The 56,023-nt window shown below is 57.8% G+C and carries 59 protein-coding genes (2 of these 59 only partly in view); 28 read left to right on the plus strand and 31 right to left on the minus strand.

Features of this window, described 5'->3' with window-relative positions:
• From AADJ11_RS11120 to AADJ11_RS11145, 6 genes are all read right to left on the minus strand, one after another.
• Positions 1–317: the 5' portion of a methyltransferase domain-containing protein gene (locus tag AADJ11_RS11120; protein WP_341234592.1), read on the minus strand. It extends 247 nt beyond the left edge of the window; 317 of the gene's 564 nt are visible here — the first part of the coding sequence; it begins with the start codon at positions 315–317; the stop codon falls past the left edge of the window.
• Positions 318–376: 59 nt separating this feature from the next.
• A complete protein-coding gene (gene lpdA, locus AADJ11_RS11125) occupies positions 377–1,771 on the minus strand; it encodes a dihydrolipoyl dehydrogenase (RefSeq protein WP_341234593.1) in 1,395 nt (464 codons plus the stop codon).
• 98 nt (positions 1,772–1,869) lie between these two features.
• On the minus strand, positions 1,870–2,448 hold the full coding sequence (locus tag AADJ11_RS11130) for a DUF924 family protein (protein WP_341234594.1): 579 nt from the start codon (positions 2,446–2,448) through the stop codon (positions 1,870–1,872).
• 100 nt (positions 2,449–2,548) lie between these two features.
• Complete coding sequence (locus AADJ11_RS11135) at positions 2,549–3,808, minus strand: MFS transporter (protein ID WP_341234595.1); 1,260 nt, start codon at positions 3,806–3,808, stop codon at positions 2,549–2,551.
• A 73-nt stretch (positions 3,809–3,881) separates the two neighbouring features.
• Positions 3,882–4,946 carry a tRNA preQ1(34) S-adenosylmethionine ribosyltransferase-isomerase QueA gene (gene queA, locus AADJ11_RS11140; RefSeq protein ID WP_341234596.1) on the minus strand — a complete coding sequence of 355 codons (1,065 nt, stop codon included), beginning with the start codon at positions 4,944–4,946 and terminating at the stop codon, positions 3,882–3,884.
• A gap of 9 nt (positions 4,947–4,955) precedes the next feature.
• Positions 4,956–8,309, minus strand: coding sequence for a DUF3971 domain-containing protein (locus AADJ11_RS11145; protein ID WP_341234597.1), 3,354 nt, complete (start codon positions 8,307–8,309; stop codon positions 4,956–4,958).
• 97 nt (positions 8,310–8,406) lie between these two features.
• On the opposite strand from AADJ11_RS11145, the gene AADJ11_RS11150 reads away from it, so the two are divergent.
• From AADJ11_RS11150 to AADJ11_RS11170, 5 genes are all read left to right on the plus strand, one after another.
• Positions 8,407–8,868, plus strand: a complete 462-nt coding sequence (locus AADJ11_RS11150) for a peroxiredoxin (protein ID WP_341234598.1) — start codon at positions 8,407–8,409, stop codon at positions 8,866–8,868.
• Complete coding sequence (locus AADJ11_RS11155; protein WP_341234599.1) at positions 8,865–9,674, plus strand: ferritin-like domain-containing protein; 810 nt, start codon at positions 8,865–8,867, stop codon at positions 9,672–9,674. Before AADJ11_RS11150 ends, AADJ11_RS11155 begins: the two co-directional genes overlap by 4 nt.
• 196 nt (positions 9,675–9,870) lie before the next feature.
• The gene (locus AADJ11_RS11160) at positions 9,871–11,199 is read left to right on the plus strand and encodes a M23 family metallopeptidase (RefSeq protein WP_341234600.1); all 1,329 of its coding nucleotides are present in this window, start codon (positions 9,871–9,873) and stop codon (positions 11,197–11,199) included.
• Entirely contained in the window at positions 11,189–11,698 is a 510-nt protein-coding gene (locus tag AADJ11_RS11165) for a polymer-forming cytoskeletal protein (RefSeq protein ID WP_341234601.1), read from the plus strand. The genes AADJ11_RS11160 and AADJ11_RS11165 overlap by 11 nt, the downstream gene beginning before the upstream one ends.
• Positions 11,699–11,820: 122 nt before the next feature.
• The gene (locus AADJ11_RS11170; RefSeq protein WP_341234602.1) at positions 11,821–12,171 is read left to right on the plus strand and encodes a DUF6614 family protein; all 351 of its coding nucleotides are present in this window, start codon (positions 11,821–11,823) and stop codon (positions 12,169–12,171) included.
• Positions 12,172–12,229: 58 nt separating this feature from the next.
• Here the strand turns inward: AADJ11_RS11170 and AADJ11_RS11175 are convergent, their stop codons facing one another.
• Positions 12,230–12,784 carry a peptidylprolyl isomerase gene (locus tag AADJ11_RS11175; RefSeq protein WP_341234603.1) on the minus strand — a complete coding sequence of 185 codons (555 nt, stop codon included), beginning with the start codon at positions 12,782–12,784 and terminating at the stop codon, positions 12,230–12,232.
• Positions 12,777–13,283 (minus strand): peptidylprolyl isomerase, encoded by a 507-nt coding sequence (locus AADJ11_RS11180; protein WP_341234604.1) that lies wholly within the window; start codon positions 13,281–13,283, stop codon positions 12,777–12,779. The genes AADJ11_RS11175 and AADJ11_RS11180 overlap by 8 nt, the downstream gene beginning before the upstream one ends.
• Positions 13,284–13,416: 133 nt before the next feature.
• Between AADJ11_RS11180 and AADJ11_RS11185 the strand changes: the two genes are divergently transcribed.
• From AADJ11_RS11185 to AADJ11_RS11205, 5 genes are all read left to right on the plus strand, one after another.
• A complete protein-coding gene (locus AADJ11_RS11185; protein WP_341234605.1) occupies positions 13,417–14,610 on the plus strand; it encodes a phosphoglycerate kinase in 1,194 nt (397 codons plus the stop codon).
• Positions 14,611–14,773: 163 nt separating this feature from the next.
• Positions 14,774–15,073 carry a septum formation initiator family protein gene (locus AADJ11_RS11190; protein WP_341234606.1) on the plus strand — a complete coding sequence of 100 codons (300 nt, stop codon included), beginning with the start codon at positions 14,774–14,776 and terminating at the stop codon, positions 15,071–15,073.
• A 169-nt stretch (positions 15,074–15,242) separates the two neighbouring features.
• Positions 15,243–16,253 (plus strand): pyruvate dehydrogenase (acetyl-transferring) E1 component subunit alpha, encoded by a 1,011-nt coding sequence (gene pdhA / locus AADJ11_RS11195; protein WP_341234607.1) that lies wholly within the window; start codon positions 15,243–15,245, stop codon positions 16,251–16,253.
• A gap of 3 nt (positions 16,254–16,256) precedes the next feature.
• Complete coding sequence (locus tag AADJ11_RS11200) at positions 16,257–17,624, plus strand: pyruvate dehydrogenase complex E1 component subunit beta (RefSeq protein WP_341234608.1); 1,368 nt, start codon at positions 16,257–16,259, stop codon at positions 17,622–17,624.
• Positions 17,625–17,636: 12 nt separating this feature from the next.
• Complete coding sequence (locus tag AADJ11_RS11205) at positions 17,637–18,959, plus strand: pyruvate dehydrogenase complex dihydrolipoamide acetyltransferase (RefSeq protein ID WP_341234609.1); 1,323 nt, start codon at positions 17,637–17,639, stop codon at positions 18,957–18,959.
• Positions 18,960–19,118: 159 nt separating this feature from the next.
• Here AADJ11_RS11205 and cysE read toward each other — a convergent pair whose 3' ends face one another.
• From cysE to fabD, 8 genes are all read right to left on the minus strand, one after another.
• On the minus strand, positions 19,119–19,931 hold the full coding sequence (cysE, locus tag AADJ11_RS11210) for a serine O-acetyltransferase (RefSeq protein WP_219580669.1): 813 nt from the start codon (positions 19,929–19,931) through the stop codon (positions 19,119–19,121).
• Positions 19,932–20,050: 119 nt separating this feature from the next.
• Positions 20,051–22,558, minus strand: a complete 2,508-nt coding sequence (locus tag AADJ11_RS11215; RefSeq protein WP_341234610.1) for a glycoside hydrolase TIM-barrel-like domain-containing protein — start codon at positions 22,556–22,558, stop codon at positions 20,051–20,053.
• A 425-nt stretch (positions 22,559–22,983) separates the two neighbouring features.
• On the minus strand, positions 22,984–24,168 hold the full coding sequence (gene mltG / locus AADJ11_RS11220) for an endolytic transglycosylase MltG (protein WP_341234611.1): 1,185 nt from the start codon (positions 24,166–24,168) through the stop codon (positions 22,984–22,986).
• On the minus strand, positions 24,168–25,427 hold the full coding sequence (fabF, locus tag AADJ11_RS11225) for a beta-ketoacyl-ACP synthase II (RefSeq protein WP_341234612.1): 1,260 nt from the start codon (positions 25,425–25,427) through the stop codon (positions 24,168–24,170). The genes mltG and fabF overlap by 1 nt, the downstream gene beginning before the upstream one ends.
• Before the next feature lie 86 nt (positions 25,428–25,513).
• Positions 25,514–26,047 (minus strand): GNAT family N-acetyltransferase, encoded by a 534-nt coding sequence (locus tag AADJ11_RS11230; protein WP_341234613.1) that lies wholly within the window; start codon positions 26,045–26,047, stop codon positions 25,514–25,516.
• 176 nt (positions 26,048–26,223) lie between these two features.
• Complete coding sequence (locus tag AADJ11_RS11235; RefSeq protein WP_093914756.1) at positions 26,224–26,457, minus strand: acyl carrier protein; 234 nt, start codon at positions 26,455–26,457, stop codon at positions 26,224–26,226.
• A 201-nt stretch (positions 26,458–26,658) separates the two neighbouring features.
• Positions 26,659–27,396, minus strand: coding sequence for a 3-oxoacyl-[acyl-carrier-protein] reductase (gene fabG / locus AADJ11_RS11240; protein ID WP_341234614.1), 738 nt, complete (start codon positions 27,394–27,396; stop codon positions 26,659–26,661).
• A gap of 47 nt (positions 27,397–27,443) precedes the next feature.
• Positions 27,444–28,376, minus strand: a complete 933-nt coding sequence (gene fabD, locus AADJ11_RS11245) for an ACP S-malonyltransferase (RefSeq protein ID WP_341234615.1) — start codon at positions 28,374–28,376, stop codon at positions 27,444–27,446.
• A gap of 142 nt (positions 28,377–28,518) precedes the next feature.
• On the opposite strand from fabD, the gene AADJ11_RS11250 reads away from it, so the two are divergent.
• Positions 28,519–29,721 carry a cytochrome b/b6 domain-containing protein gene (locus tag AADJ11_RS11250; protein WP_341234616.1) on the plus strand — a complete coding sequence of 401 codons (1,203 nt, stop codon included), beginning with the start codon at positions 28,519–28,521 and terminating at the stop codon, positions 29,719–29,721.
• 76 nt (positions 29,722–29,797) lie between these two features.
• Here AADJ11_RS11250 and AADJ11_RS11255 read toward each other — a convergent pair whose 3' ends face one another.
• Positions 29,798–30,373 (minus strand): YceI family protein, encoded by a 576-nt coding sequence (locus AADJ11_RS11255; RefSeq protein WP_341234617.1) that lies wholly within the window; start codon positions 30,371–30,373, stop codon positions 29,798–29,800.
• Between the two features lie 324 nt (positions 30,374–30,697).
• Here AADJ11_RS11255 and rpsF point away from each other — a divergent pair, with 324 nt between their 5' ends.
• From rpsF to AADJ11_RS11275, 4 genes are all read left to right on the plus strand, one after another.
• Positions 30,698–31,060 carry a 30S ribosomal protein S6 gene (gene rpsF / locus AADJ11_RS11260; protein ID WP_005852867.1) on the plus strand — a complete coding sequence of 121 codons (363 nt, stop codon included), beginning with the start codon at positions 30,698–30,700 and terminating at the stop codon, positions 31,058–31,060.
• Between the two features lie 29 nt (positions 31,061–31,089).
• The gene (gene rpsR, locus AADJ11_RS11265) at positions 31,090–31,317 is read left to right on the plus strand and encodes a 30S ribosomal protein S18 (RefSeq protein WP_005852865.1); all 228 of its coding nucleotides are present in this window, start codon (positions 31,090–31,092) and stop codon (positions 31,315–31,317) included.
• A gap of 11 nt (positions 31,318–31,328) precedes the next feature.
• The gene (gene rplI, locus AADJ11_RS11270; protein ID WP_341234618.1) at positions 31,329–31,949 is read left to right on the plus strand and encodes a 50S ribosomal protein L9; all 621 of its coding nucleotides are present in this window, start codon (positions 31,329–31,331) and stop codon (positions 31,947–31,949) included.
• 298 nt (positions 31,950–32,247) lie between these two features.
• Positions 32,248–32,694, plus strand: coding sequence for a lytic transglycosylase domain-containing protein (locus AADJ11_RS11275; RefSeq protein WP_341235011.1), 447 nt, complete (start codon positions 32,248–32,250; stop codon positions 32,692–32,694).
• Between the two features lie 34 nt (positions 32,695–32,728).
• Here AADJ11_RS11275 and AADJ11_RS11280 read toward each other — a convergent pair whose 3' ends face one another.
• The 3 genes from AADJ11_RS11280 to AADJ11_RS11290 form a co-directional block, all read right to left on the minus strand.
• Entirely contained in the window at positions 32,729–33,295 is a 567-nt protein-coding gene (locus AADJ11_RS11280; protein ID WP_341234619.1) for an FkbM family methyltransferase, read from the minus strand.
• 277 nt (positions 33,296–33,572) lie between these two features.
• The gene (gene tig, locus AADJ11_RS11285) at positions 33,573–34,904 is read right to left on the minus strand and encodes a trigger factor (RefSeq protein WP_341234620.1); all 1,332 of its coding nucleotides are present in this window, start codon (positions 34,902–34,904) and stop codon (positions 33,573–33,575) included.
• A gap of 144 nt (positions 34,905–35,048) precedes the next feature.
• Positions 35,049–35,333, minus strand: coding sequence for a DUF2312 domain-containing protein (locus AADJ11_RS11290; RefSeq protein WP_093914748.1), 285 nt, complete (start codon positions 35,331–35,333; stop codon positions 35,049–35,051).
• Positions 35,334–35,439: 106 nt separating this feature from the next.
• Here AADJ11_RS11290 and AADJ11_RS11295 point away from each other — a divergent pair, with 106 nt between their 5' ends.
• The 4 genes from AADJ11_RS11295 to AADJ11_RS11310 all read left to right on the plus strand — a co-directional run bounded on the left by AADJ11_RS11295 (position 35,440) and on the right by AADJ11_RS11310 (position 37,084).
• Complete coding sequence (locus AADJ11_RS11295) at positions 35,440–35,679, plus strand: hypothetical protein (RefSeq protein WP_341234621.1); 240 nt, start codon at positions 35,440–35,442, stop codon at positions 35,677–35,679.
• A gap of 106 nt (positions 35,680–35,785) precedes the next feature.
• Positions 35,786–36,217 carry a YeeE/YedE family protein gene (locus tag AADJ11_RS11300; RefSeq protein WP_341234622.1) on the plus strand — a complete coding sequence of 144 codons (432 nt, stop codon included), beginning with the start codon at positions 35,786–35,788 and terminating at the stop codon, positions 36,215–36,217.
• Between the two features lies 1 nt (position 36,218).
• Positions 36,219–36,650 (plus strand): DUF6691 family protein, encoded by a 432-nt coding sequence (locus AADJ11_RS11305; protein WP_341234623.1) that lies wholly within the window; start codon positions 36,219–36,221, stop codon positions 36,648–36,650.
• Positions 36,651–36,658: 8 nt separating this feature from the next.
• Positions 36,659–37,084: a TIGR01244 family sulfur transferase gene (locus AADJ11_RS11310; RefSeq protein ID WP_341234624.1), complete on the plus strand. Its 426-nt coding sequence runs from the start codon at positions 36,659–36,661 to the stop codon at positions 37,082–37,084.
• A gap of 19 nt (positions 37,085–37,103) precedes the next feature.
• On the opposite strand, the gene AADJ11_RS11315 is transcribed toward AADJ11_RS11310, so the two are convergent.
• From AADJ11_RS11315 to AADJ11_RS11335, 5 genes are all read right to left on the minus strand, one after another.
• Entirely contained in the window at positions 37,104–38,186 is a 1,083-nt protein-coding gene (locus AADJ11_RS11315) for a FliM/FliN family flagellar motor C-terminal domain-containing protein (protein WP_341234625.1), read from the minus strand.
• A gap of 119 nt (positions 38,187–38,305) precedes the next feature.
• Positions 38,306–41,032, minus strand: coding sequence for a sensor histidine kinase (locus tag AADJ11_RS11320; protein ID WP_341234626.1), 2,727 nt, complete (start codon positions 41,030–41,032; stop codon positions 38,306–38,308).
• Entirely contained in the window at positions 41,032–41,304 is a 273-nt protein-coding gene (locus AADJ11_RS11325; protein ID WP_341234627.1) for a hypothetical protein, read from the minus strand. Before AADJ11_RS11325 ends, AADJ11_RS11320 begins: the two co-directional genes overlap by 1 nt.
• Positions 41,301–41,684 (minus strand): response regulator, encoded by a 384-nt coding sequence (locus AADJ11_RS11330; RefSeq protein WP_341234628.1) that lies wholly within the window; start codon positions 41,682–41,684, stop codon positions 41,301–41,303. Before AADJ11_RS11330 ends, AADJ11_RS11325 begins: the two co-directional genes overlap by 4 nt.
• 119 nt (positions 41,685–41,803) lie before the next feature.
• Entirely contained in the window at positions 41,804–43,102 is a 1,299-nt protein-coding gene (locus AADJ11_RS11335) for a short-chain fatty acyl-CoA regulator family protein (RefSeq protein WP_341234629.1), read from the minus strand.
• A 230-nt stretch (positions 43,103–43,332) separates the two neighbouring features.
• On the opposite strand from AADJ11_RS11335, the gene AADJ11_RS11340 reads away from it, so the two are divergent.
• The 5 genes from AADJ11_RS11340 (at position 43,333) to AADJ11_RS11360 (ending at position 48,638) form a co-directional block, all read left to right on the plus strand.
• A complete protein-coding gene (locus tag AADJ11_RS11340; protein ID WP_341234630.1) occupies positions 43,333–44,697 on the plus strand; it encodes a substrate-binding protein in 1,365 nt (454 codons plus the stop codon).
• Positions 44,698–44,824: 127 nt separating this feature from the next.
• Positions 44,825–45,856, plus strand: a complete 1,032-nt coding sequence (locus AADJ11_RS11345) for a branched-chain amino acid ABC transporter permease (RefSeq protein WP_341234631.1) — start codon at positions 44,825–44,827, stop codon at positions 45,854–45,856.
• A 3-nt stretch (positions 45,857–45,859) separates the two neighbouring features.
• A complete protein-coding gene (locus tag AADJ11_RS11350; RefSeq protein ID WP_341234632.1) occupies positions 45,860–47,062 on the plus strand; it encodes a branched-chain amino acid ABC transporter permease in 1,203 nt (400 codons plus the stop codon).
• A gap of 12 nt (positions 47,063–47,074) precedes the next feature.
• On the plus strand, positions 47,075–47,839 hold the full coding sequence (locus AADJ11_RS11355) for an ABC transporter ATP-binding protein (RefSeq protein ID WP_341234633.1): 765 nt from the start codon (positions 47,075–47,077) through the stop codon (positions 47,837–47,839).
• 43 nt (positions 47,840–47,882) lie between these two features.
• On the plus strand, positions 47,883–48,638 hold the full coding sequence (locus AADJ11_RS11360) for an ABC transporter ATP-binding protein (RefSeq protein WP_341234634.1): 756 nt from the start codon (positions 47,883–47,885) through the stop codon (positions 48,636–48,638).
• A gap of 80 nt (positions 48,639–48,718) precedes the next feature.
• Here AADJ11_RS11360 and AADJ11_RS11365 read toward each other — a convergent pair whose 3' ends face one another.
• Entirely contained in the window at positions 48,719–50,212 is a 1,494-nt protein-coding gene (locus tag AADJ11_RS11365) for an AMP-binding protein (protein WP_341234635.1), read from the minus strand.
• A 149-nt stretch (positions 50,213–50,361) separates the two neighbouring features.
• On the opposite strand from AADJ11_RS11365, the gene accB reads away from it, so the two are divergent.
• From accB to aat, 3 genes are read left to right on the plus strand one after another with little or no spacing between them, the layout of a single operon-like run.
• Positions 50,362–50,862 (plus strand): acetyl-CoA carboxylase biotin carboxyl carrier protein, encoded by a 501-nt coding sequence (accB, locus tag AADJ11_RS11370; RefSeq protein WP_341234636.1) that lies wholly within the window; start codon positions 50,362–50,364, stop codon positions 50,860–50,862.
• An 11-nt stretch (positions 50,863–50,873) separates the two neighbouring features.
• On the plus strand, positions 50,874–52,226 hold the full coding sequence (accC, locus tag AADJ11_RS11375; protein ID WP_341234637.1) for an acetyl-CoA carboxylase biotin carboxylase subunit: 1,353 nt from the start codon (positions 50,874–50,876) through the stop codon (positions 52,224–52,226).
• Positions 52,219–52,854, plus strand: a complete 636-nt coding sequence (gene aat / locus AADJ11_RS11380; RefSeq protein WP_341235012.1) for a leucyl/phenylalanyl-tRNA--protein transferase — start codon at positions 52,219–52,221, stop codon at positions 52,852–52,854. The genes accC and aat overlap by 8 nt, the downstream gene beginning before the upstream one ends.
• Here aat and AADJ11_RS11385 read toward each other — a convergent pair.
• The 3 genes from AADJ11_RS11385 to AADJ11_RS11395 are packed head-to-tail and all read right to left on the minus strand — an operon-like array spanning position 52,818 to position 54,007.
• Positions 52,818–53,171: a DUF2155 domain-containing protein gene (locus tag AADJ11_RS11385; RefSeq protein WP_341234638.1), complete on the minus strand. Its 354-nt coding sequence runs from the start codon at positions 53,169–53,171 to the stop codon at positions 52,818–52,820. The two genes, aat and AADJ11_RS11385, sit on opposite strands and share 37 nt — an antisense overlap.
• Positions 53,171–53,620 (minus strand): outer membrane lipid asymmetry maintenance protein MlaD, encoded by a 450-nt coding sequence (gene mlaD / locus AADJ11_RS11390; protein WP_341234639.1) that lies wholly within the window; start codon positions 53,618–53,620, stop codon positions 53,171–53,173. The genes AADJ11_RS11385 and mlaD overlap by 1 nt, the downstream gene beginning before the upstream one ends.
• A 3-nt stretch (positions 53,621–53,623) precedes the next feature.
• A complete protein-coding gene (locus tag AADJ11_RS11395) occupies positions 53,624–54,007 on the minus strand; it encodes an NADH:ubiquinone oxidoreductase subunit NDUFA12 (RefSeq protein ID WP_341234640.1) in 384 nt (127 codons plus the stop codon).
• 427 nt (positions 54,008–54,434) lie between these two features.
• Here AADJ11_RS11395 and AADJ11_RS11400 point away from each other — a divergent pair, with 427 nt between their 5' ends.
• Complete coding sequence (locus AADJ11_RS11400; RefSeq protein ID WP_341234641.1) at positions 54,435–55,082, plus strand: DUF4760 domain-containing protein; 648 nt, start codon at positions 54,435–54,437, stop codon at positions 55,080–55,082.
• Here the strand turns inward: AADJ11_RS11400 and AADJ11_RS11405 are convergent.
• Positions 55,079–55,441 carry a RidA family protein gene (locus tag AADJ11_RS11405; RefSeq protein WP_341234642.1) on the minus strand — a complete coding sequence of 121 codons (363 nt, stop codon included), beginning with the start codon at positions 55,439–55,441 and terminating at the stop codon, positions 55,079–55,081. The two genes, AADJ11_RS11400 and AADJ11_RS11405, sit on opposite strands and share 4 nt — an antisense overlap.
• Before the next feature lie 153 nt (positions 55,442–55,594).
• On the minus strand, positions 55,595–56,023 hold the 3' portion of the coding sequence (gene clpX, locus AADJ11_RS11410; RefSeq protein WP_341234643.1) for an ATP-dependent Clp protease ATP-binding subunit ClpX. Its footprint extends 837 nt past the window's final position; the window shows 429 of its 1,266 coding nt (coding positions 838–1,266); its start codon lies beyond the right edge, outside the window — the gene reads right to left on this strand; the stop codon is at positions 55,595–55,597.

Here is a 56,023-nt window from a genome sequence, read left to right on the forward strand (position 1 = left end):
GGCACGGCGACCCAAAAATGCCCGCCCTTTTTCAGCATCCGGCGGATGTTTTTGGTGGCGGCATAGGGGCGATCCAGATGCTCCCACACTTGGTTGGCAAGGATCAGATCAAATTTGCGCGGACGGTCCAGCTGTTTGTCCATGACCGGCCCGGCGCAGATGTCATATTCGGGGTATCGGAATTGTTCGTAGGATTTGAAATCGAACATCTCGCCCCATTTCCCAGAAATCTCTGCAACATCAAGCTGCTGCGGGATGAGGTTCTGGATCATCCGACGAGAAGCCGGGCCCATGACGACGCGATTAAGACTAACCATAGCCAATCTATGGCAGCGCCGCGCCACCCCGTCCAGAACGGAATGGCGCGGGGCGCTTTTTACATGTGGATGACTTTGCCGTAAGCGTCGAGCACGGCCTCGTGCATCATTTCCGACAGCGTTGGATGCGGGAAGATGGTGTTCATCAGGTCTTCCTCGGTGGTTTCCAGCTGGCGGCCGATCACGTAGCCTTGGATCAGTTCGGTCACTTCGGCACCGACCATATGCGCGCCCAGCAATTCACCGGTTTTCGCGTCGAAGACGGTTTTGATCATCCCCTCGGGTTCGCCAAGCGCGATTGCCTTGCCATTGCCGATAAAGGGGAAACGGCCGACTTTGACATCGAAACCCAGCTCTTTGGCCTTCGCCTCGGTATAGCCGACGGATGCAATTTGCGGGTGGCAATAGGTGCAGCCCGCGATGGATTCAGGCTTCACCGGATGCGCATGTTTACCCGCGATCAGCTCGGCCACCATGACGCCTTCGTGCGATGCCTTATGTGCCAGCCAAGGGGCACCTGCGATATCGCCGATGGCATAGAGCCCATCCACGCCCGTGCGGCAATATTCATCTGTCACCACATGGGTGCGGTCGATTTTCACGCCCATATCCTCAAGACCCAGATCCTCGACGTTACCGACGATGCCCACGGCGGAAATCACGGTATCAAATTCGTGTTTCTCGACCTTTCCGCCTGCCTCGATATGGGCGGTCACCTTGTCAGCCGCGCGGTCCAGCTGTTTCACAACAGCCTTTTGCATGATCTTCATGCCCTGCTTTTCAAACTGCTTCTTGGCGAATTTGCTGATCTCTTCGTCTTCGACAGGCAGGATACGGTCCATCACCTCGACCACGGTCGTTTCTGCGCCCAAGGTGTTGTAGAAGCTGGCGAATTCAATGCCGATGGCACCCGATCCGATGACCAGCAGCTTTTTCGGCATGTGGGGCGGGTCCAGCGCGTCTTTGTACATCCAGACACGTTTTCCGTCGGCCTCTAGGCCCGGCAGGTTGCGCGCGCGGGCACCGGTGGCCACCACGATGTTTTTGGCGCTCAGGTCTTCGCTGCCCTTGTCGGTTTTCACGGACACTTTGCCCTTACCGGCAAGTTTTGCCGTGCCCATGAACACGGTGACCTTGTTCTTTTTCATCAGATGGCCGATGCCGCCCGACAATTGCCCCGCAACCTTGCGCGACCGTTTGACGACAGCATCCAGATCATAGCCGATATTGTCAGCTTTCAGGCCGAATTCCTTGGCCCGGTGCATCAGGTGAAATACCTCGGAGGACCGCAGCAGCGCCTTGGTCGGGATACAGCCCCAGTTCAGGCAGATACCCCCCAGATGTTCACGCTCAATAATCGCCACGGACAGCCCCAGCTGCGCGCCACGTATCGCGGCGACATAGCCGCCCGGCCCGGCACCGATCACGATCAGATCAAAGGATTTTTCAGCCATAGGGAAACCTCGCAGCATGGGAGTATAAATATAGTTTAACGGTAAACTATATAATTCCCCTCAGCAACCGCGAGATTACTTCAAAAGGTGCGGGTGTCTTAGGCCGCTTCATCCTGCAAGGCGCGCATGGTGCTGCCATAGCCGCCATCCTCGATATAGGACTTTTCATGGGCCGTGCTATGCCTGTCCAGCGCCTCGTTACGATAGGGGAAGCGGCCAAAATCACGGATCACCTGACGGTGTGCGCGGGCGTGCAGCATATTGCTTGTACTGGCGGGCATACGCTCGCAAATCAGTCGCACGCAGCGGTCTTGGTCCATCAGGTTTTCCGAATGCATCAGCGGCAGATAAAAGAACTGCCGCGCGGGCGGATCAATCCGCATATCCCAGCCTTTGTGGATCGACGACTTTGCCGCGGCCAGCGCAATCCGGTCCGACGAAAACGCACGCCCCTGCCCGCGGAACATGTTGCGGGGGAATTGATCGGTCAGGATGATATAGGCCAAGGCCCCGGTCGGATAGGTCAGCCAAAGCGAGAACTTGCCCTCGCAGGCGGCCTCCCATGTGGTTAGAAAGCGGTCGCGGACTTCTTGATCAAAAGCATCATCAACCGCGTACCATTTTTCCTCTCCGGCATCATCAAGCCAGAATTTCAGTATTTCCTCGGGGCCAATCACATCGTGTTCCTTTGCCTACCCAATACACAAATATAGCTAACGACGAATATGAAAGCTTTGGAACTCAAGTTTTGTAACAAAAGCGTCACAAAACCCACGCTTAAGCGGCATTTTCCTCGGCTTGTTCATTTTCGACGGCGTATTCATGGGCAACTTCGACCGCCAAGGCCGCTGTAGCTGCCGAAAACGGGACGTACTGGCTGGTCACATCTGTCGCGATCGACGGACGCACAGTGGCACGGTAGAAGGCATAGACGGCCAGCGCGGCGAACAGCACTGCAGTGAACAGGTAAAAGCCCCCCGGCCCAAGGGCCGTGCCCATCATCCAACCCGTGATGATCGGGCCCATGATTGCCCCTAACCCGTTGATAAATATCATGCCACCCGACGCTGCGGCCATGTCTTCGAGGTCAAGAAAATCGTTGGTATGCGCGATCAGCAGCGAATAAAGCGGGTTCGACATGCCCCCGACGATAAAGGCAGAGAGCAGCAAAATCGGGAACTGATGCCCCATCATCATGCCCAGAATCGAGCCGACAAAACCGATGGCCGCAGTGATCACGATCAACAGGCGGCGGTCCATCCGGTCGGACATCCAACCGATGGGATATTGCAGCAACATGGAGCCGACAAAAAACACCGCCACAAAGATCGAAATTTGCGCGACGCTTAGCCCCGCCTCGGCCCCGTAAACGGAGGCCATACCGAATTGCGCCGAAAAGACCCCGCCCAGCAAAAACATGCCGACGCAGCCCAAGGGGGATGCCGTCATCAGGCTGCTCAGGCTCATGGGTTTGGTGGTGTCAAAGGCCGGCGTGGGGCTAACCGCCAGCAAAATCGGCGTGACGGCAAGGCTGACCAGCACGGAGGGAATGACGAACAAGACAAAGCCCGACGGATCAGCCGTCAGCAGCAAGGCCTGCGCGATCACGATGCCCGCGGTTTGCACGATCATATAAAGCGACAGCGCCTGTCCGCGGTTTTCATTGGTGGCCGCGTTGTTCAGCCAGCTTTCTGCGGTGACATAGACCACCGAAAAACAGAACCCGATCAACACCCGGCCCAGCGACCAGACCGCAATATTGGGAAAGGTCGGGTACAGGATCATCACAGCGGAAATCAGCGATGCAACAGCGGCAAAAACCCGCACGTGGCCGACACGCCGGATCATGCCGGGGGCCATGCGCGATCCGCCCAAGAAACCCGCGAAATAGGCCGACATAACAATCGACATTTGGAAGGTCGAAAAATTCTCGATGCCGCCGCGAATACCCAGCAAGGTGCCTTGCATGCCGTTGCCGATCATCAGCAAGCACATACCCAACAAAAGCGCCCATACGCTGGTGAAAACCTTAAGCATCAGTCGAATCCTATTGCAAACCTTGCCCCTCCCTGACGGGGTTCGGCGTATAAGTCATCCCTTTGAACGACACTCAGGCGGTTTTTTGCGCCCTTGGCAAAAGCAGGGACGCATCACCGTAGGAAAAGAACCGATAATTTGATTCAATCGCATGGGTATAGAGGGTTTTTATCGCCTCTTGGCCCATCAGCGCAGCCACCAGCATCATCAAGGTCGATTTGGGCAAGTGGAAATTCGTCATCAGCGCGTCGGCCACGTTGAAGGTGAACCCCGGCGTGATGAAAATATCGGTATCGCCTTCCCACGGCTGAATTTCGCCGCTGCGCCCGGCGGTTTCGATCAGGCGCAGGGCCGTGGTGCCAACGGGGATAATGCGCCCGCCAGCGGCCTTGGTCGCCGCGATCTCAGACGCGGCTTGGGCGCTGACCTGCCCCCATTCGCTGTGCATCTTATGATCGGATATGTCATCGACTTTGACCGGTAAAAACGTGCCCGCCCCGACATGCAGGGTGACATGGGTGAACTCCACCCCCATCTGAGCCAGTTGTGCCAATAGCGCCTCGTCAAAATGCAGCGACGCGGTGGGGGCGGCGACGGCCCCTTTGTTGCGGGCGAAAACCGTCTGGTAATCGGTCATGTCTTGGGCATCAGCGGGGCGTTTGGCAGCAATATACGGTGGCAAGGGCATGGCCCCCGCCGCATTCAACGCGCGGTCAAAATCATCCCCGGCGCAGTTAAACCGCAAATGTCCCTGCCCGTCTTCCACAGCCTCAAGCGTGGCGCGCAGATCATCGCTGAACACGACCTCTTCGCCGATCTTCAGCTTTTTCAGCGGCTTGATCAGTGCCGCCCATGTGCCATCGGCGCGTGGTTCCAGCAATGTGACTTCAATCCGGGCCTGTACTGGCCCTTGGGCGCTGTCACGGTGACGCTGACCGCTAAGCCTCGCGGGAATAACGCGGGTGTCATTCAGCACCAGCCTGTCGCCCGCGCGCAGCCAGTCGGGCAGATCGCTTACCTTTTTGTCGTGCAGCACAGGGCCATCGGCCACCAACAACCGTGCCGACGTACGCGGCACCGCAGGACGGGTGGCGATCAGCCGATCGGGCAGGTCAAAATCAAAATCACTTAGTTTCATGGCAGCCGCTTACCGCCCATAATCCGGTGTCACAACCGGTTTTTGCGGTGCTGCGGGCGCGGGCGTTCCGGCCTCCCCCTCAACCGGGGGCAAGGTTGGGGCCGGTGCGCGCAAGATATCGCGAAAGAACCCCGGTGCCAGCGCGGACAGCGGGTTCACCGACACGTCAGGATTTTCCGCAGTGCCGCCCAGACTGTAGTTAAAGCCCAGCAGCCCTTCGCCCTTGCGGGTCAGAAAGCTGCCCAAACCGTTCAGCAAATACACCGGAGAGATCACCCCCTGCAGCGCCATGCGCCCCGTATCGGTGGCAAATACCCCGTCCATTGAAATGCCCAGCGACGCGCCTGTTGCGCTTGCTTGCGCCAGGGTCACGCGGTTGGGGGTCATTCGAAAATCCGCCTCGACCGTGTCGAAATAGATGCCATCGCCGTTCAGCTCGTTCACCAGACCGACCACCGACACCGCGTTCACCAACGCGGCAATCGCGGGGGCATCTTGGATCGTGACATCGGTAATCTGCGCGCGCCCGTCAAAGGCACCGCCCGTTCCCACAGGCATCAACGTCAGCGTCAGATTTCCGCCGCGCACCTGTTTCAACATATTTGCTGACCGCAGCACCCCGCCCGCATCCGCCGACACCAGCTGGATCGCGCTGCGGCCGCTTTGCGGCGCGACGCGACCGGACACCGGCGTGCCACCGTTCAGGTTGGCCTCGAACCGGCCATCAAGGCCCCATGCCATGTCGAACTGGCCACGCATATTGGTCAGGGCGATCTTGTCGGTGACCTGAAGCCGGTCCAGTTGCAGCAGCATGGGCGGGCCTTTGACACCGCTGGGTTTCGAGCTGCCAAATTCAGCGTTGCGCAGATCAAGACGCCCCCCGCGCACCACAACCTGCACAGGCTTGCCCGCGCCCTGCCCCAGCAGATCGACAGGAATATCCAACCAGTTCCCAACCCTCAGCGTGTCGAACCGGGCGCGATCCAGCCCACCGGTGGTGGCAAGTTTCACCGATCCCTTGGCCGTCAGCCCCGCGACCTTTGCCTCGATCAGATCAATTTGCGGCACGGTCCCCAGCTTGCCTGACAGCTCTAGCGACCCTTTGGTTGCGGCGGGTTTTGTCCAACCCAATTGCGGCACATTCAAACGCACCCCTTGCAGATCAGAGCTAAGTGCGAAGGACGGCGCGCGTCCCGTCGGCAAATCCAACGCAAACCACGCGCGCCCGCTGCCCGATACACTGCCCGGCGGCAGCTGTATGTTAAACTGATCAAGGGTGTTCTGGCTTAGCTCGATATCGGCCCGCACCTCGCTCGGGACATTCGCACCCCCAAGGGGTTTGGACCAGCCGCCGTCAAAACCCACGCCGTCGACATCGCCCTGCCCCTTGATCGTGATATTCGTGTTCGAGGCCACCACCGACAGCCGATCCGCCGACAGCCTGTGATCCTTGACCAGTACATCGCTTTGCACGTCCCGCAGATCACCGCTGATGTCAAAAATCGTCAGCTTGGGGTCCGACCCCTTTTTGATCGGAAAGGATAATGTCCCCGACAGATCTGCCGTGCCCTGCGCCAGCGCCACGGGCAGCTTTGCCTTGTCCATCGCCATCAGCGGCGGCAGGTTCAGCAAGGCAAGTACCGCCTCGATCGGGGCGCTGCTGTTCAGCCGGACGATCCCCGGAGGGGTGTCCTTGATCGTGACATCGGGCATAATAAAGGACGAGCCGCGGATCATCACATCACCGCCTTGGGGCGCGGTGATCTGGCCCGTATCCACAGACGCGACAAAGCGGTTTTTCAACAGGCTGGCATGGCCGCTTGCGTGTTTCAGATGCGGCATGCTGCGCAAAAACCGCGCCTCGGCGTCGTTGAAATCAAACGCAAGATAGGTGTGCGGCGGCGCGTCGGGCGCGAGGCGAAACGCAACATCCACATCCGTAAGCGTGCCCGCATAGACGTTTTCCGCCACCCATTTGCGGGTCTTGGGTTTGACGTTCTCTGGCCACAGCTCAAGCACCCGTTCGGGCAGGATTTCGTTCAGCCCCGCATCAAGGGCCACGCGCCACCCGTCCGGACCAGCATCCAGTTCGCCGCTGACATTCAATGTCGTATCGGCGTCGTGAATATCCATCCGGCCCACGGTCACGCTGAACGGGCTCAGCTTGATCTGCACATCCAGATCGGCCCCTTCAATGCTGATGGGTTGCGCGTAAACATCTGCGGGGTTTGCCACCAGATCACGCATGCGGATTTGCGCCGTCAAATCGCTCAGCTTGCCGTTCTCTAGCCCGCCAATTGTGGCGTCGCCCTCAATCCGGCCTGACACCCACTGGCTTGAGACTGCGAGTTCATCAAACTGAAGCAGCCGCTGATCGGGGTGATAGCTGAAATAGCTGCGCACGCCGTCAAAGGGGATCGGTTTGGCGCTGGCATTGGGTTGCACGACGCCAGCGCCGATCTGCAATGACGCGTTTAGCGGCTCAAAGCTGCCATCCTCGTCTATGCTGCTGCGCACGGACCCAGATATCGTGGCGCGCAGAACCTTGAGCCACGTAAAGGCCGGGCTTTGCACCGCAATATCGCCTGCATCCACACCATCAAATGTCACGCCGAACTGAGCGGCGGTGTCGCCCAAGGTGCTGGTATAATTCGCGGCCAATGTGGCCACGCTGGCCCCGCCCCCCAACACGGCCAAATCGGCAGAAATCCGCAAGGTGTCGTCATCACGGTTCAGGCGTAAACGCCCGCCATCCGCGGTCCAGACCCGCTCGGACTGTAGATCAGTGTACCGCAGGGTCAGCGCACGCACATCGACCGACCGCAATCGCGAAAGCCCCGGACGTTGCAACAATGCGTCCAACTGCCCGATCAGTTGCGGCATGGTGGCCGCGCGGCGTTCAGCCGGGGCGGGCGCCGTGCTGGCGCGCAACGCGACACGGCCATCTGGGTCACGCCGCAAATCAGCGACAATGCCCGACAGCGCCAGATCGCGCAGCTTAATCTGCCCCTGCAACAGACTGCGTGCCGAGAAACTGGCGCGAACTTCGCGGAAAGCGGCGAGTTCAGCACCCTGCGGGGTCAAAATCGACACGTCTTGCAAGCGGATACGCGGCCGCCAGCCCTCGTCGACGATCAACACCATCTCGCCAAACTCGACCTTTGCGGTCGGCACGTCCTGCGCCATGCGCGCTTCAATCCGCGCTTCGATCCACTGGGGCACCACGATGGGGCTGCGGATCAGATACAGGGCCGTGCCTGCCACCGCTGCCACGCATAGCACAATGAACAGCAACGACCATTTGGTCGCCTGCCACAGACGTTTTGATTTTTTTACCGGGGTGCCGGCGGTTTCGTCTGACATGATCGTCCGTTTTAAAGGCGCTAGGGCTTTAAGTTCCGCCGCGCTGTTCTACTATGCCACTCTAAGATAACGCTTCCAATACAATAGAAAGTGCCCCATGCCAGAAATTTCCCAACCGGCCCCCGATTTTACAGCCCCCGTGACCGGCGGCGGCAGCGTGACCCTGTCAAACCTGCGTGGCAAAGCCGTTGTTTTGTATTTCTACCCCCGCGACGACACGCCCGGCTGCACGAAAGAGGCAATCGGCTTTTCCGAGCATCTGCAAGCGTTCAAGGATGCCGGTGCCGAGGTATTCGGCGTGTCGCGTGACACCCTGGCCAAGCATGACAAATTCACCGCAAAGCACGAACTGACCGTGCCGTTGCTGGCAGATGACGACGGCACCCTGACCGAAAGCTATGGCGTCTGGGTCGAGAAAAACATGTATGGCAAGAAATCCATGGGCATTGAACGCGCGACCTATCTGATTGATGCGCAAGGCAATATTGCGCGTATCTGGCGCAAGGTAAAAGTCCCCGGCCATGTCGAAGAAGTGCTGGAAGCGGTGCAAGCGCTATGATGCCGCTGGCGCAAATGGCCGAAGCAGTGCTGCGCACCGCAGATGGCCGCGAGAAGACCAAGCTCTCGCACGGGTTCGCTGCCGAATGGCGCGCGGCCCGTGAGGCTGGCGAAACACCCGAAATCGGGTCGACCACCCCGCCGATGCAACCCGCGCGGCCGGAAAAGCCGGAACTGCTGTTGCCCCGTGATGTGCCACATCGCAAGCCCGGATCGCCAGAGGGGCGTATCGCCTTGCTCCATGCTGTGGCCCATATCGAGTTGAACGCCGTGGACCTGCATTGGGACATCATCGCGCGGTTCACGGACATCAAAATGCCCATCGGGTTTTACGATGACTGGGTCAAAGCGGCGGATGAAGAATCCAAACATTTCAATCTGATGTGTGATTGCCTCGAGGCATTGGGCAGCCATTACGGTGCCCTGCCCGCCCATGCTGGCATGTGGCGCGCGGCCGAGGATACAGCGGATGATTTCATGGGCCGTCTGGCGGTTGTTCCCATGGTGCTTGAGGCGCGCGGGTTGGATGTGACGCCCAACATGATCAAGTTATTCAAACAGGCCAAAGCCACCCAAGCCGTTGAAGCGCTTGAGACAATCTATGCCGAGGAAGTCGCGCATGTGGCCTATGGGTCGAAATGGTTCCACTTTCTGTGCGGCCGTCACGAGATGGACCCGAAGGATGCCTTTCACGGTCTGGTGCGCAAGTATTTCCACGGCGTGCTCAAGCCGCCCTTTAACGAAGAGAAACGCGCCGATGCCGGAATTCCGCCCGATTTCTACTGGCCGCTGACCGAAACTGCGTGAGGCACCCTTAATAACCCCTTGAATAGGCGGATTTTTGCCAACGCTTTTGGTAAACCATTCAAAAACCGCCCATTCAGGGGCAACAGGCTTGCCCGACCGGATGCCCTTGGCTAAGCACATCGAGTGCAAACGGTGCCGTCATCCGATGACAAGAGCGCCGACGCATAACATGGAGACGATCAAGGGATAGCGGAACGTGCGTACGAGGTTGGCGATTAAGGTCCATTCGGTGTTGGAACGGTATTTTCCGGAACGCCGCGTCTTTTTGAAATCTGATTCCGACACGCGTTTTATCCGCCTTAGACCCGCCACCCAACTCTTTGCTTTTGCGGGCTGTTCCGCCCTTGTCGCCTGGGCCATTATTGCGACTGCGATCTTGTTGATGGACAGCATCGGGTCCGGCAATTTCCGCGAACAGGCCAAACGCGATCAAAGCACATACCAAGCGCGCCTTTCCGATCTGTCCGCGCAGCGCAATGGCCGCGCAGAAGAGGCCGCCGCCGCGCAAGAACGCTTTAACGCGGCGCTGAAACAAATCTCGGTCATGCAATCCGAATTGCTGGCCTCTGAAACCCACCGCCGCGAGCTGGAAACCGGGATCGAAGTGATCCAGTCCACCTTGCGCGATACCATGAAAGAACGTGAAGAGGCCCGCCTTAAGCTGGCAGCCATCGAAGGCGACGCTGCCAAAAACGGTACGGCAACGGCGCAGGATGTGGAATCATCTGCGCCGATCAGCATTCTGGCGGATGCCCTTGCCCGCACGGCGCAGGAACGTGATCAGGTTGTGATTGACGCCCAAGATGCCCTGCTTGAGGCCGAAGAGCTGTCGCAGGAACTGGCGCTGATGCGCGATCAGAACGATGCCATTTTCCGCCAGCTTGAAGAGGCCATGACCGTTTCCGTGGCCCCGCTGGACAAGATGTTCCGCAGTGCGGGCCTTCCCACAGACCGGATGCTGGAAACCGTGCGGCGCGGCTATTCCGGCCAAGGCGGCCCGCTGATGCCGCTTAGCTTTTCCACCCGTGGCGAAGAACAATCCCCAGACACATTGCGCGCCAACCGTCTGTTGAACCAAATGGACCGGTTGAACATGTACCGCATCGCCGCGCAAAAAGCGCCCTTTGCCAACCCGGTGAAAAACGCCTTTCGCTTTACCAGCCAGTTCGGTTTTCGCCGCGATCCAAAAACCGGCGGGCGGCGTATGCACAACGGTGTCGACTTTGCCTCCGGCAATGGCACACCGCTTTATGCAACGGCTGACGGTGTTGTAGTCCACGCGGGTTGGAGCTCAGGATATGGGCGGCTCGTCAAGATACAGCATGAGTTCGGCATCGAGACACGATATGCGCATATGTCAAAAATGCGCGTGAAAACTGGCCAAAGGGTATCGCGCGGACAGCGTATTGGTGATATGGGAGCCTCAGGACGGGTAACCGGTGTTCACCTTCACTACGAAGTTCGTATTGGTGGCAAGGCTGTAAATCCCATGATCTTTATTAAGGCTGCAAACGATGTTTTCTAAAAGCAAAATCAACGATCCCGCCCCTAAGTCCGACGCGCCAGCGTCCAACCCAACGGCACCTTCCTCTTCTTCGGCGTCGGCACCTGCCGCGACAAGCCCGAATGAATTCAAGGCAAGCACCCCAAAGGCCAAGCCGCCTGCGTCGGTCCTGTCGTCTGATTTGCACGTCACAGGCAACATGAAAACAACCGGCGACATTCAGGTCGAAGGCACTGTCGAAGGCGACATTCGCGCGCATCTGCTGACCATCGGCGAGACCGCCACAATCAAAGGCGAAGTGATCGCTGATGATGTTGTGATCAACGGCCGCATCGTGGGCCGTGTGCGCGGCCTGAAGGTCCGCCTGACATCGACCGCACGGGTCGAGGGCGACATCATCCACAAGACCATCGCCATCGAAAGCGGTGCGCATTTCGAAGGATCCGTTCAGCGCCAAGACGATCCGCTGAACCCGGGTTCCAAATCCGCACCCGTGCAAAAGCCGAACCCGGCTTCCTGACCTAAACCTCGTTTAGAGTATCGACAGGCATCGCAATGAGCGGTGCCTGTTTTGTTTTCAGCTTAGGTGTTTCTTAGGGTTCTGGTGCCACGGTCGGTCGCAAGCCATTTCGGGACCGACGTATGAACCTTTACCATTGCTCGATTGATCTGCGCGACACGGCCAAAGCGGTGGGGTTTGCCGTCGCGGTCGAGGCCTGGATGACCTTGCTGCAAGATCGCGGCGTGATCCAGTCGTGGCGGCTGTGCCGTCGTAAATTGGGCTTTGGGGCGCCAAGGGCGCGGGATTTCCTGCTTGAGATCGACGTGCGGGATCTTGCGCAACTGGATGAAGCCTTTCGTTTGACCGGCACGCAAGATGCGCAGGTCGAACGCCTTTATACCACGGTGCATCAGATGGTCGGGGAATTTGATATCGCGCTTTACCGCCCCTTCCCTGACCCCGAACGCGCAGAGCGGATGGCCTTTATCTAAAAATGCAAAAAGGGGCGTAGATACCCACGCCCCTTTCCAATTCTCTTTGGCAACGCTCTTATTCGGTAACGGTGACCGTTTTCATCATGTCGGGCGTGCCAACAACTGCGCCGTTGCCGCCAGTGCCACGCTTGATCGCGTCCAGCACGTCCAAACCTTCGGTGACTTTGCCCACAACCGTATATTGCCCGTTCAGGAAATAGCCCTGATCGAACATGATAAAGAATTGCGAGTTCGCTGAATCGGGGCTTTGGCTGCGCGCCATACCCACAACACCGCGATCAAACGGCAGGTCAGAAAATTCGGCTGGCAGATCGGGCATATCAGATCCGCCCATGCCCGCGCGGCTGGTGCTGCCACCGGCCTTGCCAAATTGGACGTCACCGGTTTGCGCCATAAAGCCGTCGATCACGCGGTGGAATACCACGCCATCATAGGCCCCTGCCGCAGCCAGCGCCGCCAGGCGTTCAGCATGCTGGGGGGCCACGTCTTCGAGCAGGTCAATCTTGATCACGCCTTGGGCTTCGCCATCGACTGTGATCTCAAGCCCGCTGGCAAACGCCGCGCTGCCCATCAAGGCCGTCGCAAGAGTAGCTGCGAAAAGCTTACGCATCTGCGGCGACTTTCATGCTGATCATGCGGTCTGGGGTCGCTGGTGGCTCGCCCCGTGTGATCGCATCAACATGTTCCATACCCGAGATAACCTGACCGTAAACGGTGTATTGGCCGTTCAGGAAATCATTGTCCTTGAAGTTGATAAAGAACTGGCTGTTGGCGCTGTCCGGGTTGGCGGAACGTGCGGCACCGATGCTGCCACGTGCGTGTGGCACCTTGGAGAATTCAGCCGGTACGTTGGGCAGGTCCGACCCGCCTGTGCCTGCCGCGCGCAGGTTAAAGTTGTCTTCCATGTTGCCGTTGGCCACGTCGCCGGTTTGCGCCATGAAACCTTCGATGACGCGGTGGAAAGCCACGTTGTCATACTTGCCCGCGCGGGCCAGCTCTTTCATGCGTTCAACATGCTTGGGGGCCACGTCTGGCAACAGTTGGATGGTGACAGTACCGCCTGTAAGCTCCATCAGGATCGTGTTTTCTGGGTCTTTGATCTCGGCCATGCCGCTCTCCTATTCATAAATCATTGCCAGTTACCTAAGACGACTCGCAGCAATTGCCAAGCAGGTGCATTGACCCCGCGCGCGATAACGGCAAAACACGATACCAACTGCGGATTGGATCGGGGGAAATACGATGGGCTGGAAAACACTGGATGACATGGACCTGCGCGGCAAGCGGGTGCTGGTACGGGTCGATATCAACGTGCCCGTGGAAAACGGACGGGTCACCGATGACACGCGCATCCAACGCATCGTGCCAACCGTGCATGACATTCTGGACAAAGGCGGCAAACCGATCCTGCTGGCGCATTTTGGCCGCCCCAAGGGCAAGCGCGTGCAAGACCTGAGCCTGCTGGTGGTCAAACCCGCGCTTGAGGCCGCCCTTGCCCGCAAGGTCGTGCTGGCCGAAACGCTGGAAGCCGTCGAAAACGGCACGGACGAGATCAACGCCGCTGATGTGGTTCTGCTGGAAAACATCCGCTTTTACCCCGGCGAGACGGACAATGACCCCGCATTCGCGCAACGTTTGGCAGGTTTGGGTGATGTCTATTGCAACGACGCCTTTTCCGCCGCCCACCGTGCGCATGCCTCGACCGAAGCACTGGCGCGGCTGCTGCCCGCCTGCGCGGGCCGTTTGATGCAAGCGGAGCTGTCGGCGCTTGAAGCCGCATTGGCCAAGCCGGAACGCCCTGTTGGCGCGGTTGTGGGCGGGGCCAAGGTATCGACCAAGATCGAATTGTTGGAAAACCTTGTGAACCGGCTGAACCTGTTGGTGATCGGCGGCGGCATGGCGAATACGTTTTTGGCCGCGATGGGGGCAAAGCTGGGCAAGTCCTTGTCGGAGCCTGATTTTTTCGAAACCGCAAAAGACATCATGAAGCAGGCTGACAAAGCGGGCTGCCGTGTTTTACTGCCTGTGGATGGCTTGGTGGCGCGCGAATTTGCCGCCGGTGCCGATCACGAGGTGATCCAGTTGGGCCCCGACACGGTGCTGGCAGACGATCAGATGGTTCTGGATGCTGGCCCCAACACCGTTGAGTTGGTCAAAGACGCCTTTGCCGGGTTGAAAACGCTGATCTGGAACGGCCCTATGGGCGCGTTCGAGATTGCCCCCTTTGACACCGGCACCGTCGCCGCAGCGCAAGCCGCTGCACAGCTAACCCGCGACGGCGCGTTGATTTCGGTTGCTGGCGGTGGTGATACCGTGGCGGCGCTGAACCAAGCAGGTGCGGCGGATGATTTCACCTATATCTCGACCGCAGGCGGTGCGTTTTTGGAATGGATGGAAGGCAAGACATTGCCGGGTGTGGCAGCTTTGGGCGGGTAGACGTTTTCTTAGAAAGAAAACGGCCCGGAATTTTTCAAAAATTCCGCCTGCGCATTTTGTGATCAGATTTTTGCCAAAAACGAATCACGGGGGATTCCCTTTGCGAATCACCTGTGTCATACAGGTGTTACGTCCACCAAGAGACGGCTTGAGGCAGACCCAAATGAACCGCAGCACCCGCCCCGCATTCGGCACCGTATTGTTTTTCACGATCGCATTCGGGCTGGCGATGTATTTCGCATTCGCTGCCGTGCAGGGTAATTTCGGCCTATTCCGCCGCGCCGAAATTCTGGCCGAGGCGCAAGACCTCAAGCTGCAACTGGATCAGGTTCAAATCGATGTGGCACGGATGGAAAATCTGACCGCGCGCCTGTCGGACGATTATCTTGATCTTGACCTGCTGGACGAACAAACCCGCAAGGTGCTGGGCATGATCCGCGCCGACGAGATCGTCATCCGCTAACTTTTTGTTTAATTCTTTGACAGTAACTGCCAGTTCAACACGCGCTTTCGCGTAAGACGGCAGTTCGCGGCAAAAGCCTCTCGCCATCATTGGTCGAATCCGGTAATAGATAGTTTAACGCTAAACTATATTGCGCGTGCGCGGGACAACTGTACGGAGGATTTGCCCCATGGCAGCCAAGAAACCGACCAAGAAAACCAATGCCAGTGCTGATGAGCTTAAGGCTTATTACAAGGACATGCTGCTGATCCGGCGGTTCGAGGAAAAAGCCGGCCAACTGTATGGCATGGGTCTGATCGGCGGCTTTTGCCACCTATATATCGGTCAAGAAGCCGTTGTTGTCGGCCTTGAGGCCACCGCCAAAGAAGGCGACAGCCGCATCACCACCTACCGCGACCATGGCCATATGCTGGCCTGCGGCATGAACCCTGATGGGGTTATGGCCGAATTGACCGGCCGCGAAGGCGGGTATTCGCGGGGCAAGGGTGGCTCCATGCACATGTTCTCCAAGGAGAAGAAGTTTTACGGCGGCCACGGGATTGTGGGCGCGAACGTGCCTTTGGGTGCAGGCGTCGCCTTTGCTGACAAGTACAAAGGCAATGACAACGTCACCTTTACCTATTTCGGCGACGGTGCCGCGAACCAGGGCCAAGTCTACGAGACATTCAACATGGCCGCCCTGTGGAAGCTGCCGGTGATCTTTGTGATCGAGAACAACCAATATGCCATGGGCACCTCGCAGCAACGCTCGACCTCGAGCGCTGAGATCTGGGAACGTGGCAAGGCGTTCGGCATCCCCGGCGAAGCGGTCGATGGCATGGATGTGCTGGCGGTCAAAGACGCAGGCGAACGCGCCGTGAAACATGCGCGCAGCGGTGACGGCCCTTATATTCTTGAGATCAAAACATACCGCTATCGCGGCCATTCAATGTCGGACCCTGCGAAATATCGCACCCGCGAAGAAGTACAGAAAATGCGCGACGAGCGTGACCCGATCGAACAGGTCCGCAACATCCTGCTGGATCAGAAATACGCCACCGAAGACGATCTGAAAGCCATCGACAAAGACATCAAGAAAATCGTCAACGACAGCGCCGAATTCGCCAAGACAAGCCCGGAGCCCGCCCCGGAGGAGCTTTGGACCGATATTTACGCAACCGAAGTTCCACAGGAGGCTTGAACCATGGCAACTGAAATTCTTATGCCCGCCCTAAGCCCCACCATGGAAGAAGGCACATTGGCCAAATGGCTGGTCAAAGAGGGCGATACCGTGTCCTCCGGCGACATCATGTGCGAGATCGAGACCGACAAAGCCACGATGGAATTCGAAGCCGTCGATGAAGGTGTGATGGGCAAAATCCTGATCGCTGAAGGCACCGAAGGCGTTAAGGTCAACACCGCAATCGCGGTGCTGCTGGAAGAAGGCGAAGATGCCTCTGCCGCAGACAATGTATCATCGGATGCCCCGGCGGCGGCCCCTGCCCCCGCAGCAGAGAGCAAACCTGCCGAGGTCAAAGCACCCTCAGCCCCCGAGACAGACACAACACCCGATTGGCCCGAAGGCACCAAGCTGAAAACGCAAACCGTGCGCGAAGCGTTGCGCGACGGCATGGCCGAGGAAATGCGCCGCGACGAAAACGTGTTCCTGATGGGCGAGGAAGTGGCCGAATACCAAGGCGCTTACAAAATTTCCCAAGGGTTGCTGGATGAATTCGGTGCCAAGCGTGTGATCGATACGCCCATCACCGAACATGGCTTTGCCGGGATCGGCGTCGGTGCCGCATTCGGCGGTCTACGCCCGATTGTGGAATTCATGACGTGGAACTTTGCCATGCAGGCGATTGACCATATCCTGAACTCTGCCGCCAAGACGCTCTATATGTCCGGCGGTCAGATGGGTGCGCCCATGGTGTTCCGCGGCCCCAACGGTGCCGCCGCCCGCGTTGGCGCACAGCACAGCCAGGATTATGCCGCTTGGTACATGCAGGTTCCCGGCCTCAAGGTGGCGATGCCGTATTCGGCCTCTGACGCCAAGGGTCTGATGAAATCAGCGATCCGCGATCCGAACCCGGTCGTGTTCCTTGAAAACGAGATCATGTATGGCAAGTCCTTTGATGTGCCTGACGTGGATGACTACACCGTGCCGTTTGGCAAGGCCCGCATCTGGCGCGAAGGCAGTGATGTGACCATCGTCAGCTTTGGCATCGGCATGACCTATGCCCTTGAAGCTGCTGAGAAACTGGCCGAGGATGGCATCAACGCCGAAGTGCTTGACCTGCGCACCCTGCGCCCGATGGACACGGCCAGCATCATCAAATCGGTGATGAAAACCAACCGCTGCGTCACGGTCGAGGAAGGCTGGCCGCAAGGATCCGTTGGCAACTATATCACCAGCGTCATCATGCAAGAAGCGTTCGATTATCTGGACGCGCCGGTGATCAACTGCACCGGCAAGGATGTGCCAATGCCCTATGCAGCAAACCTTGAGAAACTGGCCCTGCTGACCACCGATGACGTGATCGCAGCGGTCAAAAAAGTCACCTATAAATAAGGAGCGGACCACATGCCCATAGAAATCCTCATGCCCGCCCTCAGCCCCACCATGGAAGAGGGCACATTGGCCAAATGGCTGGTCAAAGAGGGCGATAGCGTGTCCTCTGGCGATGTGATGTGCGAGATCGAAACCGACAAGGCGACGATGGAATTCGAAGCCGTCGATGAAGGTATCATTGGCAAGATCATGATCGCGGATGGCACCGAAGGCGTCAAAGTGAACACGCCGATTGCCGTGCTGCTGGAAGACGGCGAAAGCGCGGATGACATCGGTTCGGCCCCCGCCGCTGCACCGGCCGCTGCAGCTGCAGATACCGCCCGTGCACCAGGCCCGAACACTGATGGCCCGTCCACGCCGCCAAAACCTGAACCGACCCCCACCCCCAAGCCGGACACAACGCGGGTTTTCGCGTCACCGCTGGCGCGCCGTATGGCCGGGATCGAAGGGATTGATCTGTCCGCTGTGTCCGGTTCCGGCCCCCATGGCCGCATCGTCAAGGCCGATATCGCCGCCGCATTGGCCGGGGGCACCGCAAAAGCCGCGCCAAGTGCCGCCGCCGCAACCCCCTCGGCTGACGCACCCAAAGCGGCACTAGCTGCTGGCCCGTCCGCTGAAGCCGTGATGAAAATGTACGAAGGTCGCGAGTTCGGGGAAGTCACCCTCAACGGCATGCGCAAAACCATCGCGTCGCGCCTGACCGAGGCCAAACAATCGATCCCGCATTTCTATCTGCGCCGCGATATTCAGCTGGATGCATTGATGGCGTTTCGGGCTGACCTGAACAAACAGCTTGAATCACGTGGCGTGAAACTCTCGGTCAATGACTTCATCATCAAAGCCTGCGCTTTGGCCCTGCAAGCCGTCCCCGATGCCAACGCGGTCTGGGCCGGGGATCGCATCCTCAAGCTCAAGCCCTCCGATGTTGCCGTGGCCGTCGCTATTGATGGCGGGCTCTTTACCCCGGTACTGCAAGACGCCGAGAAGAAATCACTCTCGACCCTCTCGGCCGAGATGAAAGACCTCGCCACCCGCGCCCGCGACCGCAAACTTGCGCCGCATGAATATCAGGGCGGCAGCTTTGCGATCTCTAACCTCGGGATGTTCGGCATTGATAACTTCGACGCAGTCATCAACCCGCCCCATGGCGCGATTCTCGCCGTTGGTGCTGGCGTGAAAAAACCAGTCGTCGGCAAGGACGGTGAACTCGCCGCGGCGACCGTGATGTCTGTCACCCTCTCCGTCGATCACCGCGTCATCGACGGTGCCTTGGGTGCACAGCTTTTGGCGGCCATCAAAGACAACCTGGAAAACCCCATGGCCATGCTCGCCTGACCCCCTTCCAAATGGACTAAAATCCTCGGGGGGGTTTGGGGGGCAGACAGCCCCCCATCTTAAGCGTCTAATGGGGCAGAAAGCCCCCCATACTAAAACGAACAAAGCCGGGATCATTTGATCCCGGCTTTTCCATTTTCTCAGATCTATCTTGAAAACTTACTCGCCTTGCGGCCCCAGCATGTGATCCATCAAGACCGACGGTTGCTCGCAGCCCGCCTCGCCCACAACGCGCGCTGGAATGCCAGCGACGGTCTTGCAGGGCGGCACGGCCTCCAGCACGACGGACCCCGCTGCAATACGGCTGCAATGCCCGACTGTGATATTGCCCAACACCTTCGCCCCGGCCCCGATCAACACACCATCACCGATCTTGGGATGCCGGTCCTGCTCTTCCTTACCGGTCCCGCCAAGGGTCACGGAATGCAGCATCGACACGTTATCCCCCACCACGGCCGTTTCGCCAATCACCACCGAATGCGCGTGGTCGATCATGATACCTTTGCCGATCTTGGCCGCAGGGTGAATGTCGACACCGAAAATTTCGCTAACACGCATTTGAACGAAATAGGCCAGATCGTATTGCCCTTTCGTCCACAAATAATGCCCCACGCGGTACGCTTGAACCGCTTGATAGCCTTTGAAATACAAAATCGGCTGCAACAACCGATGGCAGGCCGGGTCGCGTTCATAAATCGCCACCAGATCAGCGCGTGCCGCTTTGATCAAAGACGCGTCATTATTATAGGCCTCTTCCACCATTTCGCGCACGACCATCATCGACATTTCATTCGATGCAAGCTTCGCCGCGATCCTGTAGGACAGCGCCTTTTCAATGGATTTATGGTGCAAGATACAGGCATGGACAAAGCCGCCAATCAGCGGCTCATCCAAAACAGCTTGCTGCGCTTCGGTCAGGATTTGATCCCAAACCGGGTCAACTGATGCGATATTTCTGCGGGGCTCTGCCATGACGATATCCTTCTTTGCCCCCTCAATATATCACATTGAGACAAAGTGCCAAACGCAAAGCCTTGATCCCCCGCATCAATATCCTTGATGTGGGGGATCCCATTCGACCGGTGCGCAGGTCACACCACCAAATGAACCGCTGGCCCCACCCCGAAACTGGCCGAGATTTGAGCGACGGAAAGCAAAACGGGCCCTGCCACACCATCCGCCGCGCGCATTGCATCCCCATAATGCCAACTTGGAACAGTCGTGCTGCTTTCACGTAATATCTCCCCGTTCCGCGACACCCGCACGAGGTACTGTTCCGCCTCTTCACCCAGCGGAACCTCGATGCCTTCCCATCCGTCCCCGTCAATTCTGGTACGCCGGGTCCAGCTAAAGGTCGTGCCATCAGCAGCAGCTACACGACGCAAATGGCACGGGCTCAACGGGCGCAACCCATTGCCGTTGAACGCCTCTTCGCGGTGCACATAAGACGGATCATCATAGCCGCGCTGCGCCGGCCCGATCCGGTAGTGCTGGGCAATCCGTCGCAAATTGGGGCTTAGCGCCAGTTGCGACGGCACACCGTTCAGTAAAACAAACTTTGATCCGACGGGCCATACGGGCGGCATCAGGGCATCCGTGCCCGCCTGCCCGCGCAGCCGGTTGGTCAGCCAATAGGTGTTTGGGGCCACCAACTCTGCCCCGCTGAACTGAAACACCTCCCAATTATCTGCCGTGCCGTCGCCGATCGCCGCCAGATTAGCACCGCCAAGCAAGGCAGCCTCCTCAACGCTTTCAAGCATCCCGCTGGTCAGCCGTACCTGCAAAACCCCGCCGCGATCAAACAGCCCCGGCCTTGCAGCGGCCAGATCCGTTTCGGTCACGCCCATCGTCGCACGGATTGGCAGCACTTTGTTCAACTGGTAATTCTCGTCCGTGGCAGCGCTATAAACAGCCACACTGCCCGGCCAGGGTTGTGCCGTTGTCGCGATATAGGGCGCATGCGGCACCTCATCCCCCCGCAGCAGTGGCAAATCCATGAAAAGGGCTGAAACAGGCACAGGTGCTGCAAAGGGTTTAAGCGCGGCCAGCTCATCATCAAAAGGCGCAGGGGCATAGACACCCGGTTCAATCCGTACCGCATCCACCACTTGCAAATCGCCCTGCTCGACCCGATCAATCCGGTACAGCGCGTTGCTTTCCTCCCCTTCAGCGGGCAGTTCAATCACGTCCCCCGCCCCGACCGAAAGCATCGACGGCGGCAATGCCAGTCGTACCGTTTCGCGCGATACACGTGCCTCGGTCAGCCAGCGTTCGATTGCTTGGCGGCCTTCGGCGCGGGTCAGGGCCATATTGAATTCAGACGCGGCCACAGCATGGGTGGCATCTTGGGCCAGTACCACTTCTTCGGCGATGGTATCGAAATTCCCATCGGCCTGGACAAAACGCAACCGCACACGGCCCGCGATTTCGGCCTGCGCTTCGCGGGTTTGCTCGATCCCTCCCCTCACGTCGCTGCTGTCGACCAGTTTTGTGGTGTCCACGCGGACAGGGTTCAGACCGTCACGCATCACAAATTGCAACACGCCGCCCCGTTCAACCGCATCAAACCCATAGCGCAACATCAACCCTTGCAAACTGGCCCGCGCATCGCTGACCTGATCCACGGCATAGCCGCGCACAACGCCATAAAGCGCCGAGGTATCAAAGGCGGTCAGCCCGGCACGGCGACATACTTGCGCAACAAGCGCCGACAAGGGCTGCGATGATGTGCGCCCGTTCAACCAGTGCCCCCGCGCATAGTTCTGGCCGTCGCTCCATAGCCCGCGATTATTCGGGAAAAACGGATAGGGCCGCGTGTCCCACGCCCAGACGAACGCACGCGACATATCAATCATCGGCCCGGCATATTCAGCCGAGATCGGGTTATGCGCAGGGTCCGACCAATGCTCGGTAAAGGCACGCAAATACTGCATTTGAATCAGTTCGTCCCGCGCGCCCGTTGAATGGTGCGGCAAACGGCTTTCCGAGCTTTTCAGGTCCAGAAATTTGTTCGGCTGGTTGGTCGCACGATCAATCGCGGCGCATCCGTATTCATCAACCCACGCTGCATCGAATTGTGGCCCGCGCAACCCTTCGGGGTCATGGGCCGTATGCACTGACGCCACCGCCCCGTTGGGCCAGACCAGACGCTTGCGGGTCGCCTCCCAATCGGGCCGTCTGTCAGCGGGCGAACAGGCCAGAATGCCACTATCGCCAAAGATCATCACCTCGCGGACCTGTTCAATCGTCTCACCCACCAGCGCCACGCGTCGGCACCGCCCCGCATCCAAGGGCCGCGCCCCTTCGACCTGCGACCGGACCCATTCGGCACCTGCACGGGTTTTACCAGCTCCGCGCCCGCCCAGTATCACCCATGACCGCCAATTGCCTTCGGGCGGCAATTGATGCGGCATCGCCCAAAACTCGAACAAAAAAGGGAGAGCCAAAAGCTCTCCCTCATCCAGTTCATTCAGAAACTGGTCTTGCAGCGCCGCATCGGCGGAGCCTATCCAGCTTGCACCCGATCTCAGCCCGTGCCCGCCCAAGGTCAAGGGCATATCCCCCTCGCGCAATGCCCGCTTGTCTGTTTCTACAGTCATTCAGATAGGTCTCCACTTTGACGCAAGTCGCCACCATGCCACTGGCTTTACCCAGTGCCTTCGACGCCGCAGTTTCGTTTAATTCCTCCCCGGAAATGGCCTGTTCTTTCAGGCTCTGAATTTCGCGACGCAGGTCGCGGATTGCTGCTTGAAGCGCTCTGAAATGCTCTTCACTTTCAGCAATCTCTTGCTCCGGGGTAATCATAGTCATTGTTGCTCAAGCCTCTCGTTTGGAACCTCCAAATCCGAGCGAACACGAAAAAACGGCCACCGGAAATTAATCCGGGGCCGTCTGCCCATTTCGTCTAGCATGCCTAGATATCTACGTCAGAGCGGTCGCAAAGTCAAGGAAAACAAAGTTGCCAAAACCTTCCAAGCCCTTACGATGGTTAAGGAATTCTTAAATTCCGGCCCCAACCGCAGGATCAATCGCCCCCCGTTGACGCATTGCCTGCTGCCGCTGCACCACGCTCGGCCTCAATCACACGCCAAGCGGCCACATTGCGGTTATGCTCTTCCAGCGTCTGTGCAAATGCGTGCCCGCCCGTGCCATCTGCAACAAAGAAAACATAATCCTCTTCAGCAGGTTGCGCGGCGGCCATCAGGCTTGCGCGGCCCGGATTGGCAATCGGTGTCGGTGGCAAAGCGTCAATGACATAGGTGTTATAGGGCGTCGCTGCGCGCAGCTCACTGCGCCGCAACCCGCGCCCCAAAACGCCTTCGCCCTTGGTGATGCCATAGATCACCGTGGGGTCAGTCTGCAAACGCATACCTTGGTTCAGACGGTTGATGAACACGCTGGCCACCTGCCGGCGCTCTTCTGGCACACCGGTCTCCTTTTCGATGATCGACGCAAGGATCAGCATCTCTTGCGGCGTCTCAATCGGCAGGCCCGGATCACGTGCTTCCCACGCTTCCGCCAGCCGCTGTTCTTGCACGGCCTGCATCAACGCCAGAATGGTATTGCGATCTTGGCCTTTGGTCGCCTCATAGCTGTCCGGTGCCAATGTCCCCTCTGCGGGAACAGCGGCAACAGTGCCTTCCAGCAGATCAATCGATTTCAACGCTTCAACAATCTGCCAGCTGGTCACACCCTCGGCGACAGCGATGCGATACCGCGTGTCGGCGTTGGCTGTCGTCTGGGTATAAATCTCGGGCACGTCATCCACGCCCGGCGTAAACTCAGCCCGTTCAACATACTTGCTGGTTGCGGGGTCAAGCTCGCGCACTTGAGTGCTGATCTGGTTGATCCCGATCCGATACACAACTTCGGTGCCGCAGGTGCTTGCGCCGCCCCGTGTGACCGTGTCCACGATCTCTTTCATGCTGGCTTCGGGCTGGATCAGAAAACTGCCTGCCTTCAACGCTTGGGTCTTTTCCTCGTACTCGGCCCCCAAACGGAAAATCATCGCCGACGTCACTGCATCCTGCCCGGCAAGGTTATCGCCGACGGCACGCATGTTTGATCCACGCTCGACCTGCAGGCAAATCGCCTCGGCCAGCGGGCCGGGCGCATCATATTGCCCCCGCCCCCAAAGAATGACGCCGCCCAAAAGGAACAGCCCCAAAATCAGGAACGTCACCGCGTTAGACGCAATATGTCTCCACATTAGGAAATCTTTCCGAACAGCACGCTCGCGTTGGTGCCGCCAAACCCGAAAGAGTTGCTGAGCGCGACATCAATCTTACGCTCGACTTTTTTGTTCGGGGCCAGATCGATCTTTGTCTCAACAGCCGGATTGTCCAAGTTGATTGTGGGCGGTGCCACCTGATCGCGTATTGCCAGGATCGAGAATATCGCCTCAATCGCGCCTGCAGCGCCCAAAAGGTGCCCCGTGGCGGATTTGGTCGACGACATGGTGACCGTTTCAACAGCATCGCCCAGCATCCGCTCAACCGCGCCCAGCTCGATCACGTCAGCCATGGTCGATGTGCCATGGGCGTTGATGTAATCGACGTCTTTCGGCTCAAGCCCGGCCCCGCGCAACGCGTTGCGCATGGAACGCTCAGCCCCGTCGCCATCTTCGGCAGGTGCCGTGATGTGATAGGCATCGCCCGACAGGCCATAGCCCAGAACTTCGGCATAGATTTTCGCACCACGCGCCTTGGCGTGCTCGTATTCTTCCAGAACAACAATCCCGGCACCCTCGCCCATGACGAAACCGTCACGGTCCGCATCATAGGGGCGGCTGGCCTTGGTCGGGTCATCGCCACGCTTGGTCGACAGCGCCTTGCACGCGTTAAAGCCGGCCATGCCGATTTCACAAATCGCGGCCTCGGCCCCGCCCGCGATCATCACATCGGCATCACCGTGAATGATCAAACGGCTTGCATCACCAATCGCATGCGCGCCTGTGGAACAAGCCGTGACCACCGAATGGTTCGGACCGCGGAAACCATAGCGAATCGAAACCTGACCCGAGATCAGGTTGATCAACGCACCGGGCACAAAGAACGGGCTTACGCGGCGTGGGCCTTTTTCATGCATCATCACGGCTGTGTTCGCGATGGAGTTCAAACCACCGATACCCGAACCGATCAAAACGCCTGTGCGGTCCAGATCTTCGCGATCCGTTGGTGTCCAACCGGAATCCTCGATCGCCTGCTGTGCTGCGGCCATGCCGAACAAAATGAACGTATCCACTTTGCGCTGTTCTTTAGGCTCCATATAGGCGTCGGCATTGAACGTGCCGTCGGTGCCATCGCCAAGGGGAACTTCGCACGCGTATTGCGTCACCAACCGGCTTGGATCAAACCCAGTGATCTGGCCCGCCCCCGATTGACCGTCCAAAATTCTCGCCCAGCTGGCCTCGACCCCATCGGCCAAAGGCGTCACCAGCCCCAAACCCGTCACAACTACTCTGCGCATATCAAAGCCCCTTGGTGTATTTCTACGTTGGACGGCTATACCTTGGTGACGTGCCGAATTTCAAGACGCGATACATCAGTTCTGTTTTAGCTCGGCGGGCCTTTGCGTGTCATCAGGCAAACACGATTGCCCTCAACTTCCTCATCTCGCATCGTCACATAGCCCAATGTATCCGCCAAATGCAGCGACACATCGTTTTGCGCATCAATCATACAGACGGTCCGGCCGGTGACAACGCGATCAAACCAATCATGGGCCGCGGTTGCGGCTTCAAGGCCCAGCCCCATGCCCTGCGCATCGGGCGATAACACCCACCCCGCCTCGGGATAGGGGTCGAAATCATCGCCAAATCCGCGCGCCCCAAAGAAAAATCCAGTCTGCCCCGCCATTTCAAGGGTACTACGCGGCTGGATCGCCCATTGGCCAAAACCCGCGACCTGCCAATGGCCCGCATTGCGCAAAAACGCATCCCAAGAACGCGCCTTGGGCCATGGTTTGCCGCTAATATGGGTAACAACCTCGGGCGTGGCCCAGATTTCGGCGAAACGCGGGAAATCATCGGAACGCATCGACCTCAAGGTCAGCCGGGCGGTGTTGATCGTTGGTACAGCTCGAGACATATGGTGAAGTACTTTCACGCTAAACTTATTATGCCACCACTGTCGCCCAACCCACGGTGGAAAAACAAGTAAAATCGCCAAAACAAAAGAAAAAACGGCGTCCTTTCGATATGAAAGAACGCCGTTTTGTGTAATTTTTGCCGATCAACCCGCGCTGCGGGCCATCGAAAGAAGGCTTAGGAAGCTTCTTTGATGAATTTGACCGCGTCGCCGAAAGTTTGGATGTTTTCAGCTGCGTCATCTGGGATTTCGATGCCGAATTCTTCTTCGAACGCCATCACCAGTTCAACAGTGTCCAGGCTGTCTGCGCCAAGATCGTCGATGAACGAAGCGTTCTCAACAACTTTGTCCTCTTCAACACCCAAGTGCTCTACTACGATTTTCTTTACGCGTTCTGCGACGTCGCTCATAATCTGTCCTCATACATTCGGGCAACTCTTGCCCTCTTCTGGTTCCGCCCAAAGCCTGTAGGCCCGTTTGGATCGTGCCCCGAGGGGCGGCTATGGTTCTTGTTGACACAAGACATGGGGGGCGATCAAGCCTTCCCAAATTCGTTTCTGCGCCTCCTTTAGCATAAGACGCAAGTTTGGCAAACGCTTTGCGGCACGCCGCTATAACATGGCCATACCACCGTTCACATGCAAGGTGGTCCCTGTAACATAAGCGGCTTCCGCGCTGGCCAGATAAACAACGGCGGCAGCGATTTCAGCAGGTTCGCCCATGCGTGCGGCGGGAATCTGCGACATGATTCCCGATTTCTGATCATCGGTCAGTTTTTCGGTCATTGCCGTGGTGATGAACCCCGGCGCAATCGCGTTCACCGTGATGCCACGGCTCGCGACTTCATAAGCGAGCGACTTTGACATGCCGACCATACCGGCCTTGGACGCGGCATAGTTTGCCTGCCCGGGGTTGCCCGTCGCGCCCACGATGCTCGAGATATTCACGATCCGGCCCCAACGGGATTTCATCATGCCGCGCATCACGCCTTTGCACAGTTTGAACGTCGCGGTGAGGTTCACGTTGATCACCGAATTCCATTCGTCATCCGACATGCGCATGAACAGGTTATCGCGGGTGATACCAGCGTTATTGACCAGAATATCAACCGATCCCATCGCCTCGATCGCTTGCTTGGGCAGGGCTTCGACCGCGTCCATATCGCTTAGATTACAGGGCAATACATGGGCGCGTTCGCCCAGTTCGGCCTTCAGCGCCTCAAGCGGTTCTGTGCGGGTGCCAGACAGCCCCACGGTTGCGCCCTGCGCATGCAAGCTGCGCGCAATATCTGCACCAATGCCCCCGGATGCACCGGTGATCAGCGCGTTTTTACCTGTTAAATCAAACATATAAATATCCTCTACTCGCGGCTTGCGCCCCTATTTATCGCGTTGGTTTATGCCGTGTTCATCGCGGCTGCGTCTGCTGCTGTGCCGATATTCACACAAGTGATTTCCTTGTTGATGCGGCGGATCATGCCGGACAAGGCTTTGCCCGCGCCGATCTCCCAAATCTCGGTCACGCCTTGCGCGCCCATCCATTCAACCGACGACAACCACCGCACCTGACCGGTGACCTGTTCGATCAACAGCTTACGGATCTCGTCGGGGTCGCTGACCGCCTCGGCCACCACGTTCGCCACGACCGGCACGACAGGCGCGTTCATCGTCACGCCGGCCAAGGCTTCGGCCATTTCCTCGGCTGCGGGGGCCATCAGCGCGCAGTGGAACGGTGCAGAGACCGGCAGCAGCAAGGCGCGCTTTGCACCCGCTGCTTTGGCCAGATCAAGCGCGCGTTCAACGGCGGCCTTGCTGCCCGACACAACATTCTGCGCCGGATCGTTCTGGTTGGCGACCTGACACACGTCGCCTTGGGCGGCATCCGCAGCAACCTGCTCGGCTTGTTCAAAGGTCAGCCCCAGCAGAGCGGCCATTGCGCCCTCCCCAACCGGTACAGCCGCTTGCATGGCGCGGCCGCGGATGCGCAGCAAACGCGCAGTGTCTGCCAGCGAAAACGTGCCAGCCGCGCAAAGTGCTGCGTATTCACCCAAAGAATGGCCCGCCACGAATGCGGCGTTTTCAACGGTGATCCCTTCGGCGTTCAACGCGGCCATGGCGGCCATCGACGTGGCCATCAACGCAGGCTGCGCGTTTTGGGTCAGGGTCAATGCCTCGGCCTCGCCTTCCCAGATCAACGTCGACAGTTTTTCGCCCAAAGCCTCGTCGACCTCGTCAAACACGGCCTTGGCCGCTGGATAGGCATCCGCCAGATCACGGCCCATGCCGATGGTTTGCGCGCCTTGGCCCGGATATACAAATGCAATGCTCATAAGGTCCCCCCGTTTCTGATTAAAACGGCTTTATCCTGTGGGGTCAGCGCAAACAAGCCTGCACCGACCCTGTGCGCATATCCGTAATTGCCGCCGCGCACCGCTTTGACGTAAACTATACCCCCATAACCCGGAGACCCAAATGGCCATTAGCAACACCGCAATCCGCTACGGCGGCGTCACAAAGTTTTTTCACTGGCTGACGGCTTTACTGATCATCGCTTTGATCGGGTCTGGCATGTTCGCCGAGGATTTACCCTATGAGACCCAAGACCAGTTGACGCAAAAAGCGTGGTTCTTCTCGATCCATAAAACCATGGGTGTTTCGGTGTTTTTTGTGGCGCTGGCACGGATTATCTGGGCCATAAGCCAACCCAAACCGGGGCTGCTGAACGCGGATAAAAAGCTGGAAAGCTGGCTGGCGGAAACTGTGCATTGGGTGCTGTACGCATCACTCGTGATTGTGCCGCTGGCAGGCTGGATCAGCCACGCAGCCGCATCGGGTTTTGCCCCCATCTGGTGGCCTTTCGGCCAAAATCTTCCGCTGGTTTCCAAAAGCACGCAGATCGAACACCTGTTTGGCTCCGTTCACGTGATTTCTGGCAAAGTGCTTATTATTGCGTTGCTTTTGCACGTCGCTGGCGCGCTGAAGCACCACTTTATTGATCGCGATTCGACCCTGCGGCGGATGTTGCCGGGCGAACCGCCCATCGGCCCCATGCCCGCCCAACACCACAGCAGCGCACCGGTGCTGGCCGCCGCGGCGGTCTGGCTGGCCACTGTGGCCACTGGTGCTGGCTTGGGCCTCTCAGGCGGGAATGGAGGCGCGGCCCCTGCCCCCGCTTTGGCACAGGTTGCATCGGAATGGACGGTTCAGGATGGCACAATCGGCATCACCGTCAGCCAGTTCGGTTCGGCGGTCGAGGGCAGCTTTACCGATTGGACCTCGTCCATTTCCTTTGACGAAACGGTAACCGAGGGCAAGGCGGGCAACGTCACGACGACAATCTCGATCCCCTCGCTCACCCTCGGGTCGGTCACGGATCAGGCAATGGGCGCTGACTTTTTCAACGCTGAAAACTTCCCCACTGCCACATTTGCGGCCGAGATCACGGTAACCAATGGCGATTACCTTGCCGATGGCACACTCACCATCAAGGACCAGTCTGTACCTGTGTCCCTGCCCTTTACCCTAACGGTAGATGGCGACACCGCGCAGATGCAAAGCACGACAACCTTGGACAGACGCGCCTTTGCCATCGGTCAAAGCGTAACCGATGCCTCCACACTGGCGTTTGATGTCACCATTGATATCAACCTCACGGCAACCCGCCCCGCGCAATAAGCGGCCTGCCGCCAAACAAAAAAAACGCCGGGGCGCTAACCCCGGCGTTTTCATTTCTACCAGTTGGCTGAAAAGCTTAGTCTGCTTTCATTGCCTCGATGGAGATGTTGATGCTGACTTCGTCGCTCACGAAAGGCGCGAATTTGCCAAGGTTGTAGTCAGAGCGCAGAACCGTTGTTGTTGCGTCGAAACCGGCCCAAGGCTTGCCCGCCATCGGGTGATCACCCATTTGGTTCAGCTTGGCATCCAGAACGACCGATTTCGTCACGCCGTTCATGGTCAGATCGCCGGTGATCAGGCCGGTTTTCTCGCCCGTCACTTCGATACCTGTCGACGTGAATGTCACCATGTCACCTTCGGCTGCGCCGAAAAAGTCAGGGGACATAAAGTGATCGGTGCGCGGCTGCCAGCCGGTGATCATGTCCATAACCGGAAAGGACACGGTGACAGAAGAATTCGCAGGCTCTGCCTCGTCCAGCATGATTTCGCCGTCAAAACCGCTGTACATGCCGGTCGTTGTGGAAAAACCAAGGTGGTTATAGGTGAAAACGATCTGGCTGTGGCTGGCGTCCAGAACATATTTTTCGGCGGCAAAGGCGGATGTGGCACCCAACGTCAGGGCCGTGGCAAGCAGGATGGATTTGAAAGTCATGATAAATACTCCGGTTGGATTGTCATAAGGACTAAATGGCGCAATTACGGCGGTAGGCAACCCAGCAAGGGCAAACACTGTCTGCGCAAGAATGAACAGTTGCGCGCACAATGGGCATAGCACAGTGGTTTTTGATCCGTGATAGCGACGGCGGTCAATCACACCCTTTTGACACAGCGCATTGCCCCTTGCCCTATACGCCAAACCGTGTATATCGACCCTTCGTTTTGCATCATCTTTTGAACCGCGCAGACTCTCGTGGTGGGGCCGCAAAACGCTCATGCCCTACCTATGAAATGCGCCTTGATATAAATAGGAGTGCACATGCCGCTTTATGAGCATGTTATGATTGCGCGTCAGGACTTGTCCAACACGCAAGCAGAAGGCCTTATCGAACATTTTGGCACAGTTTTGGCTGACAACGACGGCAAGCTCGTCGACAGCGAATACTGGGGCGTCAAAACGATGGCCTATAAGATCAACAAAAACCGCAAGGGCCACTATGCCTTCCTGCGTTCGGATGCACCTGCAACCGCCGTTCAGGAAATGGAACGTCTGATGCGTTTGCACGATGACGTCATGCGCGTTCTGACCATCAAAGTTGATGAGCATAAAGAACTGCCATCCGTTCAAATGCAAAAACGTGACGAACGCCCCGAGCGCGGCGAACGCCGCGAGCGCCGTTGATCATCAGCTTGAAAGAAAGGACATAAACCATGGCCGCAAAACCATTTTTCCGCCGTCGTAAAGTCTGCCCCTTCTCGGGCGACAACGCACCGGCAATCGATTACAAAGACACACGTCTGCTGCAGCGCTACATCTCTGAGCGTGGCAAAATCGTTCCATCCCGTATCACAGCAGTTTCTGCGAAAAAGCAGCGTGAATTGGCCCGTGCCATCAAACGCGCCCGCTTCCTCGCCTTGCTGCCCTACGCCGTTAAGTAAGGAGAAAGCACATGCAAGTTATCCTTCTGGAACGTGTGGCCAAGCTTGGTCAAATGGGCGAAGTCGTGGACGTAAAGCCCGGCTACGCACGCAACTATCTGCTGCCACAAGGCAAAGCGCTGTCGGCTTCCAAAGCCAACATCGAAGCCTTTGAAGGCCAGAAAGCACAGCTTGAGGCGCAAAACCTCGAGACCAAAAAAGAAGCCGAAGCAATGTCGGACAAGCTGAACGGTCAGCAGTTCGTTGTTATTCGTTCCGCTTCCGATTCGGGTGCTTTGTACGGTTCCGTTACAACACGTGACGCCGCCGAAGTTGCAACCGCCGAGGGCTTCACAGTCGACCGCAAGCAGGTCGTTCTGCGCAACCCGATCAAAGATCTGGGCCTGCACGACGTAACAGTCGTTCTGCACCCCGAAGTCGAAGCCACCATTCAGCTGAACGTTGCACGTTCCCCTGAAGAGGCCGAGCTTCAGGCGGCAGGCAAGTCGATCCAAGAACTGGCAGCGGAAGAAGAAGCCGCAGCCGAGTTCGAGATTTCCGAATTGTTCGATGATATCGGCTCTGCCGCGAACGACGACGAAGATCTGGCCGAAGCTGTTGAAGCGCAAGACGACGACGAAGCGAAAGCTTAAGTCTCTTAACGCCCTAGACGATTTAGCGCCGTCCCCGCATTGCCGGGGGCGGCGTTTTCATTTGGTAGGGCCGGTTTATGCACCGCGTCCGCTCCTCGATAGAATCGCCGCCACCAAAGCAAATTCTGCACGCTGCTGCCCCCACATCTGCGCTTCTACGCTTATGCCAAGCCGTTTCGGCGCCCCTCTGCCCATGCAAGACCGTCAAGGTTGCGAGACACCTCAACCATTGTAGTGTTTCCCAAGCAAAAATCAGAGTTTCCAGATGACAGTCCTATCACGCCGCCTTTTGTGCCAGATGCTTTTGTGCAGCGCCGGCCTCGCCGCCTGTTCAAGCAACTCCGCGACGGTATCCCCCGACGCCCCCAGAATGCAGCTCCACCCAAATGAAACACCGGAACTGCGCGGTCTCATCAATAAATGGGCCGATTTTTACGACGTGCCCCGCCCGCTGGTGCACCGCCTAGCGATCAGGGAAAGCACACACCGCCCAGAGGCCCGCAACGGCCCCTACTACGGCCTGTTGCAGATACTCCCCGCCACAGCGCGCGGCATGGGGTTTCAGGGCAGCACTGGCGACTTGCTGAACCCTGATGTGAATCTGAAATACGGTGTGAAATATCTGCGCGGGGCATGGCTGCTGGCAGACGGCGATCACGACACCGCAATCAAATGGTACGCCCGCGGCTATTACTTTGAGGCGAAAAAACGCGGCATGCTGACCGAGACGGGGCTGCGGTCCTAGCAACAGCGTATCACGGCGACGGTCGACCCTGAGTTCAAATCCAATCCAGGTTGACCTGCCGGGCAGGATACTTCTCCGCAAACTTTTCTCGCAGCGCGCGGAACCTCGGCCTTAGATCGGCGAATTTGCGTTCATGGGTTTCGACGACCAGACATCGGATCCCCTCGATCAAGTTAGCGGCGTCCATTGCCTCAAGCAGGTCAAGCTCGGCCCCTTCGATGTCCATCTTCACAAACGCGATCTCGCCGCGCTTCTCGATTTCAGCCGCGATGATCTTTAGGAAATCCAGCAGCGCAACATCAATGTAATTGTCCGAGTCGATCATACGTCCGCCATCGACAATCGTACTCTTAACCGATGCCCCTTTCATATTCTCCTCGAAGTTTTCAGCGCGCATCAGCCGGACAGTGCCTGCCGTCGCCCCCACCGCCGCGTTTACAAGCTGCACGTTGCTGCGGTCCTTCATCGCTGTTGTCAGCTGTTCAAAGGCGTAAGGGTCGGGTTCATAGCTGATCACATCGGCGCCGGTGTCGGCCAGCAAAGCGGACACAACCCCCACATTGGCACCGCAATCCATCGCCAGATCCCCAGGTTTCAACATGGCAGTCACCCCCTTGAGAAAACCCATGGCCTCGGCATGGCGCAAATTCCGTTTTGCGCGCCGGCGAGCCTTGCGTTCTTCATCGCTCAAAGGGTGTTGGGCTTTTGCTGCGCGGCGCGCTTTGTTGTTGGTTTCATCCGACACGTTCTCAACTGTCCCCCATCTAGCAGCAACCGCTGCGATTGGGCCAGTAGAGCAGATCAACCGCCTGCATTCTAACGAAAAAGGCCGCCCCAAGCGGGACGGCCTTTTTCTTCACCTAGCTTGAAAGGACGACTTATTCGTCTTCCAGCGCTTCAACAGCTTTTTGAAGGTCTTCTTTGGACACTTCTTTTTCGTTCAATGTCGCCTGTTCGAACACATAGTCAACGACTTTGTCTTCAAACAACGGCGCGCGCAGCTGCTGTTGCATTTGCTGGTTTTGCTGAACGAATTCAAAGAACTGGCGTTCTTGACCCGGGTACTGACGTGCCTGGTTCATGATCGCTTGTGTCATCTCGGCGTCAGATACCTGAACTTCGGCTTTCTGACCCAGTTCTGCCAACAGCAGGCCCAGACGAACGCGGCGTGCGGCCAATGTCTTGTGCTCTTCTGTGGTTTCGATCTCTGGGTGGTCATGGCCCTGAACATCAGGGTTGTCTTCGTGCCACAGCTGGTGCGCGATCTGACCTGCTTCGGCGTCCAGCAAGGACGGTGGCAGATCAAAGCTGACCAGTTTGTCCAGCTCGTCCAACAGGCCGCGCTTCATGACAGCGCGCGATGCACCCATGTATTCGGCTTCCAGACGTTCGGCGATTTGTGTTTTCAAACCGGCCAAGTCTTCTGCGCCAAACTTGGTTGCCAGCTCGTCGTCGATCTTGGCGGCAACAGGCTTTTTAACGTCTTTGACTTTGCATTCAAACACGGCTTCTTTGCCCGCAAGGTTCGGCGCTTGGTAATCATCAGGGAAAGAAACAGTAACGTCTTTTTCTTCGCCCACAACAACACCAACCAGCTGCTCTTCAAAGCCGGGGATGAAGGAATTGGACCCCAGTACCAAAGGATAATCCTCGGCGGCACCGCCGTCGAACGCTTCGCCGTCAACTTTGCCCAGGAAATCAAACACGATCTGGTCGCCGTCTTTGGCTTTTGTGCCCGCTTTGCGCGATTCAAAATCTTGCGCGGTCTCGGCCAGGTTTGCCAGCGCTTCTTCAACGGCGGCATCGTCGGCTTTGACGACCATTTTATCCAGCTTGATGGATGTCAGATCAACGTCAGGAATCTCTGGCAGCGCTTCATAGGTCATTGTGACCTCGACGTCGTCGCCTTCTTTCCAGTCTTCGTTGGACATTTTCACATCGGGCTGCATCGCGGGGCGATCGCCGGACTTTTCGAAATGCTCTTGCATGGCACCATCGATGGCTTCTTGCATCGCTTCGCCCATGACCTTTTGGCCGAACTGCTTTTTCAGCAGCGCCATAGGTACTTTACCTTTGCGAAAGCCCTTCATTTCGACTTCGGGCTGTGCTTCGGCCAGCTTTTCGTTGACCTTGGCCTCCAGCTCAGCTGCTGTCACAGTGATGGCATAGCCGCGTTTCAGACCTTCGTTCAGCGTCTCGTTGACCTGCATGTTTGCTCCATAGGGTAAGGCCGCGCTATAATCGGCGCGGGCGGAAAAATTTCCGCTCTTCTATTTGGGCCTGCGCTTGGGCGCAAGCGGATTTGGGTTGGGCCCGGACTGGCAGGGAATAAAACCCGCCAAACCAAGCCCCAATCACATTCCGAGCGCTTCTTTGTACATTTCAAGAACCGCTTCTTCTTCGGCGATGTCGTCTTTGTCGCGTTTGCGCAAGGAGATGACTTTGCGCAGCACTTTGGTGTCGTAACCGCGCGATTTTGCTTCGGCCATGACCTCTTTTTGCTGCTCGGCCAGATCTTTCTTTTCGGAATCAAGGCGTTCGATCCGCTCCACAAACTGACGAAGCTCGTTTGCGGTCACGCGGTAGGTTGCATCGCCAACGACGTCGGCGGATTCGGGGTTGGTGGCACTGTCGCTCATTGCGGGGTCCTGTGTCTGGAATGGGTCAGCGCCCTGACTAACGCCGCACCTGCCCTGCCGCAAGCCACACTTGCGATACCTTGCCAATTGAGATAGCCCGCGCCGCATGGAAAACGCATCAACATCATTGTTCGACATTCTAATCTGGTCCGGCGCTGTGATCTCGCTGGTGGGATTCTTTGGCCTTGTCTGGTGTATCGTCACCGTGATGCGGGCAAAACGCGCCAACCTGCCCGAGGACGAAATGCGCGCCGTTTTGCAAAAAGCGCTGCCGCTGAACCTTGGTGCGCTGTTTCTGTCAGTCATCGGTCTGATGATGGTCGTGATCGGTATTATGCTGGGCTAATTTCGCGGCCCGCGCATTAGAGCTTGAAACATATTCAATAATCTTTATGTATTCTGTTAACACGGGTCGCCGACGCGGCCCCTCCTTTTGTGTGAACGGGAATGACATGATTGAAATCGAATGGATTTGGGGGCTGGTGGGCGGCCTGATTATTGGATGCGCGGGCGCTGTTTACCTATTGGGCAACGGGCGCATCATGGGGGCCAGCGGTATCATCGGCGGGCTGGTTGACGGCTCTGGCCGCAATACTTGGATCGAACGGATCAGCTTTATCGCGGCGCTTATCCTTGCACCTGCCCTGTTGATCTACTTTTCCGGCCGCCCCGCAACGACAAACCTGACCGACAACTGGCTGCTCATCGTCGTGGCCGGGCTGCTGGTTGGCATCGGTACGCGCGTCGGCAACGGCTGTACGTCCGGCCATGGGGTTTGCGGCATCTCGCGGCTGTCACCGCGCGGAATTGTGGCCACTTTGATCTATATATTTGCTGGTGCGGTAATGGTTGTTGCCCTGCGCTCCATGATGGGGGGACTGTAAGATGCGGAATATGATTGCTGTTTTGTCCGGTGCGTTGTTTGGCATTGGTCTTTATATCGCTGACATGACCAACACCGTTAAGGTGCAGGGGTTTCTTGATTTTTTCGGCAGTTGGGACCCGACACTGGCCTTTGTTATGGGCGGTGCGATTATACCGATGGCCATCGCATGGGCGATGACGCGCGACCGTAAACCGCTGGTTGGCGGCGACTTCCCTGCCCGCCCCGAGGCCAAGTTTGACCGCCGTCTGATTGTCGGTGCCGTCCTGTTCGGCATGGGTTGGGGGTTGGTCGGTCTTTGCCCGGGTCCGGCACTGGCATCGCTTAGCTTTGGCGGCATTGGTGGCTTGGTCTTTTTCGCAGCAATGCTGGTGGGCATGTTAATCGCGCCCAAAGTCTCGGCATTGCTGGACAGCAAACCCGCAGCTGGTTAAATCAAGCCATGGATATGCGCCAAATCACCCCCCGCTTCTTTGCTTCCCCGCAGATTGATCCGTCCGACATGGCCGCGATCCGCGAGGCAGGCATTACCTTGATCCTATGCAACCGCCCCGATGCCGAAGTACCGCCAAGCCATCAGCACGAGGCGATCAAGGCGGCCGCCGAAGCCGCCGGGATCAAATTTGCGTTCCAACCGCTGACCCACCAGACGATGACGCCAGACGTTATTGCCAACAACCGCGCAATCGGTGCGGGGGCTGAGGACGAGACCGTTCTGGCCTATTGCGCGTCGGGTACACGGTCGACAATCGCTTGGGCCCTTGGTCAGGCGGGCGAGGTTCCTGCGGATGATCTGATCGAAGCGGCCAGTAAGGGCGGATATGATCTGTCCCATATGCGCGGCATCCTAAGCACCAACTACGCATAAGCAGCCAGATCAGCCCGTATTACTGGCCCATCGCGTCCGGTGTACTATTGGCGTCATCCTCGAATCCCGGTAAATCCGACAGATCGGGCATGGGTGCGGTGGCAAAATCGACGTCAGTATCGGGCCTAGCTGGTGCATCGCCGGCTTGGCCCGCTACAGCAGGCAGGTCCTGAACGCTATAAAAGTCGTCAAATTGGGCATCTTGCGCCGCTTCGGCCCGCAACGCCCCGGCATCAGATGATCGCCGCAGCAGAGTCTCGCGTTTTTTTGCCCGGTGTTTGACCCGCAAGGCGCGCATGCCATCGCGCTGGCCTAGCACGCCATGCCCCACAATCCGCCCTTCCAGCGTTCTGACTTGTGCATCCGCAAAGCTGACGCGCCCCAGCTCAAGCACCTGCCCCACTTGCAAAGCCCCAGCCACCCGAATGGGCAGTTGGAGCTGGGTCAGCGACACGATCAGGTTGGCTTTCAGCGACAGCACATTCTCGCATAGGGTTTTGCTGCCTTCGTCAACGACCTCTTCTTCCTCCGCCGCATCCGGATCGGCGATCTTTGGCGGCGGTTTGGGCACGGGCAAACACAGCAGCAGTTCGCCCTGCCGTGCGCCTTGGGCCAGATCAAGGGTCAGGCGCAGGATGTGATACGCGTCATCCTCTAGCGCCAGCATCAGCAAACGCAGGTTTTGCGCCTTGGCCCCGAATTTGAATCCGGCCATCAGCTGCCGTTCCTCTTCGATTTGGGGCAAGGGGGCCGCCCGTTCCAAAAGCGTGTTCAGAAACGGTTCGATCAAAGACGCATCCGTGGTCGTCATGATACGGGGCGGACCGTCGGCGTTGAACGGCTGCACCGTCCCCATCGTTTGCTGTTGGATCAGCCCCCCAACAAAGGCAGCATCCACCATCGCCGCACCGCGCGCCCCCGCAGGCCCGTCAAGCAACACCATCAACTGGTCTTCGTCAAACACCCCAGCACAGGCATCATTGCCAACGACGTCTTGCGTGGCCCCCAACACGGCCAATGGTAATTCAAACAGATCCTGGCCGACCTTGGACATGCTCAGCCGCAGCGCCCGAAGCACAGAAACAGTGCGCGACTGGTGCATAGCCCGTCCCGCCTGCGTCTTTCGCCGCATCGCTGATTGTTGCTGCTCTGTCACTGCATACTCCGCCGTACTCAGACCCCTTTAGGGAAGGTGTAAACGGTTAATCGTAAAGATGACCTTTATGCAGACGCGGCAACTTCATTATTGTCGGTGGCGTCGCTCTGCGATCCAATGGGCAGCGTCACGCGAAAACCGGTGCCGGGGCCATCAGCGAGATAGACGATATCTCCTTGTAACCGCGTGATAATTTCGCGGCAAATAGCAAGGCCAAGCCCAGCCCCTTCACCGCCCTGCCCCGGCACACGGCTGAATTTCTCAAATATCAACGCGCGCGAGGCCGGATCAATGCCGGCACCATTATCGACAAAATCTACCGCGACATACTCCTCAAGGCGCGTGACGCTGATCCGCAGTTCGGGCATCTCTGCCACGCAATATTTTTGCGCGTTGGTAATGAGGTTAATAAACACCTGCGCCAGCCGGTCGAGGTCGGTTTCAAGCATCACATCTTCGCTGTCTGCGTCACGGATGATCTCTATCGCGCCAGAATTGGCCGCCTTGCCCGTGGTTACCGCAAGGTCCAACACGTCGCGCAACGACCCGCGTTGCCGGTTCAGCGTGACAGCACCGTTCTCAAGCACCGACAGCCCCAGCAGATCGTCCAGCAACCGCGTCAATCGGATGGTTTCAGAGTGGATAATCGACGCATAGCGGGTCTTTTCCTCCGCGCTCAACGCCTGTGCATCGCGGAGGATTTCCGAAAACGACCGGATCGACGTCATGGGCGTGCGCAATTCATGGCTGATCTGGCTTAGAAAGCTGTCTTTTTGGTGCGAAAGCTGGGTCAGCTTGTCATTGGCGCTGCGCAGTTTTTCTGCGGTATCAGACAGTTCGCGCGATTTGATCTCGAGCTGGCTGGAATATTCCAACATTTGCGCGGATTCGTCCGCCACCGCCAGCAGATCGCGCACGGAAACGGACGCCCCACCCACCAGCTGGGCCACCATCGCATGGGCCGTCGCGGCCCCTACAGATGCGGCAAGCTCCCGCTCCAACGCCTGAACAAAGCGCGGCGTCGGTTCGGGCAATCCTTCGGCTTTTTCCTGCAACCGGGCCTGCGCGCGAAAGAACGCCTGCGCCTCGCTGGGGCCAAGGATTCGCTGCGCCATGATCATCAGGTCTTCGGTCCCGGCCTCGGAGGCGGTCCAACCGCGCGCGGGGCTTGAGTGGTCAAAAATGTTGACGAATTGCGCACCCTGTAGGCGTTCCATCGGGGTGGGGAAGCTGACCAGCGACCCTAGGATAAAGGCCAGCGTGTTCAACGACAGGCTCCAGATCACGGCATGCACGGTGGGGTCCAACCCTCTGAGCCCGAACAGCGCTTCTGGCCGCAGCCACGACAGGCCCAGCAACCCTTGCTCAAAAGTTTGGGCGGACAGGACAGCGCCCGGGCCAAAGCTGGGCAAAAGCATCGTAAATATCCACACGGCAAAACCGATGCACAGCCCGAACACCGCCCCTGTGCGCGTCGCCCCGCGCCAAAATACACCGCCCAACAAGACCGGCAGAAACTGCGCGACCCCGCCAAAGGAAATCGTCCCGATAGCCGCCAAGGCTCCGCTGCCGCCAGAGGCGCGGTAATAGGAATATCCAAGGGCGATAATGAACAGGATCGACAGCCGCCGCGACAGGATCACCACATGGCGTACATCACCCGATTGCTGCACGGTCCCCTGCCCGAACGCCAACCAGATCGGCATGACGATATGGTTGCTGACCATAGTTGAAAGGGCGAGCGTCGCCACGATCACCATCGAGGTGGCCGATGAAAACCCGCCCAGAAAAGCCAGCATCGCCAGATTGTTCTGGCCCTGACTAAGCGGCAAGCTCAGCACGAACAAATCGGGGTTCGACCCCTCGGGCAGCAGATCAAGGCCCACCACGGCAATGGGCACGACAAACAGGCTCATCATCATCAGGTACAGCGGAAAGGCCCAACTGGCGATTTGCAGATGACGTTCGTCATCGTTTTCGACCACCAACACCTGAAACATCCGTGGCAGGCAGATCAACGCCGCCGCGGCCAGCAAGGTTAGCGTCGCCCAGCGTCCGCCATCCACCTGCCATACGCCAATGTCCGACCGGTCGATCTGGGCCATCGCCTCGGTCAGGCCGCCCGCAAGGCCCCAGACCACAAAGATGCCGACCGCAATCAGGGCCAACAGCTTTACAATCGCCTCGACCGCGATGGCGATCACCACGCCGTGGTGGCGTTCATTGACGTTCAGGTTTCGTGTGCCGAACAGCACCGTAAACAGCGCCAGCCCCACGGCCACCCAAAACGCCGCCTGCGCCGTGTTGATCGGATCAGTCGCGCCATCTGCCAGATTGGACGGTGCCGCAAAAATCGACAAAGACAGCGTAACCGATTGCAATTGAAGGGCAATATAGGGAGTTACGCCAATAACAGCCATGACCGTCACCAAAATGGCCAGCAGGTTGGACTTCCCATAGCGCGAGGAAATAAGATCGGCGACCGATGTCACGCGGTGCGAGCGCCCGATGCGCACCAAGCGGCGCAGCAACCACCACCAGCCGATCAGAACCAGACTAGGGCCAAGATAGATCGTCACATATTCCAGCCCCGACCGGGCGGCATATCCAACGGCCCCATAAAACGTCCAACCGGTGCAATAAATCGACAGGGACAGCGTATAAACCAGCGGCGAACGCAGCAGCCAATCGCCCCGCCCCTTGATCGCCGCCCGCTCCGCCGCAAAGGCGACGGCAAACAGGCCCACCACATACAGCAGGCACACCGCAATCAGTTGGTTCAGCGACACCATCAGCTTTGGTTTTCTTGCGCGATCTTGCGCGCGGTGCGACGCCACAGAAACAGGGCCAACAAGATCATGCCCAGCCAGACGCCAAAGATATAGCGCAGCGCGTGTGACGTTGTAATCACCGGGTCAGCGGCCCCATCCGGCACCGGCCATAACAGCGGCACCATCCAGAATGCGAGGGCAAGCACCGGCAGCAATCGCACCGCGTCCATCAGCCGGCGAAACCGATAGCTGCGCCGGGCCAGAAACAGGGGCGATCCGGGCCGGTTGCTCATGATGCGGTTGGGGTTGTCGCTGTCAAAGAATGGACCGCCTCAAGCATTTCGGCATTCGAAAACGGCTTTGTCATAAAGCGGCTGACGCCTGCATCTTTGGCCATCTCGCGGTCGCGGGCCTGCCCACGTGCGGTCAACATCAGGATCGGCAGATCAACAAAAGCCGGATCGGCCCGCAATTCCTTGAGGATTTCAAACCCGCTTTTGCCGGGCAACATCACATCAAGCATCACCAGATCAGGGCAGACATTGCGGATTACATCCACGGCGGATGACCCGTTGGCCAATGTCTCGACGCGCCAGCCTTCGCGGCCCAGCAGAAAGCGGATTGCCTCTGCGATATTTGTCTCATCCTCGACGAGCACGACGTGCTTTGTCATCGGTATTTTCCCTCCCGTGGTGGTGCCCGTCGCCTTTGAAAAGCAATCTTTGCCACCGGATCAGAGGATGCACCTTATTGATGGCACTGTCAAAACCAGTTTGATGCCAAACTGCCGCATCACATGCCGTCATTCAGAATTGATGGTTCACGGCGTGCGGGGCAATTGTTGCGCGGGCAGACACGGCAGGTCGCCCCCACCTCAAGCCGTGGTCCGGTTGCCAGCCCTTGTGCGGGCAAAATCAACATCACGGACTGCACCAAAGGCTGCGCGTTATAGCTGTGGACCGATTGAACCTCGCAGGCGGCGATGCAGTCGAATTCGGCATTGCCGCGGCCCAACTGCTCCACCCTTTCCTTGACCACCACGCCGGGATTTCCCAGCACCGAAAACAGCGGCCACAACGGGCAGCCCGCGCCAAAACGTGGCACCATGAAACCTTCGATGGATTTGCGGAAAATCACCGTGCCGGACCTGTCACACACCAGCAGGCCAGCCCCAAGTTCAGGCATCGCCGCCATCCGCCGCAGCACGCGCCCGACCGGCTGATGCAAATGCTGCGCCAAGGCCATGGGATCACGGCCAACGGTTCGGATCACGTCCCTGATCCGTTCAATCGGCAGGGCACTTGCATCCGTCGCCACCTGCTGCAGCACGGTGCGCGCAATATGACGCGCGGCAATGCTTTTCAGCTCGGGCGCGGCGTTGGCAAGGTTCTGAATGGCGTTCTCGTCCTGACCGGCCTGTTCAAGCACGGCAAACTGGAACCGGTGCGCAGCCAGAAACGCCTCGACTTCTTCTTGGGGGGAACTTGCGGCGGGCGTGGTTTCGGGGTCAGCCTCAAGATATCCGACCAAAGATTGCGCGCTGTCCGCCAGCCGCCTGCTGTCTTGGTCGATATTAATGTGAAAACGGTCCCGCCATTCGGGTTCCAGCGTTTTGGTATCCGCCAGAATAGATGCCGTAGACCGGATGGCCGCCGCTGTGGTCAGCAATTCATGCATGGATGCGGCCAAATGCGGATCATGGGCCAATCGGTCGGTCAGCGCCTCGATCGTGCGCTCCAATGTTGCGATGCGGCGTTGCGCATTGGCCAAGACATCCGCCCAGCCGGGGAACCGCCCGGCGAACTCATCCGCGCGCGCCACCTCTGGCCCGCTGAGCCCGGTATCATCCGCTGCCTCGCGCAGTGCTGCAATCAGCGCGGCTTCGGCCCCTTCGGTCAACGTTGTAGGCTCAACCCCAAGCGCAGAGGCGATGTTCAGCAGCAGTTTTCCACCGATTCTACGGCGATTATGCTCGATTAAATTAAGGTAACTCGCCGAGATACCAACAATAGCGGCAAGGTCAGCTTGCTTCTGCCCCGCCATGATACGCCGCTCTCGGATGCGACTACCCGTCAAACCCTCACGAGACACGATTATGCGCTCCTATTTTACCGCACGATTCCAACGACTTTCTGCGATGCAACATCATAAACTTTACAAACCTACTAGTTACTTTGCGAATATATTTACAGAATAATTGTTTTTATCAAGGGGCTTATTGATCGGTTTTCAATATTCCCCTCATATCGTCTTTGCACCTTTGTGCATCGTGTACATGAAAAAATATTCATGGCGCGGTTTCAACAATTGGGAGGAATTAAATGTCATTTTCTAATTTGACACGTCGTGGTCTGATCAAGACCAGTGCCGCAGCCGGCGCTGGCCTTGCACTGCCGACGTATCTTAGCGCGGCATCACATGCCGGATATACCAACGCCCCCGAGGGCGACACGGTCACGCTTGGCTTTAACGTACCGCAATCTGGCCCCTACGCTGACGAAGGTGCCGACGAGCTGCGCGCATTCGAGCTGGCAGTCGAGCACCTGAACGGTGGCGGCGACGGCGGCATGATGCAAACCTTCAGCTCCAAGGCGCTGAACGGCACGGGCATCTTAGGCAAAAAGGTCCAGTATGTAACCGGCGACACGCAAACAAAATCTGACGCGGCGCGCGCGTCTGCCAAGTCGATGATCGAAAAAGACGGCGCTGTCATGATCTCCGGCGGTTCGTCCTCCGGTGTGGCTGTGGCCGTACAAGCGCTGTGCCAAGAGGCCGGCGTTATCTTTATGGCGGGTCTGACCCACGCCAACGACACGACGGGTAAAGACAAGCGGGCCAACGGTTTCCGCCACTTCTTTAACTCCTACATGTCCGGTGCCGCCCTCGCGCCGATCCTTGCCAATGAATACGGCAAAGACCGCAAGGCCTATCACCTGACTGCCGACTACAACTGGGGTTATACCACAGAAGAAGCCGTTCGTTCCTCGACCGAAGCCTTGGGTTGGGAAACTGTGAACGCGGTTAAAACACCACTGACACAAACCGACTTCTCGGCGTATATCGCGCCTGTTCTGCAGTCCGGTGCCGACGTTCTGGTTCTGAACCACTACGGCGGGAACATGGTGAACTCGCTGACCAACGCGGTTCAGTTTGGCCTGCGCGACAAGATGGTCAACGGCAAGAAGTTCGAAATCGTTGTGCCGCTCTACTCCGAGCTGATGGCCCGCGGTGCGGGTGCCAACATCAAAGGCATCCTTGGTTCGCAAAACTGGGATTGGAAGCTCGAAGACCAACTGGGTTCGCGCTACTCTGGTACAAACGCCTTTGTTCAGTCCTTTGGCACCAAATACGGCTTCCCACCATCGCAGGCCGCGCACACATGCTATGTGCAGACCATGCTTTATGCTGACGCGGTTACACGCGCCGGTTCGTTCAACCCATGTGCGGTTGTCGAAGCGCTGGAAGGCTTTGAATTCGACGGTATGGGCAACGGTCCAACATTGTACCGCGCGGATGACCACCAGTGCTTTAAGGACGTTGTCGTTGTGAAGGGTAAAGAAAACCCAGAAAACGAATACGATCTGGTGGAAATCGTCGAAGTTACACCAGCCGATCAAGTGACATATGCACCTGATCACGAACAGTTCGCAGGCGGTAGCCTGGGTTCATGTAACGCTGGCGCATAATCGCACCGTAAATTTGCGGGGCGGGCCACGCCGCCTGCCCCGCAGCACCACTTAATACAGCAGTACCAACCGACAGCGACCTCGCCCGATTTCGGGCGCGCAATACGTGTGACAGATGGGATAGACCATGGACGCAATTCTTCTTCAAATATTGAACGGTCTAGACAAGGGGTCCGCCTATGCGCTGATTGCCTTGGGGCTGACCCTGATTTTCGGCACCTTGGGCGTGGTCAACTTTGCCCACGGTGCGTTGTTCATGATCGGGTCATTCTGTGCGGTGACCTTTAGCAAATTCCTAACCCTCAGCCACACCATCATTGATGACACGCGCAAGGATTTCTTGGGCAATCCGATGAAGGTCGACGTGCCCTATATCCATGAAATCGTTGGGCAAACGGCAGGTGACACGATCATAGATTGGGCCGTGCCGCTGTCGATCCTCTTTGCGATCCCCGTGATGATTGCCATTGGTTTCATCATGGAACGCGGGCTGATCAAGCATTTCTACAAGCGCCCCCATGCAGACCAAATTCTGGTGACATTCGGCCTTGCGATCGTGCTGCAAGAGGTCATCAAGTTCTTCTACGGTGCCAACCCGATCCCGACCCCTGCCCCCGCAGTGTTCGCCGGATCGTTTGATTTTGGCGCGATGCTGGGCTTTGATCCCAACACCATCATCTATCCCTACTGGCGCTTGGTATACTTTGGCTTTGCCGCTGTGATCATCGGCGCTGTGTTTGCGTTCTTGCAATTCACCACCTTTGGGATGGTCGTGCGCGCCGGTATGGCAGACCGCGAAACCGTTGGCCTGCTGGGCATCAACATCGATAAACGGTTCACCATCATGTTCGGTATCGCTGCGGCCGTGGCCGGTTTGGCAGGTGTGATGTACGCGCCGATCAATTCGCCCAATTATCATATGGGTATGGATTTTCTGGTGCTTAGCTTTGTTGTGGTCGTTGTCGGCGGCATGGGCTCTCTGCCCGGTGCTGTGCTGGCGGGCTTCTTGCTTGGTATTTTGGAAAGCTTTGCCTCGATGTCGGCCGTGCTAGAGCTGATCCCAGGCATCAACCAGATCATCATCTACCTTGTTGCAATCATCATTTTGCTTACGCGTCCCCGTGGTCTGATGGGCCGCAAAGGCGTGATGGAGGAATAAACCATGTTTGGACTATCAAAAAGAGACGCGGGCCTCCTCTTTGTTGTGGCATTGCTTTGCCTCTTTGCCCCCTTCATCCTGAACCCCTTCCCCGAAGGCTCTGCCATGGCGCAGTTCAACGGGGGCTATCCTGACCTGATGCAACGTCTGGTGATCTTTGGGATCTTTGCCATCGGCTTTAACATTCTGTTCGGCCTGACCGGCTATCTCAGCTTTGGTCACGCGGCCTTTTTGGGTGTCGGATCTTATGCGGCCATCTGGATGATGAAGCTGCTGACGATGAATGTGATCCCTGCGATCATGGTCTCGGTCTTGGTGGCGGGCTTGTTCTCGTTGCTGGTGGGGTGGATTTCATTGCGCCGCTCGGGCATCTATTTCTCGATCCTGACCTTGGCCTTTGCACAAATGTCCTATGCGTTGGCCTATTCGGTTCTGACGCCAATCACTGGCGGTGAAACCGGATTGCAGCCAAAATACACCGATCCGCGCATTCTGGACGGGGCATTACCCGCTGGCCAATCCCCCCGCGCCAACCTGTTCGGTCTGGACATGAAGGCCAGCACACAGCTGCAACTGGGCGACTGGGTATTTACCTTTAACGCGGGCTATTACATCGCCGCTGCCATCATGCTGGTCGCCTTTTACCTGTCGATCCGCATCTTCCGGTCCCCGCTTGGCATGATGTTGCGCGCTGTGAAATCAAACCAGCAGCGGATGAACTATACCGGTCTCAACTCCAAACCCTATACGCTTGCGGCCTTTGTGATCTCGGGCATGTATGCCGGTCTTGCGGGTGGCTTGCTGGTGGCGATGGATACCCAAGTGGGCGCGGAACGCATGTTCTGGACAGCCTCGGGTGAGGTCGTGTTGATGACGATCCTTGGCGGTGCAGGTACGCTTATCGGGCCGATCCTGGGTGCGGGTTTCATCAAGTACATGGAAAACATCGTCTCCAAGATCAACGACAACGTTCTGCATGGCTGGTTTTCCTTCATGCCCGACGGCATCGAAAACTTTATGGTCACGATCATCCACCCCTTCGTGGGCAAAGGTTGGCACCTGACATTGGGCCTGCTGTTCATGCTGGTCGTGATCTTCCTGCCCGGCGGTCTGGTCGAAGGCGGTCAACGCATCGGCAACTTGTTTAGACGCAAGAAAGCCGACCCTAAAACGCCTGATGGCACCACAACAACACCTGCAGAATAAGGAGCGGACGCGATGAATATTCTTGAAATCAAAAACGTCAACAAGCGCTTTGGCGGTCTGCAAGCCCTCGGGAATGTGAACCTGAATGTCGCTGAAAATTCGGTTCACACCATCATCGGGCCGAACGGTGCGGGCAAATCCACCCTGCTGAACGTTCTGGTGGGCAAACTGATCCCCGATACCGGGTCGGTCATGTTTGACGGGCAATCGGTGCTGGGGCGCAAACCCTATGAAATCAACCAGATGGGCATTTCACGCGTGTTCCAGACCCCCGAAATTTTTGGCGATCTGAGCGTGCAAGAAAACATGCTGATCCCCTGCTTTGCCAAGCGCGACGGGGCATTTGCAATGAACGGCTATAACGCCATCGGCAGTCACCGCGACGTGTTGGACAAGGCCGAGGAAATGCTGGTCGAGATGAAGCTGGCGGATAAACGTCACATGCATGCGGCGTCTATGTCGCGCGGTGACAAACGCCGTCTAGAGATCGCGATGTGCCTGGCCCAAGATCCCCGGCTTTTGTTGCTGGATGAACCGACGGCCGGTATGGCGCGCGCCGATACCAACAACACCATTGATCTACTGAAACAGATCAAAGAGGAGCGTGACATCACCATCGCGATCATCGAACATGACATGCATGTGGTGTTCTCACTGGCCGAACGGATCACGGTGCTGGCCCAAGGCACGCCTTTGGTCGAAGACACCCCCGATAACATCAAAGGCCACCCCAAGGTCCGCGAAGCGTATTTGGGCGAAACCCAAGTCGCCGCATGATGCAGGGCGGGGTCTGCCCCGCACCTCTCGTAAGGATAATGCTATGAACACCACCCCCGATTTTTCCAATAACGCCAACCACGCGGCGACCGCCCCCGCCTATCTATCGGTGTGGGACATCCACGCCTATTACGGCGAAAGCTATATCGTGCAAGGCGTCAGCTTTAACGTGCACGAGGGTGAAATCCTCGCCCTGCTGGGCCGTAACGGTGCGGGAAAAACCTCTACCCTGCGGACACTTGCACAGATCGGCGATCCGGAACTGCGCAAGGGCGAAGTGTGGCTAGACCACCAACCCTTGCACAAGATGGCCAGCCACGAGGCATCGGCCTGTGGCATGGCATTGGTGCCAGAAGACCGCCGCATCATCGCTGGTTTGACGGTCGAGGAAAACCTGCAGCTTGCCCAAATCGCACCGCCTATCGGTTGGTCGCTGGAGCGCATCTACGAATTGTTTCCCCGCCTCAAAGAGCGCCGCAAGCAAGAAGGTGTGACGCTGTCGGGCGGCGAACAGCAAATGCTGGCCATAGCCCGCGCCTTGGCCCGCGACATCAAGGTGTTGCTGCTGGATGAACCTTACGAGGGTCTGGCCCCGGTGATCGTGGACGAGATTGAAAAAACGCTGACGCTGATCAAATCCCAAGGCATCACGACCATTCTGGTGGAACAAAACGCCGTGCGTGCGCTGAAGCTGGCGGATCGTGCGGTGATCATGGACACGGGCAGCGTCGTATTTGACGGCACCGCCGAAGAGGTTCTGAACAACGCCGAACTGCGCGCGGAATACCTCGCCATCTAAAACCAACAGCAGCGGGGGGCGCGGAATTTTTCAAAAATTCCGGTCCGGAAAATTTGAAATTTTCCGCCCCCGCTGCGGCTTTACGGCTTTAACAGCGCCCGCAGTTCCGTCTTGAGGACCTTACCGTAGTTGTTCTTGGGCAGGCTCTCGACCCTGATATAGGTCTTGGGCCGTTTGAACCGCGCAATCCGGTTTAGGCACAGCGCATCCAGTTCCGCCTCCGGCACCTGCCCGACGATGAACGCCACCACTTCCTCTCCCCACTCCGCATGGGCGCGCCCGATGACTGACGCTTCGATTATGCCCGCATGTTCCAACAAGACTTCTTCGACCTCGCGGGGATACACGTTTGATCCGCCAGTGATGATCACATCCTTGCTGCGGTCTTGTAGGGTGACGAACCCTTCGTCATCCATCATCCCCACATCCCCCGTCATCAGCCAGCCGTCCTTCAACGTCGCCTCGGTCGCGCCGGGATTGTTCCAATAGCCCGGCATCACGGTCTGCCCGCGCACCATAATTTCGCCCGCCACGCCATGTGCAACGGGCGTACCGCCGGCATCGCCAATCCGCACCTCAACCGCGGCCTGCGCGCGTCCGACCGACCCCAATCTGTCCCGCCAATTGGGATGCTCACGATCCGCGACACAAGCGCGGGGCAGCGCCGTTATCCCCATCGGGCATTCGCCCTGCCCGTATATCTGCACGAACACGGGGCCAAAGTGATCGACCGCATCGATGATATCGGCGGTGTACATCGGGCCACCTGCATAGACGATCGTGCGCAGCCCACCGCCGCTGCGCCCCAATGCCCGCGCGCCATCGGTCAACCGTTTCACCATCGTGGGGGCCGCGAACATATGCACCCGGCCAAAATGTTCTGCCAGATCCAGAATTTCGGGCACATCAAACCCGCCCGATGCGGGGCAAACATGGCGCGCCCCCGCCTGCACATGCATCAGATTATACAACCCCGCCCCATGGCTGAGTGGCGCAGCATAAAGCGCTGTATCCGCGCCCGACACCTGATCCACATCGACCCCGTAACACAGCGCCATCGAAAGCCCCATGCCGTGGGTGATGATCACGCCCTTGGGCTTGCCCGTGGTCCCCGAGGTATAGAACAGCCACGCCAGATCATCAGCCCCACGGTCTGCCACCGCATCCACCGGCACCGCGGCCAAAATCGCGCGATACGCATCAGAGGGCGCGACCACCACATGGTGATCTTGGCGCAGTCCGTCGGTCAAATCAGGGCTGGCGAACACCAGCGTTGCACCGGAATCGTCCAGTATATAATCAGCCTCGCGACCGTGCAGCTTGGCATTGATCGGCACCACAGCAGCGCCCGCATACCAAGTGCCGTAGAACAGGATCAGATATTCGGGCGTGTTCTTCATAAAGATCGCCACGCGGTCGCCGGGTTTTATCCCTTGGGCCTGCAACCATCCCGCCACAGCCCGCGCGCCCGCATCAAATTCGGCATAGTTTGCAACCTGTGTTTCGCCCAAGAACAAGGCGGGCCGTTCCCCGCCCGCCTGCGCGCTGCGCGCCAGCCAATCTGCTAGATTCATGGTGAATGCCCCTTTGTTTACCGCAGTTTGGCAAGGCGCTGCCCTATAGGCAACTGGTTGCTTTCCATAACCGCGCCCATGTCCTATAAGACAGCAGCTTTGGGGCTGAGGCATTCGCGCCCCGCGTTATATACTGGCTGAGGAACAAAATGACAAAAAACACCCATGACGCAGATGTGGCATTTATCCGTGCGCTTGCCGAATTGTTGAATGAAAACGACCTGACCGAGCTTCAGGTCAAGCGTGATTATGCCGAGGACGACAGCCTGAATGTGCGGGTCAGCCGCAAGCCCCCTCAGCAGATCGTCGCACCACAACAGATGCAGGCCGCACCCGCGCCAATGGCGTCTCCGGCCCCTGGAAACATGGCGGCCCCGGCCCCATCCGCAGCAGAAAATGCCGATCCGGCGTCCGATCCCGGCGCGGTTGTATCGCCCATGGTTGGCACGATCTATATGCAAGCCGAACCCGGCGCACCGGCCTTTATCAGCGTTGGTACCACCGTCGCCGAAGGTGACACATTGCTGATCGTCGAAGCCATGAAAACGATGAACCACATCCCTGCCCCGCGTGCAGGCACGGTCAAGCGTATCTTGGTCGAAGATGGCGCAGCCGTCGAATTCGGCGCACCTTTGGTGATCCTGGAATAAGGCGTAAACCAATGTTCAAGAAAATCCTTATCGCCAACCGGGGCGAGATCGCGTTACGCGTGATCCGCGCCGCGCGCGAAATGGGCATCGAATCTGTCGCGGTACATTCCACCGCGGATAGCGATGCAATGCATGTGCGCATGGCCGACGAATCTGTTTGCATCGGCCCGCCGTCGTCCCAGCAATCCTATCTGTCGATCCCGTCGATCATCGCGGCTTGCGAGATTACAGGCGCCGAAGCGATCCACCCCGGATACGGCTTTCTGTCTGAAAACGCGGGCTTTGTGCAGATCATCGAAGACCACGGTTTGACCTTTATCGGCCCCACAGCCGCGCATATCCGCATCATGGGTGACAAGATCACCGCCAAAGACACGATGAAGGAACTGGGCGTGCCCTGTGTTCCCGGTTCTGACGGCGGCGTTGCAACGCTGGAAGACGCCAAGCGTATTGGCGAAGAAGTCGGGTATCCCGTGATCATCAAAGCCACGGCTGGCGGCGGCGGCAAGGGCATGAAAGTCGCGCAAACCGCGGCTGACATGGAACGCGCCTTTATGACGGCCCGCGCCGAGGGCAAATCGAACTTTGGCAATGACGAAGTTTATATCGAGAAATACCTGACCACGCCGCGCCACATCGAGATTCAGGTGTTCGGTGATGGCAAAGGCCGCGCTGTACATTTGGGTGAACGCGATTGTTCGCTGCAACGCCGCCACCAAAAGGTGTTCGAGGAAGCCCCCGGCCCCTCGATCACGGAGTCCGAGCGTGCGCGCATTGGTAAAGTCTGTGCCGATGCGATGGCCAACATCAACTACATCGGTGCCGGCACAATCGAATTCCTATACGAGAACGGCGAATTCTATTTCATCGAGATGAACACCCGCTTGCAGGTCGAACACCCTGTGACCGAAGGCATCTTTGACGTTGATCTGGTGCGCGAACAAATCCGCGTGGCGTCCGGCATGGACATGTCCTTCACCCAAGAAGACCTCAAGATCAACGGTCACGCGATTGAAGTCCGGATTAACGCGGAAAAGCTGCCTAACTTCTCGCCCTGCCCCGGTAAAATCACACAGTACCATGCGCCCGGTGGTCTTGGTGTGCGGATGGACAGCGCGCTTTATGATGGCTATTCGATCCCGCCCTATTACGACAGCTTGATCGGCAAGCTGATCGTGCATGGCCGTGATCGCCCCGAAGCCTTGGCGCGCTTGAAACGTGCCTTGGGCGAGCTGATCGTGGACGGTGTCGATACGACAATCCCGCTGTTTCACGCGCTGTTGGAAGAAAAAGATGTGCTGACAGGGGATTACAACATCCACTGGCTGGAACATTGGCTTGAAACCAACCTGGGCGATGCCTGACCTAACGCCCGAGCTTTTATTACAAGGCTATGCCATGGGGATTTTCCCCATGGCCGAACACCGCGACGACCCGGATATTTTCTGGGTCGATCCGCGTTTACGGGGTGTGTTCCCAATCGACGGGTTCCACATCTCGCGCAGTCTGGCCCGCACGATGCGCCGCACCCCCTTTATCGTGTCGATCAACACCGCGTTTTCTGACGTCGTGACAGGCTGTGCCGACCGTGAAGACACATGGATCAACGCCGAAATCTTTGCGCTGTACCAAGCACTGCATGACCGTGGTGCCGCGCATTCAATCGAGGTATGGGACGGCGATGATCTGGTTGGGGGCGTTTACGGCGTCACGCTGGGGGCCGCGTTTTTCGGGGAAAGCATGTTTTCGCGCCGCGATAACGCGTCGAAAATCGCCTTGGCCTGTCTGATTGACCGGCTCAAACGGGGTGGGTTCACGTTGTTTGATACGCAATTCCTCACGCCGCATCTTGCGTCGCTGGGCGCGGTCGAGATTACCCGGGACGCCTATCACACCCGTCTAGAAGAGGCATTGGAACTGACCGCTGATTTCGAGGGGCCTGCCCCGTCGACACCTCAGGACGTGGTGCAGCGGATGACCCAGATGTCATAGCGCGGATGCTCAAGCGCCGACAAAGCCGGGGAAGAGGCGATCATCCAGCCGGAAAACAGCCGATTTTCATTCCCGAACTCAACAATCTCAAGCTCGGCAAAGGCATCGCCTGCAGGGTTTCCTGCGGGAAAGCGGCAATCGTTCATCTGAATGGCCAAGCTGCCCGCGCGCACAATCTGGCCGCGCTTGATCTCGAAATCTTTGGCTTCGCCAGATATCTTATCCAAGGCACGCAGCACCGCGCCATCGGCGCTGGTCACCTGTTGCGCCTGTACAGGGGTTGCCAGTAACGCCAGCAAGATCAACATCTTACGCATCAGTCATTTCCTTGGCCTGAAACGAATTTCATCAAAAGCGAGATCAGGCTGATCGCCCCTTGGGTGTCGCTGATCGCATCCCCGTCCGACAAGTAAAACGGTGATCCGCCCGGCACGATTTCCATGTAATTACCGCCCAATAGCCCCTCGGAAGACACGACAAGCGCGCTGTCGTCGGGGATTTCGATGCCATGGGCCACTGATACAACCGTGTCAGCGCGGTAGGTTTCGGCGTTCAGTGTCAGACCTGTGACCTTGCCGATATTGACCCCGGCCAGCCGCAGGTCAGTGCCCACATCAATGCCTTCGATACTGCGAAAGCTGGCTTTTAGGGCGTAGCTGTCTGACGACCGCCCGATGCCAGCTGCCTGCCCCGCATAGATGATAAAGCCCAATGCAGCGGCCAAAACGACACCGCCCACCATGATTTCTGGCAGGTCATCACGCATGGGTTATTCCGGGCTCCAAGCCTCGTAATCGCCGCGGTCTGCCGGGTGTTCGCGGCGGATAGACCCCGCAGGTGCATAGGCCAACGCCGTACCTGTCAGATTTTCCTGATGCGGCTTTTCCCAGTGTTTGTGCGTCAAAGGGCGGTCTTGTGGGGTTTCATCCCAAGTGTGGTGCAGCCAGCCATGCCAATCGGGGTTCACCCGCGAGGCTTCAATCTCTCCGCTAAAGATCACCCAGCGTTTGCTGTCGTCAACGTTGCGATAGTAGATATTGCCCTCGGCATCTTCGCCCACCTTGGTGCCCTTGCGCCAAGTAAACAGCTGCGTGTTCAGGGTCTGGCCGTTCCACCATGTGACGGCGCGCAAGAAAGAAGATAGAATGCCCATTTAGGTCTCCTGAAGCTTTGGTTTGTCTATGCCCGATTGGTGGGGCAACGTCTAGTCATCGCTGGCGGCACGGCCCCTGAATTTAACCGCCTAACCCTGCTTTGACCCTGATTTTGCTGCGAAAAGCCGCCCATTGCGCAGATGTATCAATTTTTTGCAATTTTGGGTCCCTTACCCTATATTAAGGTCTACAGGCATAAAAGGATCTGTATCCGCCGGAAGAACTGGCTTGAGGTCCTTTTGTATGATACGAGAAACGCATACCGATTGAGGGGTAGAGCAATGACAACTGACGGTTTCGGCAACGGCCTTCCCCGTGATGGCTTTGGCAACGGATAAGGCTAAGCTGCTTTAGACGATGATTGTGCGCGCATTCCTCATTATATTTGGCGCGTTACTAACCCTTTGTACCCTTTGCATATTCCTGTTGATCCTGCTGCCCTTGGCATCGGCCAGCTTATCCAGCGTTTATGCATTATTTCCTAACGACCCCAATCCGCAATACACGTCATTCCTGACCGCGACCGGCACCATCGTTGCTGCGATTTCGGTGGTTGCGGCGATCCTGACCTTTTGGTTCAGCACCCGCGCCGCCCGTCATGCGCAGCGCAAGCAGCACACGATCACGGTCTTGCTGGAAACGCGGCTGAGTTCGGAATTCCAGGGCACCATCGAAAAACGGCGCGCCTATTTCCCTGAATATACCGATGTGGCCTTTGATGACTGGAACGCCGCGCGCAACGCCATGCCGCCCCCCGGCGCGTCCTTAGATGTTATTGCGGAACATAAGGTTAGACGGGACAGCGCCCTCGCCCTGACGACGCTGTTGAATTATTACGAATTCCTTGCGGTTGGCATCACCGAGGGGGATCTGGACGAGGACATGCTGAAAAAGACGCTCAGGTCCATCATGTGCAATCTGGTCGATGATTCCAGACATCTTATTGCCGGCATGCAACAGATTAACCCTAACACATACGAGCATCTGACGGCCCTTTATGGTCAATGGCGCAAGCATAATGCCCGCGACATTAACGGCAGCCCGAACGAGCGTCCCATCCCGCGCCTGCGTTAGACGGCGGGGACCAGTGCTGTGACCTCGATCTCGATGCGGTATTTATCGTCGATCAATCCGCATTCAATCATCGTCGCAGCAGGTGGGTTTTCGCCAAAGGCTGCGGACAAAATCGGCCAGCAAGGTTCAAACTCGGCCCGGTCCGGCAGGTAATAGTTCACCCGCACCACGTCTGCCATCGTACATCCGGCTTTTTCCAACGCGTTCTCAATCGTGGTTAACGCAGCGCGGCATTGATCGGTGACCGTGTCACCCTGCCCCACGGTGCCCGCAACATGCGCAAAACCGCCTGCAACGACCGCGCGGCAATAGCCGATCTTGGCCTCAAACTCACCGCCCGAAGATATACGCTGTATCATGGTTTATCCTTTGTGAAATACCTGCGACCCAGTCAGACCCAATCGCCGATCTGTCGTCAAGATGTGAAAATACCAAACCACCCAAAGCCCTGCCATTAAACGAAAAAAGCGCACCCATCAGGGCGCGCTTTGATCAATTAATATGGGCGAAGCTTAGCCTGCGGTTGCGGGCTCTTTCTCGGCTTCGGCGTGGATCATCAGCGGTGCTGCGTCCGACATCACGGCCTCTTCGTTCACCACAACCTCGGTCACGGTATCCATTCCGGGCAGATCGAACATGGTATCCAGCAAGATATCCTCAAGAATGGACCGCAGACCACGGGCACCGGTTTTACGCTCAATCGCACGTTTCGCGATGGCAGACAGCGCATCTTCGGTAAAGGTCAGCTGCGTGTCTTCAATCTCGAACAGGCGTTGGTATTGCTTGACCAGCGCGTTTTTGGGCTGGGTCAGAATGGTCACAAGCGCGTCTTCATCCAGGTCTTCCAGCGTCGCCAAAACAGGCAGACGGCCGACGAATTCTGGGATCAAACCGAACTTCAACAGGTCTTCTGGTTCCAGATCGGTGAAAATCTCGCCGAT

Origin of the sequence: uncultured Sulfitobacter sp., from assembly GCF_964021855.1 — a bacterium.
Lineage (GTDB): Bacteria > Pseudomonadota > Alphaproteobacteria > Rhodobacterales > Rhodobacteraceae > Sulfitobacter.

Coding starts and splice junctions, on each gene's coding strand:
- AADJ11_RS11315 (WP_341234625.1), bottom strand. CDS start 38,186: ATGCACCAGTCGCGCACTGTTTCTGTGCTTCGGGCGCTGCGGCTGAGC.
- AADJ11_RS11330 (WP_341234628.1), bottom strand. CDS start 41,684: ATGACAAAGCACGTCGTGCTCGTCGAGGATGAGACAAATATCGCAGAG.
- AADJ11_RS11310 (WP_341234624.1), top strand. CDS start 36,659: ATGGATATGCGCCAAATCACCCCCCGCTTCTTTGCTTCCCCGCAGATT.
- AADJ11_RS11215 (WP_341234610.1), bottom strand. CDS start 22,558: ATGACTGTAGAAACAGACAAGCGGGCATTGCGCGAGGGGGATATGCCC.
- AADJ11_RS11320 (WP_341234626.1), bottom strand. CDS start 41,032: ATGGTGTCGCTGAACCAACTGATTGCGGTGTGCCTGCTGTATGTGGTG.
- AADJ11_RS11180 (WP_341234604.1), bottom strand. CDS start 13,283: ATGGCCGAGATCAAAGACCCAGAAAACACGATCCTGATGGAGCTTACA.
- AADJ11_RS11360 (WP_341234634.1), top strand. CDS start 47,883: ATGAACACCACCCCCGATTTTTCCAATAACGCCAACCACGCGGCGACC.
- mlaD (WP_341234639.1), bottom strand. CDS start 53,620: ATGCGTGATGACCTGCCAGAAATCATGGTGGGCGGTGTCGTTTTGGCC.
- tig (WP_341234620.1), bottom strand. CDS start 34,904: ATGCAGGTCAACGAGACGCTGAACGAAGGTCTGAAACGCGGCTATGCC.
- AADJ11_RS11340 (WP_341234630.1), top strand. CDS start 43,333: ATGTCATTTTCTAATTTGACACGTCGTGGTCTGATCAAGACCAGTGCC.
- fabG (WP_341234614.1), bottom strand. CDS start 27,396: ATGTTTGATTTAACAGGTAAAAACGCGCTGATCACCGGTGCATCCGGG.
- AADJ11_RS11185 (WP_341234605.1), top strand. CDS start 13,417: ATGGGCTGGAAAACACTGGATGACATGGACCTGCGCGGCAAGCGGGTG.
- AADJ11_RS11365 (WP_341234635.1), bottom strand. CDS start 50,212: ATGAATCTAGCAGATTGGCTGGCGCGCAGCGCGCAGGCGGGCGGGGAA.
- mltG (WP_341234611.1), bottom strand. CDS start 24,168: ATGTGGAGACATATTGCGTCTAACGCGGTGACGTTCCTGATTTTGGGG.
- AADJ11_RS11230 (WP_341234613.1), bottom strand. CDS start 26,047: ATGTCTCGAGCTGTACCAACGATCAACACCGCCCGGCTGACCTTGAGG.
- AADJ11_RS11345 (WP_341234631.1), top strand. CDS start 44,825: ATGGACGCAATTCTTCTTCAAATATTGAACGGTCTAGACAAGGGGTCC.
- AADJ11_RS11200 (WP_341234608.1), top strand. CDS start 16,257: ATGGCAACTGAAATTCTTATGCCCGCCCTAAGCCCCACCATGGAAGAA.
- AADJ11_RS11395 (WP_341234640.1), bottom strand. CDS start 54,007: ATGGGCATTCTATCTTCTTTCTTGCGCGCCGTCACATGGTGGAACGGC.
- AADJ11_RS11405 (WP_341234642.1), bottom strand. CDS start 55,441: ATGATACAGCGTATATCTTCGGGCGGTGAGTTTGAGGCCAAGATCGGC.
- AADJ11_RS11235 (WP_093914756.1), bottom strand. CDS start 26,457: ATGAGCGACGTCGCAGAACGCGTAAAGAAAATCGTAGTAGAGCACTTG.
- rplI (WP_341234618.1), top strand. CDS start 31,329: ATGCAAGTTATCCTTCTGGAACGTGTGGCCAAGCTTGGTCAAATGGGC.
- accC (WP_341234637.1), top strand. CDS start 50,874: ATGTTCAAGAAAATCCTTATCGCCAACCGGGGCGAGATCGCGTTACGC.
- aat (WP_341235012.1), top strand. CDS start 52,219: ATGCCTGACCTAACGCCCGAGCTTTTATTACAAGGCTATGCCATGGGG.
- rpsF (WP_005852867.1), top strand. CDS start 30,698: ATGCCGCTTTATGAGCATGTTATGATTGCGCGTCAGGACTTGTCCAAC.
- fabD (WP_341234615.1), bottom strand. CDS start 28,376: ATGAGCATTGCATTTGTATATCCGGGCCAAGGCGCGCAAACCATCGGC.
- cysE (WP_219580669.1), bottom strand. CDS start 19,931: ATGGCAGAGCCCCGCAGAAATATCGCATCAGTTGACCCGGTTTGGGAT.
- AADJ11_RS11165 (WP_341234601.1), top strand. CDS start 11,189: ATGTTTTCTAAAAGCAAAATCAACGATCCCGCCCCTAAGTCCGACGCG.
- AADJ11_RS11150 (WP_341234598.1), top strand. CDS start 8,407: ATGCCAGAAATTTCCCAACCGGCCCCCGATTTTACAGCCCCCGTGACC.
- AADJ11_RS11325 (WP_341234627.1), bottom strand. CDS start 41,304: ATGAGCAACCGGCCCGGATCGCCCCTGTTTCTGGCCCGGCGCAGCTAT.
- AADJ11_RS11190 (WP_341234606.1), top strand. CDS start 14,774: ATGAACCGCAGCACCCGCCCCGCATTCGGCACCGTATTGTTTTTCACG.
- fabF (WP_341234612.1), bottom strand. CDS start 25,427: ATGCGCAGAGTAGTTGTGACGGGTTTGGGGCTGGTGACGCCTTTGGCC.
- AADJ11_RS11250 (WP_341234616.1), top strand. CDS start 28,519: ATGGCCATTAGCAACACCGCAATCCGCTACGGCGGCGTCACAAAGTTT.
- AADJ11_RS11350 (WP_341234632.1), top strand. CDS start 45,860: ATGTTTGGACTATCAAAAAGAGACGCGGGCCTCCTCTTTGTTGTGGCA.
- AADJ11_RS11135 (WP_341234595.1), bottom strand. CDS start 3,808: ATGCTTAAGGTTTTCACCAGCGTATGGGCGCTTTTGTTGGGTATGTGC.
- AADJ11_RS11275 (WP_341235011.1), top strand. CDS start 32,248: ATGCTTTTGTGCAGCGCCGGCCTCGCCGCCTGTTCAAGCAACTCCGCG.
- AADJ11_RS11155 (WP_341234599.1), top strand. CDS start 8,865: ATGATGCCGCTGGCGCAAATGGCCGAAGCAGTGCTGCGCACCGCAGAT.
- AADJ11_RS11145 (WP_341234597.1), bottom strand. CDS start 8,309: ATGTCAGACGAAACCGCCGGCACCCCGGTAAAAAAATCAAAACGTCTG.
- pdhA (WP_341234607.1), top strand. CDS start 15,243: ATGGCAGCCAAGAAACCGACCAAGAAAACCAATGCCAGTGCTGATGAG.
- AADJ11_RS11255 (WP_341234617.1), bottom strand. CDS start 30,373: ATGACTTTCAAATCCATCCTGCTTGCCACGGCCCTGACGTTGGGTGCC.
- AADJ11_RS11385 (WP_341234638.1), bottom strand. CDS start 53,171: ATGCGTAAGATGTTGATCTTGCTGGCGTTACTGGCAACCCCTGTACAG.
- AADJ11_RS11295 (WP_341234621.1), top strand. CDS start 35,440: ATGGAAAACGCATCAACATCATTGTTCGACATTCTAATCTGGTCCGGC.
- AADJ11_RS11305 (WP_341234623.1), top strand. CDS start 36,219: ATGCGGAATATGATTGCTGTTTTGTCCGGTGCGTTGTTTGGCATTGGT.
- AADJ11_RS11355 (WP_341234633.1), top strand. CDS start 47,075: ATGAATATTCTTGAAATCAAAAACGTCAACAAGCGCTTTGGCGGTCTG.
- rpsR (WP_005852865.1), top strand. CDS start 31,090: ATGGCCGCAAAACCATTTTTCCGCCGTCGTAAAGTCTGCCCCTTCTCG.
- accB (WP_341234636.1), top strand. CDS start 50,362: ATGACAAAAAACACCCATGACGCAGATGTGGCATTTATCCGTGCGCTT.
- AADJ11_RS11170 (WP_341234602.1), top strand. CDS start 11,821: ATGAACCTTTACCATTGCTCGATTGATCTGCGCGACACGGCCAAAGCG.
- queA (WP_341234596.1), bottom strand. CDS start 4,946: ATGAAACTAAGTGATTTTGATTTTGACCTGCCCGATCGGCTGATCGCC.
- AADJ11_RS11175 (WP_341234603.1), bottom strand. CDS start 12,784: ATGCGTAAGCTTTTCGCAGCTACTCTTGCGACGGCCTTGATGGGCAGC.
- AADJ11_RS11205 (WP_341234609.1), top strand. CDS start 17,637: ATGCCCATAGAAATCCTCATGCCCGCCCTCAGCCCCACCATGGAAGAG.
- AADJ11_RS11300 (WP_341234622.1), top strand. CDS start 35,786: ATGATTGAAATCGAATGGATTTGGGGGCTGGTGGGCGGCCTGATTATT.
- AADJ11_RS11280 (WP_341234619.1), bottom strand. CDS start 33,295: ATGTTGAAACCTGGGGATCTGGCGATGGATTGCGGTGCCAATGTGGGG.
- AADJ11_RS11290 (WP_093914748.1), bottom strand. CDS start 35,333: ATGAGCGACAGTGCCACCAACCCCGAATCCGCCGACGTCGTTGGCGAT.
- lpdA (WP_341234593.1), bottom strand. CDS start 1,771: ATGGCTGAAAAATCCTTTGATCTGATCGTGATCGGTGCCGGGCCGGGC.